We start from the raw sequence: 57,671 nt of genomic DNA, 5'->3' as shown, positions 1-57,671 counted from the left end.
CAGCTGATAGTAATAGCTTTCCATAATGGCTAACAATTTTACCATTACACGTTCAGCTCCACCCCCTTCTAATGAATTGATGATAAACACCGCTGGGCGTGCTGAATTGTCCATGCAAGATCCTTTTTATGTAAAAACACCACAAATGAGTGTAAAAGTGCCTATTCGAATGAGTTTGCGACCACGGTTGGCTCACATCGCATAAAACTCGAAGAACGTGACTAATGTTAATGATGAACACTAGTGGCTAAGCGTACTTTATTATTAAACCATAAAACAAACACAAAGCGTGCCAACCTTGTTGTGGTTTATTTGTTTAGATGAATTACGTAAAAACCTTTCAAGTTTTCATCAAGTTTGCCATCATTAGCAAAACCGATGGTAAGTGATCCTACACCGCTGAAGTGAAAAAATTTTTACACTTGCCCTACTGATTGCACAAGTTAAACCCTATTGCACCAAAACAATCGCCTACGCAGCAGAACAAAGCTCCATACCCTTACGCGCAGTATACTGAATATTCGTGCGGGCTTGGTGGTAGGCATTTGTCTTCTTTCGCTTTCTTCCTTGTTTGCGCAACAAAGTAACCTCTTCACTCCCGAAGTGTATGCGCGAGTGAAAACGCTTTACGGAGAAAATGCTTCAGAAGATGTTGCTGATTGGCGACATTTAATCGACAAACTGCAACGCGAAGATATTGATGAAAAGCTTTACGGTGTAAACCGTTTCTTCAACCGCTTCGATTTTGTTGATGATTTGGTGCATTGGAAACAGAAAGACTACTGGGCAACGCCGATAGAATTCATTGCCACCGGTGCTGGCGACTGTGAAGATTATACCATTGCCAAGTATTTCTCATTGCTTGAACTGGGTATACCAGAAGAAAAGTTGCGGTTAATGTATGTAACGGCCCTTGAATTGAGACAACCTCATATGGTGTTAGCTTACTACGAAACCCCTTCTTCTATTCCGTTGGTTTTGGATAATATTAATCGGCGCATACTGCCGGCCAATAAACGTAGAGATTTGTCTCCTATATACAGCTTCAACGGAAACGGACTATGGGCTGCAAAATCAATGGGAACAGGAAGAAAATTAAGAGGCGGCGGCCCGATGAAAATGTGGGACGACATGATATCAAGGCTAGATAGCGTGATACACGGAGATAGAGAAGAATAATGAAATTATCTACCCAACTGAGCACCAGTTTGTTTGTTTTACTGGCAGTCGTTTTTGTCAGTTCTTTTGTGATTAATGTGAAGCTCACAAGAGAATACGTAAACGAACAATTGGCTACACACGCACAAGACACGGCTACATCGTTAGGTTTATCAATTACGCCTTATTTGGCAGAAGAAAACGATATCGTAGTTGCACAAACCATGGTTAATGCGATTTTTGACCGCGGCTTTTATCAGTATATTACTGTCACCGACATGGACGGTAACATGCTTATCGAGCGCAGAAACCCAACGAGTGTCGAAACGGTCCCAGCTTGGTTTACAAAAATAATCGAAGTTACCCCGCCAGTTGAGCAAACTGAATTAAATAATGGCTGGAACTTAGCGGGTCAACTTACGGTACAAAGTCATCCTGGACTTGCCAATGAAACGTTATGGCAAAGTGTAAAACAAAGTGCACTGATGTTTTCAGTGGCATTTGTTTTCGCCTTTATTGCACTTATCTTTATAGTGCGAGCCATCACCAAACCTCTGGGTATCGTTGTTGCCAAAATCAATGACATTCAAAATCAGAAGTTTTCACAGATTAACTATGCGCCATTTACCAAAGAATTAACCTTTATTACTCGCGCGGTCAATAAACTATCGTTAGCGGTTGAAGGCATGTTCAAAGAACTGTCTGACAAAGCAGAACTGTTTAAAGCCCAAGCCTATGAAGACAGTTTAACTGGCGTGTCGAACAGAAGTGCCTTCACACGTCATATGAACGCGCTTTTAAGTAATAGCCCAGTTAGGTCAGAAGGCTATATCATTATAATTCGATTGGCTCAGCTGCAACTCATTAATGCTAAACTTGGCGGTCAGCAAGGCGATGACTACGTGAAGTCTATTGCCAATAAATTAAAACAGCAGCTTTCTACTACGTCCGAGAAAAACTATTTATTTCGACTCTCTGGCGGTGACTTTGCGTTAATAATTGAAGATATAGAAAAACGCGAATGTGTAGAAAAAGTAGAGTTTCTTTACACGTTATTAGCCACAGACAATCCATTAAAGAATGGGGATAAAACAGTATGTATGGGGGCGTCCAAATTCACAGATAGTATGACGCTAACTGAAGTACTAGAAAATGCTGACAGTGCATTGATGGCATCAACTAAACGATCTGAAGGTTGGCAATTTGCCTCAGAACTCACGCACATTCATAGCAACACTGCTTGGCGCGAAAGGTTAAATGACATTCTTTTAAAGCAAAGTGCAGATATTCTTATTCAGCCAATAATAGATACAAATAAAGGCTCGCCAGCTTACTTCGAAGCGTTTGCCCGTTTTAAAGATAAAGAGACAGGCACTGTTATTCCGATGTCACAGCTCATACCTGCTTCAGAGCGGCTCAACCTCATCCCCGAAGTCGACAAACTTGTTATCAGTCTTGTGATGAATAAACTTAATGAAGCTAAAACTGATATTGCCATCAACATAGCAAGCGCATCTATTGCTAATGATGAATTTAGAGTTTGGCTTTTGCAGTTATTGAACCAAAACACTGCGCTTTGCACAAAGTTGGTGTTTGAAATAGAAGATGCGGCGCTCACTTATCATAAAGATATCGCAATAGCCTTTTGCCAATCGCTTCTAAACATGCGGTGCAGAGTAACAATTGAGCATTTTGGAGACAATCTTGCATCGCTTTCAGGGTTGAGAGCAATACAGCCTCAGTTTGTTAAAATTTCAGGTAAATTGACCAAAGACATTCAAAGCGAAGCAGACAACCAACTATTCATAAGCAGTTTATTGAGTATCGCCAGAAGCTTGAATATTCAGGTAATTGCAGAGTTGGTAGAAAGCGAAGCGGAGTCAACAGCCTTGGCAGAACTGAACGTTGGATATCAGCAAGGTTACCATTTTGCAAAACCTACACTGTGGCAAGTGTGATTTTCGCGAATAATTTCACACAACACGTAACAAATGCGAGACGCTTGTCGTTCGATTGTTATACAATTACGAAAGATGGCGTTAGCATGAAGCTAACCCGATGTTTTAGTTTAAGGAAAAGTTATGCGTAGCAATCTTATTGTTTCAATTCTTTTCAGTGTGCTTCTAATGCTCACTTCTTCCGCTATTGCACAAGACAGTTCTATTGCGCCCGGTACGCAAGTGCGAAACTTAGTGCTTGCTCAGATTGATGAGGGTGATTCACCTGATGTCGCCGCCTCTGAAGTAAGCCAAACCGTTTTGGACGAAGGCCTATTTTTTGATGCAACGGGTATGGCTTATCTGCAAGATAACCAACCTTCTTACCAAACTATGGTAGGTTTGCTAAATGAAAATGCTACTGGGTTTGAGTTAGCAATAGCAGGTTTTGGCGTGATGCCGGATGTTGCGCAACAGGTTGTAACTATTGCTATTATCTTTTTCCCAGAAGATGCCAATGAGATTTATAACATCGCATTACAAATGCAAATGTTGAACGAGCAGGATGCTTTGTTGGCGGCAATCAGTGCGGGTATCGATCCAAGTACGCTTACTGCAACTGCGGCGGGTGGCGTTGGCACACCTGTATCACCGCTAGGCGTTGGCACAGGCGCGGCAGGCGCAGGTGGTGGTGACACTACAGTATCAACCAACTAGTTACCCATTCCTCGAGCAAATATATAAAAACGTGGTTTCAGAGCAGTTTCAGAAAACCGAAAAGTTTCTTTTCGGTTTTCTCTTATTTATCCTAATATGGCTTCCTTTACCTCTAGGCGCTAACCGACCGTGGGCATGGGCGCTCATGCAAATGTCTATCTTTGCATTGGGTGGGTTACTGGTGCTAATCGACACAGGAGTGGTCAACCGCCTCTGGAGCAAATATAGAACATTTGCGATGCTTTGGTTGGCCTTTCTAGCATGGCAACTGCTCAATATTATTCCCCTACCCGCTGCTTTTATCGACTTTATTCGGCCACAACGACTTGACTATTTAGAGGCAGGCATAAGTGCGCATACATCGGCCTGGGCTTCATTGAGTTTTGATGTGGGGCAAAGTCACATAGTATTCGTAAAGTCCCTCGCCTATTGCTTTTTATTTTTTATCACTCTATCGCTGGTCAACTCTTCTAAGCGACTTAAATTCACTTTAGTCACCATAAGTGCAGTAGGCATTTTCCAAGCAATTTACGGTGCATTAGAGATTCTCTCTGGTCTTCAGTACAGTTTAGTTTTTCGATTACCTGTTTCTCATATCGCCACTGGGAGTTTTGTTTATAAGAATCACTATGCCAATTTCTTACTACTTTGCCTAAGTGCTGCAATCGGCTATTTGATTGCTAGCCTACATATTGGTAGTGGCGCAACAACACGGGAAAGACTAAGGCGTTTCCTCCAGTTTTGGTTAAGCAACAAAGTGCTATTTAGAATTGGCATCATTATTATGGTGATTGCTCTGGTTATGTCACGTTCCAGAATGGGTAACAGTGCGTTTTTCATCAGTATGACAGTTACCGCAACATTGGGTCTTGTACTCTTTAAACCGCGACAAAAAAGCTATATTGCGCTGTTCATTAGTATGCTTGTAATAGATGTGCTTATCGTCAGCAGCCTTTTTGGGTTAAAGCAAGTTCAAGAGCGTTTAGAACAAACTAACTTAGCCCAAGAAAGTCGTGATGAAGTAATTACTGATACTCTGCCTCTTTTAAAGCAATTCGGCTTCTTAGGCTCTGGTGGAGGAACATTTTATACGCTTTACCCTCAAGTACAAAATGAACGTATTCAGCATTTCTATGATCACGCCCACAATGAGTATCTACAATTTGCGCTAGAGTTTGGCGTTATTGGCAGTTTGCTCATTGGCGGTGTTGTTTTAATTTGCTTAAAGCACAGTTTCTCCGCAATGCGAAACCGAAGACACCCACTCCCCAGAGGCACAGCATTCGCCTGTATAATGGCTACAATGGGAATGGCACTGCATTGCTCGGTTGATTTCCCATTGCAGGCCCCTGCCAATAGTGTATTTTTTATTGTTATTCTAGCGTTAGGTTCAATCAGTAGAACCCTTAAAATTGCTAGACCCTCTCGCTCTCAGCAAGAGTAGATTTTTTCTCACTATACTTTCATTGAAGGAAACACAGTGGTCTTTAAAGTTAAGCACCCAGTTAGAGAAGAGCCGAATATACAGCATGTTCTAGAGCGTATGCCGAAAAAAGCAGCCGACTCTTTTTCTGATGAGCAACTCTCTTACCTGAATATGGCTTTAGCAGGACGACAATGGGGTTCCCACAAAGTCGATCTTAGAGGAACCGTAAGTGTACTGAGAAGTAGGTACTATTTTGTATTTCTTGCTGGGCGAGATAAACGAGACCTATCTCGTATTGAAAGCCGTATTGGCAAAATGGCTATAGCCACCGCTATTGCTGTGTTTGTCTGCGTATCGATGCTATTTGGTTTAACATTGCTTTATATATTGAAGAGTTGGTTGGGCATCAATTTGTTTGAAGGCTTTTCTCTTGGCTTGTGGGACTGGATCAAAGCGAACGCTAGTTAAACACTACACAACCCGGTATGTGCTTTCTTATCGAGTACTGTGCTTGATTTAGCCATCGGCATACCACTTTCTGTGACCGCTGCCTTGCAATAACGGCAAGCACAAAGTCACGACTCAACGGGTTGGCAAGACCTAACGCTAAATGCTTTTTCAGCAAGTCGCGCACGTTAACATAGTGGACAGATCTTGCGTTAAACATTGTTAGTCCAAATTCAACGATAAATTTATGTAAGATAGCGTCTTGAGGCCCACTCTCTATTGCCATGTTCAAATACTGGTAAAAGACTTCATCTAGCTCATTCTTTTTCCATTTTATGGATGCAAGCCCTACCCAACTGCCGCTCCAGTTTGGTCTTAACTGTATGCTTTTTTCATAGTTAACAAACGCTTCATTTAAATAATCTAACTGTTTATTTGTTGGAAGCTGGCCGCTGACATACTGTGTTTGGGCATACCACTCGAACACCTGCCCACGCATTTGATAATAGAATGCATTATTGGGAAAGGCAGACACCGCCTTGTTTATTTGAGAAAGCGCATTGTCGACACCCTCCACACTGAGTTGGTCAGGTGTTCTTTGCCATTTTTCAATACTGTTTTTCACACTGTAATATGCATTTCCAGCCATGAACTGCTGAGCACTTAAAACGAGTGCCCATAGCGCAAGCAGTGCAATAAGCCCACTAATAAGTGAGGTAGCTCGACTATCTGAAAACACGCTCTTAAGCTTTATCATCACAGGTGTTCTTGGCCGATTATTTTTGCTGGATTATTAATAAACACCAATTCTGCAAAGGTTTTGTCAAACAACGAAACCCTCTCAAATGCCGCTTTCATGTCATTGGGACGACGTGCCAAATCATGGGTATCAGACGCCACAATATGAAAAGACTTTTCAGACATCAAAGCATGAGCAAACTGCTCGACATTCTCACCAAATCGACCGGTTAAAGCTCCTGCTGTCACTTGAAATAAGCAACCGAGGCGTTGTAACCATGCAAACTTGTGCTGTTCGGCCAACAGCTCTCTGTTGCGTTCGGGATGAGCGATAAGAGGTTGTACATTATTGCGAAGCAACCACTTTACCAAACTGTCTAAACCTTGTGGTACGTGACTGTGAGGCATTTCTAATAAGAGTACGTTCTTACCATTCCACGTTCCAATAAAAGGCAGCTCACCTTTTCTTAACCACACGGGAATAAGTTCGTTTACTCTCACTTCAGCGGCATAAGAAAGTGTCAGCGGAATATCAGCGTCGTTGACTGCTTTTACAAGCGAATGATACGACGCCTCTATAGATTGTGGTGTATTGTCAAAGTACCCTTTATGAATATGCGGAGTACAAACCATATGCGTCACACCACAACTTACGGCCTGTCTTGCCATTTCAAGAGCAATATCCATGGACCTAGCACCATCGTCAATGCCAGGTAAAATGTGACTGTGTATATCGATCAATAAACTCTATTAACTGTTCTTATGACTTGTGTAACCATATTGGTCATAAAATCCAGCATACCTTTGTGCAACATCTGATTTGCGTAAGTCTACTTGATTTAATACCACACCATCAAGACGATGGCCTACTTGTAGAAAACGTGATAATCCGTTGTTGATGAGTTTCTCACTCGTACTGTCGGCGCGCACCACATAAATGACAGAGTCGCACGAATTCGCAATGACCATTGAATCACTGACCGCTTGCGTAGGAGCAGTATCTACCACCACATATTTATACTGCGTTTTGAGGAATTTAATTAATTCATCAAAACCTTTATCTGCGAGTAACTCTTGTGGGTTTGAAGGAATAGTACCAGCCGACAATATATCAATACGTGATTCTTCATCTTGCACCAGACATTCCTCAAAAGTGTGAGACTTTAATATGAGGTTAGCCACGCCAGGTTGATAATTAGGAATATTAAATTGCTTACCTACGCTTGGACGACGTAAATCAGCGTCAATTAGAATAGTCTTGTCTAACTGCCCTAGTGCAAACGCTAAGTTAATAGATACCGTGGTCTTCCCTTCTTTGGGAACACTGGACGTTATCATTATCGCCTGCTCTTCTTTGTCGATGTTAAGCAACGACAAACTTGTTCTTAACGTCCTTACAGATTCAGCAAATTGGTGCTTTTTACCATCAAAGAAAGAGCGTACAGGCAAATTGGTTTTCTTTTTATGCGGAAGCCAAGGAATAAGCCCCAACATACGCTGTCCCAGCTTGCGCTCGACATCTTCAACTGAACGAATACCGCTGTTAAGTGTTTCCATTGCGATGGCGAGAAACACACCAAATCCAATACTAAAAACAAATGCTGCGCCAATCAGGAGCTTCTTGTTTGGCTCTGACGGTATATATTTGGGCATAGCTTCGTCGAGTATGCGCGCATTTGCCGATTCAAAGCCACCAAGCTCATCGGTTTCTTTCAATCGAGTAAAAAATGAATTGTAAAGCTGCTGGTTAATATCGACTTCGCGCTGCAGCGCTTTGCGTTGGTTATCAAGCGCAGACAATGAACGAAACTCTGCTTTAGCTTCTTCTACTTCTCTTTCAAGCTGTGCAACGCGGTCTTCTGAAACTTCATATTGCGTCGTGATACTGGTGATAAGGTCACGAATTTGACTACTCAAGGTATCTCTTATTGAACTTAATTCCGCATTGGCAGCAATCATTCTTGGATGCTTAGGTCCATATACTTTGCTCAACTCACTAACTCGGGTCATTGCTTTCGCTTCATCGCGGCGTACATCGCGAATAGTTGGATGATTAAGTACCTCAGGTAACCGAGCAATATCATTTAGCGAAACATCATTACGCGTTTGTCTATAAATTACAGCGTTTAACTTAAGCGCAGTTTGCGCATCGAGCAGTTGCTTGTTGAGCTGCTCTAGTTCATCCGATGCGAGCCCAACCACGCCGTCGATATTCACCACCTGATTTTGCTCATAGAACTTTGCAAGATTACGCTCTGCTACATCCAGTTTATCTTTAAGTCCTTCAATACTATCGGTCAAAAACGAGGTTGCTTTCGCTGTCATATCAAGCTTAGCTTGTAAGTAGTTCTCAATATAAACATCGGCAACTGCGTTAGCGAGCTCTGCAGATAGGTTGGGCGACTCAGTGGTTACCGTAATACGCATCACTTGAGTGTTGTCGACCATCTCAATATTGAGTGCTTTCATAAGCAAAGAGGTCGCTTTGCGTTTTTTGGCAGCAAGGATTTCTTCGGATGTTAGCGTCTTAATCTCTTCTTGCGGTAAGAAAGGCAACCACTCTGTCAGTTGAGCCTTGATATCATCAACTATGCTAGACTCGTCTTCAGCTGGCATGAAATCATCGTTATTATACAATGACATACTCTCAACTGTACGCTGTGCTATTTGCCGTGAGCGCAAAATCTCAAACTGTGTTTGCATGTAGTCTTTACGCTTAGTATCTAGCCCATAGACCTCTTCGATAGAGACTACATTTGCCTTTTCAGCTTCCACAAGGATCGTAGCAGTAGAGGTGTATAGCGGTGTCATTCGCATTACAAGAAGCGTAACGAGAATGGTGAACGCAATCGCCAACGACACTATGCGAAATGCGTAACGCTTAATAATTCCTAAATAGTGAGCGACATCAATGGTTTCATTCTCAAACATACCATTGTGAAACTCTTCCCTGCTATTTACTGCCATTTTTATTCCCAAACGTTACTGTATTAGAAGAAGCGTTGATTAATGGTAATGATATCACCAGGTTGGATCATATCACTGACGGTAACAGTGAATTCAAATGTTCTTCCGTCTTTTTCTCTTACAATAGTTATTTTATCGCGCGCCGCACGCTCAGTGTATCCACCAGCAAGCGCCGCAGCTTTATTCACTGATAATCCCGGTTGGTACGGGTAACCTCCCGGCCGTTTCACTTCGCCGTCAATAAAGAAAGGTCGATATTCTATAATGGATACCGATACGGAAGGATTAACAAGGTAATCACCAAGCAACCCATCGTAAATCAGGCGCTCAACTTCATCTGCGGTAAGCCCTACAAGCTTTATCTCGCCCAAAAACGGATAGTTTATGGTGCCAACATCAGGTAGGCGCACTTCCATCGATAAGTCGTCTTGCCCAAATACACTGATACTAATTCTATCGCCCGAGCCAAGCTGATACTGGCTCATACTCAAATTGCCCTGCTGTGCTAATGCACCAAAACAACACAGTGACAGGATAAAACATGCAATAAAACTTACGACTTTACGTTTCACAGGGTGACCTCTGCAGAAATACCAACAACATTTCTATCATAACCGATTAATTCGCGGTTACTATCTCGGTCAGCGAGTTCATAGAAAAATGTAAAGGTTAAATAACGGCGTGCTTCATAGTTAAGTGATGCTACATAGCGCATCAAGGTGTCATCACGATTATCAATCGCGTCATTATCAATGAAGTATTCGTTGGTTTCTCTAGACACTCTTAACGACGAACTCAGGCGCTGAAGCCATTCGTGCTTCCAAGATGCGGTATAGTCTCTGCCGCGAATGAAGTTACCTTCACCGTTTGTTTCGCGCGTGTCTGCATTAGTGGAAAATCGAAAAGTACTGTAGGTCAGAGGTTGCCATTCAACGCCCACCTCCCAATCAGTGCCGTAAAACGTACTGCGAGAGTCTGCTTTAAAATCCTTTTCTTTATAGCCTACTTTTGCAAATCCAGTAGTCGCAGCCGTTGTTTCCCACTTAAGACCAAGAAGAACACGGGTTTCGTCACTATCGCGGGTATCAATACCTTCTTGATTGTCATAGCGTACGTAGGTTTGGGTAACGTCCAAAACTGCCGTTGTAGCTGAGCCAATGCGATACCCAAATTCGGCGCCTACTCTATTTTTAACGCGGTCACGAATAAGATAGGCCTGTTCATCTCTATCGTAATCAAGGGTTTGTCGGTTAGCTTTGAAAGTAAGCATTCCATCTGACGTTACCGCGCCATACATATACTCAGTGCCTATAAAGGAACTTTTGTATCTATCTGGTGTTGCGATATTAGTGCCTAAGCCCAATGAAAAACCAGTACCACGGTCTTCGTGCCCATCTTCGTATTGGGCTAGTGCATTTACTCTATGACGACTATTGAGTTCAAACTCACCTGACGCTTCTAAAAAGTGGTCAGTATAATCATCAGGTGTACTAGAGAAATAAACACCACGTTCAAGACGATAACCAAACTGAACTGGATTGCCGTCGACTTGAGTTGCAGCAATCAATTCAGGCGAAAAGATTGCTCGCCAACTGTAAATTTTAGGGTCGTTGTCCCGTGCGTAGGCTACGTTGCCAACATACGCCATTGATGACTCAAATGAGGGAATGATATCGAACTGCCCTGCTTGAATGCGTCCGGCTTCCTGCGCATAGAGCGTTGGTGTGGCGCAAATGACCGACAACGCTAATATACTGAGTGTCCTTCTAGACATATATGCTCCTTTAATTCTGGCCCTCAATGCGTAAAAACAGTGCAACTTTTAACCAAGTTGCATAACGACAACGCATATTGACTCACAACGCCACATTTCTCCTATGCTCGTTGTGTAATTATTTCATCATTTAAAAAGAGAGCAATACGCGTGCCCACTTTTCGCAATTGTTTCGAATTAATAGCGACAGCAACGCCTTCTTCAAAAGACGGAGCGCTAATCATTGTACATTTGAGTAGTTTTTCTTGAAGTAATTGGCACCGTATCTGGCGATACACCACACCCTGACAAGATTGCAAAAGCTTAACGAGGTATTATTTCAACTGTATGTCTTTGGTCGCTTTTTTTACATGGTATCCCATTTAATAGGTATAATAAAACGGCTTGAGCACATATTTTTTGAATAATAGATACCTTGTTGGAAAACCTTTTTGCATCACTTTGTAATAAAATTACAACATGGATATACTAACCTATGTTAAGTGATAGCGTTGGCAGTTTTCATATGAGGTGTACGCTGTTGTGACAGGCTTTCTGTTTTTCTTTTTCGTTGGGGCATGGTTTTTGCCTATTCTTTTTGAGCAACTCTTCTTTACTTACAAGCTTGGCGCTTCCTAGTGAACAATCGCTTTAGCTTCGGACTTCATATTTTTTAGAGATACTTCAATGGACAACAGAGTAGAATCTAACAAAGCGATCAAAGCACGCCCCGTCGAATCCAGCACCAACAGTGGCTTGGCGGTTAGAAATCAAAGTGGCTTTTCGACGATATATCGCCTTATCGACTTGTCTCTCGTTACAATGCTGTATTATGCATCTGCGGCGTATTACGGTACTCAGATTGATGCAACTAGCCTTATTCTTTTATTTATCAATGTCATATGTTTTCAAATTTCCGCTGAAGGGGTTGAATTATACCGTTCATGGCGCGGACACCGTACCCCTGAAGTCTTGCGCGCGGCAGCCATTACTTGGGGATTAAGTATTCTGGGCACAATGACCTTTGGGTACTTCTTTGTACAAGATATCAAAACACCTCCTCCTGCTATTTTGCTGTGGTTTGCCTCTTCGTTTGTCATACTTATTGTGTGGCGCTATGTGATGCGGAAGTTTCTTTTTAAGATTAGAAAAAGTGGTTTAAATTCACGACGTTCTATTATTATTGGTGCCACTCACCTTGGCGCAAATGTCGCACTTCAGATACAGCAGAACGAGCATTTAGGTATTCGCTTCAATGGTATTTATGATGACAGGGAAGCAGAGAGGCTTCCTCACGAATTACAAGGCGCGGTGCTTGGCAACATAGAGGCAGCAATAGAAATGGCCAAGCGCAATGAAGTTGATTATATTTATATTGCGTTGCCGATGAGTGCGGAAAATCGTATACGCGCAATCTTAGAGCAGTGCAGTGATACAACTGCTAGTGTGTATGTTATTCCTAACTTCTTTATGTACAACCTACTCAATGCACGTTGGCAAACCGTAGGTAATGTACAAGCATTGAGTGTATATGACACACCTTTCCAAGGCGCTAGCGATGTCTTAAAACGATTGGAAGATGTCGTACTGAGTACCCTGATACTCACGCTAATCTCTGTTCCAATGTTGTGTATTGCAGCTGCAGTTAAACTTACTTCAAAAGGCCCTGTGATTTTCAAACAAAAGCGCTACGGATTAGACGGTAAACAAATAACCGTTTATAAGTTTCGCTCGATGACCACACAAGACAACGGCTCTGTGGTAAAGCAAGCAACGAAGAACGATGCACGTCTTACAAAAATAGGCGGCTTTTTAAGGCGTACTTCACTTGACGAACTACCTCAGTTTATTAATGTATTACAAGGTCGAATGTCTATCGTTGGGCCGCGTCCTCACGCTGTCGCGCATAATGAGGAGTATCGAAAGATCATCACTGGGTATATGCTTCGCCATAAAGTAAAGCCTGGTATTACAGGCTGGGCACAAGTGAATGGCCTTCGCGGAGAAACTGAAACGACCAATAAGATGGTACAACGCGTTGAATATGACTTAGATTACATTCATCGTTGGTCAATTTGGTTCGATATTAAGATTGTCTTTATGACTGTCTTTAACGGCTTTGTGAATAAAAACGCCTATTAAAACCAAAGAGCTAAATAGATAAAAATGAAACCCGTAGTATTGGCAGGCGGCACTGGTAGTCGCCTGTGGCCTAAATCTCGCGCCGCGTACCCCAAACAATTTCTATCGCTGACATCAGACAGTTCACTACTTCAAGATACAATCGCACGTTTAAGTAATAGCAACTTGCAATCCCCTATTGTTGTATGTAACGACGCTCATCGCTTTATAGTCGCTGAGCAATTGCGCCAAAAGCATATCGAACACGACGGAATTCTGCTTGAGCCAGTGGGTCGTAATACAGCACCAGCAATTGCACTTGCCGCCCTCCATGCAACAAAAGAAGGCGATGATCCTATTCTTTTTGTATTACCAGCGGACCACGTAATCGAAGATGAAGAACTATTTCAACAAGCGATTGAAAACGCGCAAGTGCTCGCTAAGCAAGATTTGCTGGTAACCTTCGGCATCGTTCCCCAACACCCTCACACGGGATACGGATATATTAAAGCTGGCGATAAACTAGACAACGGTTTTAATGTTGCTTCATTCATTGAAAAACCTACTCTTGAAACTGCTCAGCAATTTATAGAATCAGGGGGCTATTTCTGGAACAGCGGCATGTTTATGTTTAGAGCTAGCAGGTACTTAGAAGAACTCGGTAAACATGCACCTGCTATGCTAGAGGTATGTCAACGCGCTATCGAGACGGAAAAACCAGATTTAGATTTCATACGGGTCGATACGGATATTTTTGCTTCGTGCCCCAGTGATTCGATAGATTACGCGGTCATGGAGAAAACCGACTGTGCAGCGATGGTACCTTTAAATGCAAAGTGGAGCGACGTAGGTAGTTGGACTTCTCTATGGGAAAATGCAGATAAAGATAACGATGGTAATGTGCGTATTGGCGACACACTGTTAGAGAACACCAGCAATTGCTATATCAATGCCGAACAACGCCTAGTGACAGCAGTTGGTTTACATGATGTCATTATTGTAGAAACGAAAGATGCTGTTTTAGTTGCTCATAAAGACGATACACAAAGTATCAGGCGTGTAGTAGATAAGTTAGAGCGTGATAAACGGCCAGAATTCGAGTTTCACAGAGAAGTATATCGCCCATGGGGTAGTTACGACTCGATTGATAAAGGAGCTCGATTCCAAGTTAAACGCTTAACGGTCAAACCTGGTGAGATGCTTTCTGTGCAAATGCACCATCATCGTGCTGAACACTGGGTAGTCGTTTCGGGTTGCGCCAAAGTAACCATCAACAGCGAAACACGACTCCTTACTGAAAATGAGTCTGTATATATTCCTATTGGAACCATACATTCGCTTGAAAACCCGGGAAAGATCCCATTGGAGATTATTGAAATTCAGTCTGGTGGGTACTTAAGTGAAGATGATATCGTTCGATTCACTGACCGCTATGGGCGTTAAAATAGGCATTGAATTAAGTCTTAAAACGAAAAAAGGCGAGCATCCTGCTCGCCTTTTCCCGAAAGAACTTAAACTTAATTAGTTAATAATTAAGCTAATGCGCCTTTAGCCGCTTCGACTAGTGCGCTGAAAGCTGCTTTGTCATGTACTGCGATGTCGGCAAGGATCTTACGATCGATTTCAACAGACGCTTTCTTCAGACCGTTGATGAAACGGCTGTATGACATACCATTTTGACGTGCAGCAGCGTTGATACGTGCAATCCATAGTTGACGGAATTGACGCTTGCGCTGACGACGGTCACGGTAAGCATATTGACCAGCTTTAGTTACAGCTTGTACCGCTACGCGATAAACACGTGAACGTGCGCCGTAATAACCTTTTGCCTGCTTGAGGACTTTTTTGTGACGAGCACGTGCGATAGTGCCGCGTTTTACTCTAGCCATTAATCAGTCTCCTAAGTCTTATACGTAAGGCAACATGCGCTGAACCAATTTGGTATCAGAGTCATGAACCAGTTTCTTGCCACGAAGGTGACGTTTACGCTTAGAGCTCTTCTTAGTCAGAATGTGACGTAAGTGAGACTGTTTGCTTTTAAAGCGGCCAGAACCCGTTTTCTTAAAACGTTTGGCGGCACCGCTTACAGTTTTCATTTTAGGCATTGCTAAAACTCCGCATTGTTTAATATCGGTATTTTTCGTGTTGCAGTCACTTCATACCGGTTAATGTTTAGCAGCAAGGTGTTTAAGGGTGCAGATTCCTTAAAACTTTAGACCGTTACTACTTCTTATTTGGGGCTAGCACCATGATCATCTGACGGCCTTCCACACGACGTGGGAAAGACTCGCAGGTAGCGATATCTTCTAAATCGGTTTTAACGCGATTTAGTAGATCGATACCGATGTCTTGGTGCGCCATTTCACGACCGCGGAAGCGGATCGTAACTTTGGCTTTATCACCACCTTCAAGAAAGCGACGCAGGTTGCGCAGTTTGACCTGGTAATCGCCTTCATCAGTGCCAGGGCGAAATTTAATCTCCTTGACCTGAATTTGCTTCTGTTTTTTCTTCTGCTCTTTTTGAGCTTTACTTTTTTCGAAGAGGAATTTGCCATAGTCCATAACTTTACAGACTGGCGGCTCGGCATTCGGACTGATTTCTACTAGATCTAGGCCCGCTTCTTCTGCGTTACGAGTAGCTTCCGCAAGCGAAACTACACCAACCTGTTCACCGTCTTTGCCAATTAATCTTACTTCTCTGGCTTTAATCTCATCGTTAATGCGGGCTTTGTCGCCCTGAGCCTTGTTGTTAGCGCCTTTAATGTGCTATTCCTCCAAACATTTAATTCTTTTGTCTGCTTTTGGGAGGTTTAAAAACCTAAAAGTAAAACCAAAAGCAGACACCTTGTTGTGCATTATACACAATTTGCTCAACTACTTAATCGTCTTTTCAACAACTTCTTGTTGAGCCATGGCAATAAAGTCTTCCAGGCGCATTTTGCCTAGGTCGTCGCCGCGGCGAGAACGTACAGCTACTTCGCCCGCTTCCATTTCTTTATCGCCCACCACAAGCATATATGGAATACGCTTCAAAGTGTGCTCGCGGATTTTAAAGCCGATCTTCTCATTTCGCAAGTCAGACTTTGCTCTAAATCCTAATTCTTGCAGTTTTTTTACACAATTTGTGGCGTAATCAGCTTGTTTATCGGTAATGTTCATTACCACAACTTGCTGAGGCGCTAACCAAAGTGGATAAAATCCTGCGAATTCTTCGGTCAATATACCGATGAAACGCTCCAGTGAACCCAAGATTGCACGGTGAATCATTACCGGCACTTTACGCTCACCGTCTTCGGCAACATAGGTTGACCCTAAGCGACCTGGCATTGAGAAGTCCAACTGTACTGTACCGCACTGCCAAGCGCGATCTAGGCAATCGTGTAACGTGAACTCAATTTTAGGACCGTAGAATGCACCTTCACCCGGCTGATACTCAAACTCGATATCGTTGGCTTTTAGCGCGTCAGCCAAAGCGGCTTCTGACTTGTCCCAGATTTCATCTGCACCAACGCGTTTCTCAGGTCGAGTTGAAAGCTTAACTGCTATTTTATCGAAGCCGAAAGCAGCATACGTTTCGTACACCATCTTAATACAGCCGCTTACTTCTTCAAGGATCTGCTCTTCAGTACAGAAAATGTGCGCGTCATCTTGAGTAAAACCACGAACTCGCATTAGGCCGTGTAGTGCACCCGATGGTTCGTTACGGTGACAGCAGCCAAATTCAGCCATACGCAGAGGAAGGTCGCGGTACGACTTCAATCCTTGGTTAAAAATTTGTACGTGGCCTGGGCAGTTCATCGGCTTAACCGCATATTCACGCTTTTCAGACTCTGTGGTGAACATGTTTTCGGCGTATTTGTCCCAGTGACCTGATTTTTCCCACAACGTACGGTCCATCATTAATGGGCCTTTTACTTCGTCGTAGCCATAGTCGCGAAGCTTCTTACGTACGAAACTCTCTAGCTCGGTATAAATTGACCAACCATCGTTATGCCAAAACACCATGCCTGGCGCTTCTTCTTGCCAATGCCATAAATTAAGGGCTTTACCGATTTTACGGTGATCACGCTTTTCAGCTTCTTCTAAACGTTGTAGATAAGACTTTAATTGTTTCTTATCTGCCCACGCCGTGCCGTAAATACGTTGAAGCATTTTATTGTCGCTGTCACCGCGCCAGTATGCACCCGCCACTTTCATCAGTTTGAAATGGTGACAGAACTTCATGTTAGGTACGTGAGGACCGCGACACATGTCAGTGTATTCTTCGTGATGATACAACGCAGGGTGGTCGTCCTTGCTGATGTTTTCGTCAAGGATTTCCATTTTGTAGCTTTCGCCACGCGCTTCAAATGCATCACGCGCTTCTTGCCAGCTAACTTTATTTTTAACTACATCGTAATTCGTTTTAGCCAGTTCGAGCATACGTTTTTCAAGCTTTGCTAAATCTTCCTGAGTAAGACTCTCTTCCATATCGACATCATAGTAGAAGCCGTTGTCGATAACAGGGCCAATGGCCATTTTGGTATTCGGCCAAAGCTGTTTGATTGCGTGCCCTAACAAGTGCGCACAACTGTGGCGGAGAATTTCTAAACCCTCTTCGTCTTTTGCAGTAATAATTTGAAGTTGCGCGTCAGCTTCAATCATATCTACGGCATCAACTAACTCACCGTTGACTTTTCCTGCGATGGTTGCTTTGGCTAAACCAGGGCCAATGTCGTTTGCAACGTCAAGTACAGAAACTGGATTATCGAAAGCGCGCTGGCTTCCATCAGGAAGGGTAATTACAGGCATTTTAATTCCTTTACAGTGGTGACGCCTACTCTGCGCCACTTGCATCTTTAAATAAGTATAAACGTGAGAACAATCACGCCATAATCGAGTTACATGTTAGAGCGCGAAAAAGCAAAGAAAATTGACTATCTCTAACAGCGAATGGGCGATTATAACGAGTGTATGTGCAACTTCAATAATCAAACGCGCATTATCTACAATTAGTCACTTTTATGGCCAATTAAGGCATTAATTTTACCCTCGCAAATTGTGCAATTGCTTAAATTTACTCCATACTCTAATCAGAGCCTGTTGAGCATCACAGAGACGTGATTACAAGAAGTAATAGGTGTATCAACAATTGTGCAAATGTAAGGACGAGTTATTCATTTTAACCGCTGCACTGTTTCGTTAAGGCATAGTCAAAAAACGGAGCGATGAATATGTGGCATTTTATTAGCGAACACATATCAGAACAGACAGACACATTTTTCAGTTGTCAGCGTGCAGACCCAGTCAGCGGGGGTGACACGCATTCCAGTTATATTATTAAAGACTCAACGCGACGCTATTTTGTCAAAACGCGTATTTATGACGACACCCAGCAGCTTTCTCATGAAGCAGAAGGTTTACAAGCTATTTCCGATACCCAAACAGTGATCACACCCAAAGTAATTTGCCATGGGATTACTAAAGACAGCTCGCCCAATATGGAATATCTCGTGCTCTCTCACGTACGCTTTGTCGAGCCAACGCAAGATGACTATTTTCTATTAGGTCAACAATTAGCTTCTTTACATCAGGTGAATGCATATACCAGTTATGGTTGGCCGCATGACAACTATATTGGCGCGAACGTTCAAACAAATGGAAGAATAGCGTCTTGGGCCGACTTTTACGCAGAAAAGCGCATAGGAAGCATGTTAGAGCGGTTAGCTTCCACTGGCGCATGGCACAAAAATGATGGGGATATTGATAATATTGTTAGCTTAACGCGTAACTTGCTGAGTTTACATCAACCACATCCTGCATTGCTGCACGGTGACCTATGGGCAGGCAACGCCGGCTTTAGCAAAAAAGGCCCTGTACTCTTTGATCCAGCTGTTTATGTAGGTGACAGCGAGACTGACCTAGCGATGGCTGAACTGTTCGGAGGATTTCCTAGTGCATTCTTCGATGGTTATAAGACCACCTCATCTATCGAAAAAAATTATGAGCAAAGAAAACCGATTTACCAGCTTTACCATATTTTAAATCACGGGTTATTATTCGGCGCGCATTACATTGCTCAAGCTAAACAAACAATTAGCGAGATTCAAAGACAGATGTAGTGCTAGACATAAAAATCAAAATTAGCACATTAAGAGAATTATTATGGGAACAACTGCTCCCGTTGCGCTTATTACAGGTGCAGCCAAGCGCATTGGTGCGGCAATAGCGACAAAACTTCACGCACAGGGATTCAATGTCATTATTCACTATGGTCAATCGCGATTAGAAGCCGAAGCGCTAGTCGAAAGCTTCAATACCATACGGCCTGATTCAGCCGTGAGCCTTAGCGCTGACCTTTGCCGCGTTAGTGAAGTACAACAGTTAGCCGATAAAGCACAGACTGTATGGGGTTACATCGATGTACTTGTTAATAACGCATCAAGTTTCTACCCTACTCCAGTAGGCGAAATAATCGAGGACGATTGGACCTCATTAGTAGGAAGTAATCTTAAAGGGCCACTATTCTTATCTCAAGCACTGGCGCAAACGCTAAGTCAACGAAAAGGCGCCATCATCAATATGATTGATATGCATATAGACCGCCCGCTGCCAAAACACAGTGTGTATCTCTTGGCTAAAAGTGGGCTGGCCTCGTTAACTCGCTCACTTGCAACAGAACTGGCACCACATGTACGCGTTAACGGGATAGGCCCGGGCGCCATACTATGGCCTGATCGAACACTGAGTGATGAAGAGAAACAAGCCTTAATTGATACCATTCCACTTGGTGCCCTTGGTCGTGAGCAAGATATTTCAGATACGCTCTGGTTTTTAGTCAATGCGCCATACATTACGGGTCAAATCTTGTATGTAGACGGTGGTCGTAGCCTTTATAGCAGTGCTTGTGCGTGACATAACGATATGTATTGCCGCCCCCTAGCCGATAGCGCCAGACGTGTGCCCCTATATCAGCTCTTTAGCATGCTACGGGCTACGCTTTTGCTGTTCTGTATTAGTGTATTCGTAACCGGCTGCTTTAGCGCTCGCTCGGTTCAAGACAGCCTAGAAGACTATAGCGATCGTTTGTCTTATGTGCTCGACGTACCTTTGCCCGAATTAGAAACGCCACCACTTTCTCGATTAACCGACTCATCAACCCTTAACTACAACATCGAAGGTCTTAACATTAACTTGAGGGAATTTTTTGCGCTTCAAGACTGCGAAGTTGGCCGGGTTGTGGCTGAGCGAAACACGAGTTTAGGGAAAAGCCAGTTACCTTCGCAGCGAATTGTCTATGAAAGTGAATTATTGTCTGCACTTAATAATTGCGAGACAGCCATTAGATCAAAAAATACAGCACTGGCTGACAGCTTAAACCAATGGCAAGAACGAAAACGTAGTGACTTTGCAAAGCATTGGGCGAATCTCATACAAACGAGTCAAGAGATGCGACTTGCACTGAACACGCCAGAGCGACTACTAGGTATTGATAACAATAAAGACGCCTTTGCTAGCGTTAATAGCCTTTTCTTTCTTGATAGCTTGAAAAATCGCATATTCGAAGACGAAATAGCGCCTATAGACAGTGCAGAAATTGAAACCCAGCTTCAAATTGTTCGCTCTGCAAGGCTGCCTGCGTCATTGTGGCGCACACAACAAGCACTGAGTCACAACCTAAATATTTTAACTCGAGCGTTAACGCCAGCGCTTGAGACAATTTCGTGCCCAAATGGCCGAGCAAGCGACAAAGCAAAAATACTGCGAAATGTCTTCTACCTTTTTTTTATAGAAGAAATTCAGCCCGTTGGGAGTATGATTAATCAATACCACTATAAATTGTTGCCACTGTGGCAGTCGTGGGAAGAGGACGAAATCTTACACCCTGCTTTTAAACATTACATTGCCACACAAGGTAACAACAACTTTTCGGCATACGAAAAAGCGATGCAAGCACATGTTGTGTTGTGGCAAGGGTTTCTAAAGCGCTGTAATCTTTCACCAGTGGCACCAGCCTCTCGCTAAAGAATATTTTCGCCAGCTTCAGGATCTCTCGAGCGCCGTGCTTGCTCTCGAATATCATGCGCTTCGGTGGCAACGTCGTCATCGCTAGCGTTTACTTCAACATTCTTTTGGGTAGATGCAGTCTGTTTCTCGACAGTGGGCGCGTTGCCTTGTTTTGGCCCATTTATTACCTGAAGCCCTTCTGGGAATATTCGCTCTCTTGCGTCGTCAGGCATACTAATTCCCGCGTCGGTATACGCTGCCACAATATTTCTCATCAATAACGACGCCATTTTAAGAACGCTTGTTTTCTCAACATCCACCCAAAAATATACTTTTATGTTGTATGTAGACGACCCTAAGTTATCGATAAGTACTTGGGGCTCAGGGTCAATTAGCACGTTACTTTGCGACGCAATGACAGACTGTGCGATTTGCTGTGCTTGCTGCACATTAGCATCGTATCCAACCCCAACAATAAAATTGCCACGCATCAGGGGGTTTGCCGTTAGATTCTTGATAACGCCTTTATATATTGTGGCGTTAGGTATTTGTATATGGTTACCGTCGAAATCCACCAAGGTTGTTGCCCTTGCAGTGACCTTTTGAATAATGCCAGTAAATTCATTTATCTGAACGATATCACCAATACGAAAGGGACGTTGAACAGTAAGTAGCAAGCTAGAGATGAAGTTTTCCGCAATGTCTCTAAATGCGAAACCCAAGATCAGGCCAACGACACCTGTGCCACTGACCACCGCAATGGCAAAGCCCGTTAGACCAGCGAGAAACAGAAACAAATAAATGCCTAATAATACCACCACAGTACTGATACTGCGCTGAATAACAGAGCGGAGTAACGGAGAAGTCGTTGCTCGCGTCAACGGTTTCACTAACAGTCGCGACAATGGTGTGGCTAGAGTAATAAATATTACCATCACCAAAACTCCCACAGCCAATCCAGGTAGTCGATAAATGAAATTGCTCCATAACTCAGCAAGTAGCGACTGTGCGTTTGACAAACTGTTTTGATTTACGTCGATTTCGTTTGCTTGAACAACAATATCAAACGGAAGCGAAGTGATAGCGTTGACCATCTCTTCAGCATTGCCTAGCATCGAACGGGGAAATAATTGTTCTTGCATAACCTCATTCCTTGGTGATTGTGCTTGTTAACAATTGCACTGTCTGTGTTTAATAAGAAGTTTGTCTGTGTGTAATACATCATTACACGAGAACGTTCTAGTAACTACTGAGCAATAACCAAATAAGATCCCAGTCCGATAGTAAACAAGAAACTTCCCCAAATAGCATGTTCAATCACCACTACAGGCGTTGAATTTGTTTGCATATACCGGTATCCGAATATAGCTCCCCCGAACCAAGAAATTACCACAGCAATCCAATTACCATATACCAAATGAGCGAGACCAAACACAAAAGTGCTCAATGCCCACCGCGCGTATTTCGAGGGTAATATTTTTTTATAGCGATGAAAAAAATACGTTCTAAAGATTATTTCCTGAGGAATGACAGACACAATGGGATAAACAAGCAATGTGGCTACCCACATCCAAGGTTCATTCATCGGCCAATGCAAAAACAACTCAGGCTTGAGAAAATACACCACCAAGGCAAGTAAACACGCCCAAGGAATAAAAAGCTTTAATGTACTTGCGAAATGCGTTCTATAGTCTTCCCAATGCCATAGCTTGATACGTTTAAACTGTTTATCTGCTAGAAGCACTGCTAAACAAAACAAACCAATAAGCCCGAGGATAGGCATTAAATAGTCTGCAAAGTGTTTTATCCAATACAAAACCGCAAAAGGAAGTACAACAAAAAGCATGATCAATTCCGACCACAACTTAACCACGACCCACCTCTTTTTCACTTTGTGATGACACTTTTATGAAAGTGTAGTGCCAATTTGAAAAAAGCGAGAGGCGTCATACCTACTACTTTAGCCGAAACTGAGAGACCACTGATTAAAACGTGTTGATTTTCATATGAATTAAAAGTGATTTATCGCTCAACATCTGATTTATTTTGCACTTGTTTACGGGCATAACGCAGCGTGTATTGTGGTCGCGATTCGGTTGTATTTGTATATTTCACAAAAGTCATGAAATAATTGCGCTATATGAATAAATCCAATTCACGATGCATTTAGTGAATGGATACAAGGCGGTACACATGGCCAACAACAGCCCTAATGACGTTTTAGAACAAATTGAGAAGCACTATATGGCTCTCTCTCCATCAGGAAAAGCAATAGCGCATTATCTGCAACAAAACCCAATTGCTGTATTAAGCCAATCTACATCGCTAATTGCCGAAAAGACAGGAACGTCTAAAGCAACGGTCAGCCGCTTTTTTCGTCAACTTGGTTTCGACTCCCATCAACAGGCAAAAGACGCACTCGCTCAACTCAGAGAACAAGGTGTGCCCGTTGTCAATTCACTGAGCAACGTGCAACAACATGAAAGTGAAGTAAAAAACCTATCGTTGACTTTTGAAGGTGTAACATTAGACGCGCTTAAAGCAGTAGCACAACTGCTCGCACAAGCACAGCAGGTAACCCTCATAGGATTTCGAAATGCCTACCCTATTGCACTGCATTTCAGGCAACAATTAAAACAAATACGCGGTTCTGTTCGCGTATTGCCTCAGCCTGGACAAACACTCAGTGAAGACATCATCGACCTTAGTGAAAAAGACGTGGTTGTGTTATTTGGTTTCAGGCGTCGCACACGTCAATTTAAATATGTGTTACAGAACATAAAACACTGTACTACGGTACTTATCACTGACCCTTCGGGACAACAATATCGACAAGATGTTGATCACCTTCTTGTGGCGCATATTGGCAGCGAATCCCCCTTTGATAGTTATGCGGCTCCTATGAGCTTAGTGGCATCGCTGTGTAACCTGACTTATGAAGAGTTAGGCAGCCTTGCCGCAGATCGCGTCGAGGCTATTACCGATATCTATATTCAAATGGACGAATTAGAAAGTCCCAAGCGATAACCGGCGTCCATCGTCTAAAGTTTGTGCAACGCTGGCCGATATTTTAGTGAGACTGTATGTAGAATGATGGTATTAAAAACAACAATAAAACTATTTTGTTGTTTTTAGGGTAAAAGAGTAAGCGGTAAAGATGTGTGTGATATGTTCACACAACAATGGAGTAGGCATGGATAAGACGCAATTTGTCATGGAAGAGGCGAATGCTGTATTGGAATTTTGGTTTAGTGAGTTGTCATCTGAGCACTGGTTTGCTCAAGATGACCACGTAGACCAGACAATTACATCACGGTTTTCAAAACTGCGAAGTGCTGCAGTTAGGGGCGAACTTTGGCCTTGGCGAGCAACAGCGACCGGAAGACTGGCTGAAATCATTGTGCTAGACCAGTTTTCTCGCAATATATTTCGAGAAAGCGCCCATGCATTTAGTGCAGACGGCATCGCACTCGTGCTCGCTCAAGAAGCAGTGAGTGTTGAAGCTGATAAAATGTTAACTCCTCAACAACGCGCTTTTCTTTATATGCCCTTCATGCACAGCGAATCATTATCTATTCATGACATCGCGCTAGAATTATTCTCTCAAGAAGGCCTTGAACAACAGTTCACGTTTGCCAAACGCCATCAAGAGGTCATTGAAACCTTCGGGCGATATCCACATAGAAATATCGTGCTGGGGCGAGAGTCTACCTTCGAGGAACTCTCTTTTCTAAAAACCCACCCAAACGGCTTTTAACACTTTACGCAAAGACCTTTTGCCCAGCATTTTACGAAAAGAACCAAAAGGCTGTTGCTCATATATTGAATACTGCTAGGCAATCGATGAAATGCCACCAAGCAACAAACGTTTCTCTTGACATTACAATGAAACAGATGTTTCATTAAAGACAAGAACAACAACAATTACAAACGCTGTGAGCACACCTTTTGTTTTAACGCCATCGAAGGCTACCGAAAAATCAGTCTCTTCTTTATCGAGTGAACATCAGCAAAAACCTTTGCACAACTTGAAGTTAGCGGTAAAGGATTTATTTCATATGAAAGGATTACCCACAGCGGCAGGTAATCCAGATTGGCTTGCAACACACGCATTGCCCGATGAAACCAATAGCACCGTAAGGGTATTGCTCGATGCTGGGGCAGAATTTAAAGGCAAAACAATCACTGATGAGTTGGCCTACAGTCTTCATGGTCAGAATAAACATTATGACGCTTTAATTAACCCAGCTGCACCCGCACATATTCCTGGTGGCTCTTCATCAGGTTCCGCAGTAGCTGTCAGTGCACACCTTGCTGATATCGGGCTTGGTACTGACACGGGTGGGTCTATCAGGGTACCAGCCAGCTATCAAGGCTTATGGGGATTAAGAACAACTCATGGATTGGTACCTTGCGACAACATGGTGCCTCTTGCACCATCGTTTGACACAATTGGCTGGATGACCCGAGACTTAGATACACTGATTGCAGTTAGCAACGAGGTCATTGTTCACAAACAGCAGACCTTTCAAAGTAAGTCGCTTGATGATACTCACTTTGGCATCGCAATGGCGCTATTTTCAAGCGTAGCGCACAGCAAAAATTGTCTTGCGTGGTTGGAAGAACTAGAAAAAGTCAGTCCTTGTAAAGCGCTATCAAACAGTGAGCTAAACTTGGCTGAACTGCAAACTGCATCAACGTTTAGAACCTTACAGGGCAGTGAAATTTGGCAACAACACGGTGACTGGATCACAGCACATCAGCCAGATATTGCTGATGACATTATGTTGCGCTTGAACTGGTGTAGCACCATTACACAAGACGAAGCTCTCCAAGCCAAAGAACAACAAGACGTAGTGATTAAACACCTCAATGGTCTATTTTCTACGATAGACGTTTTGGTAATCCCTACGACACCAGGCATTGCACCTCGTTGTGATGCCGACGACGCAACATTGGCAAATGATAGAAACGCACTGCTAGCACTTACTGCAATAGCAGGACTTGCAGGCTTGCCTCAATTACATATGCCATTGTTTACCCTACACAATGCCCCATGCGGACTATCGCTGGTGGGCAAAAAAGGTAGTGATCTTGCTTTACTTTCGCTAGCGAAAGCGATTAAAGCAACGACAGCAAAGCACAAGAAATAGCGTTACAACAAGCGCAATTAAGAAAAACTAACGCTTTAGCTACCTATAAACCGAAGGAAAGTTTGATGAGTGAAAAACACAATATCGCGTTTACTGCGCCCCACTTTGCCGCCTCTCAAGTTGGTTTAGATATTTTAGAGAAAGGCGGTACTGCCATAGAAGCTATGGTCGCGGCAGCAGCATCAATAGCGGTAGAGTATCCCCATATGAATGGCCTGGGTGGCGATGGCTTTTGGCTTATTAGCGAACCCGGTAAAGCACCAGTAGGTATTGATGCATCAGGGGTTGCTGCAAAAGGAGCAACACCTGATTTTTACGCGGGTGAAACGGCTATTCCGAGTCGTGGAGGTAAAGCCGCACTCACAATGGCTGGTGCAGTTGCAGGCTGGCAAGCAGCACTTGAAATCAGTAAAAAATGGCAAGCGCCAATGCCACTTCGAACATTACTTGATACGACCATAAGCCAAGCTAATTGGGGTATTGAGGTTACGCAAAGTCTTACCGATGCCAGTAACAAAACCTTTAATGATCTAGCAAGTGATGAGCATTTTTCACAGTTTCTGATAAAGGGTCAGGCGCTGAAAAAAGGGAAGATCGTTAAGTTAACTACGTTATCAAAAACACTTGCCCATCTTGCCGAAAAGGGGTTAAACGATTTTTACCACGGTGAACTAGCGCAAAAACTTTCACACGACTTAGAAGCTGCCGGCTCCCCTATTCGCCTTGAAGATTTCCATAATTACGAGGCCAAAATAGTAACGCCTCTCTCGGTAGACACGAGCAAAGGAAAAATCTATAACCTGCCTGCGCCTACTCAAGGTGTAGCGTCGCTAATTATTCTTGCACTCTATGACCGCGTTGCGCACCTTGGTACTAGCGATGCCGATATGGTGCATTTGCTTATTGAGTGCACCAAACAAGCCTTTATTGCGCGTAACGCCTATGTGACCGACCCTTCTCGCACGCCAGTCGACTTGCAAAGTTTGTTAAGTGACGACGTGCTTGATGATATGACTCAACACATCAAACTCGACACTGCACAGCCATGGCCTCATGTTGCGAAGCCTGGCGATACCATTTGGATGGGATGCTGTGACAGTGAAGGACGCATGGTGAGCTACATTCAATCGCTCTATTGGGAATTCGGCTCTGGCGTGGTCAGCCCCCAAACCGGTATTGTTTGGAACAACAGGGGCACGTCATTTTCGCTTGACCCTAACAGCAATCAATATTTGTCACCAGGCATGAAGCCCTTTCATACCCTAAACCCAGCGTTTGTTGAACTTGCCGACGGCCGCCGCATGAGTTACGGCACTATGGGAGGCGAAGGTCAACCGCAAACTCAAGCCGCTCTTTTTGCACGCCACGTTTATCACAACCAGCCTATTAATAAGGCTATCTCACTTGGAAGGTGGCTACTGGGTCGCACGTGGGGTGATGAAAGCCACAACTTAAAAGCTGAGCGCGACCTTGTGGAATATGTAGGCGAAAGCTTGGTAGCGCGAGGACACGACATGGTCACCGTTGACCCGTGCAATGAACTTATGGGTCATGCAGGTGCCATTATTCGTGAAACCGATGGTTCAGTAAGTGGCGCGAGCGATCCTCGTAGTGACGGTAAAGCGTTTATGGGGCGCAAGAAGTAAGCCTATTTGAACGTGCGATGTCACCATTTACTACTAAAACACAAACATAGAAGAGAAGAATCGTAGATGCAGTTTTTACTAGATAACCTAACGGTTATATTGTCGTTGATTGGCACGGGCGTTTTTGCCGGACTACTAGCAGGCATGTTAGGTGTAGGTGGCGGTATTGTGATCGTACCGGTGTTATTTTTCTTATTTCAAGCGCTTGGGGTATCGCCGGAAAGCGCCATGGTCATTGCTACCGCCACGTCTTTGGCCACTATAGTGCCCACGTCGGTAAGTTCAATTCGTGCCCACCACGCAAAGGGCAACGTTGATTTTGCTCTGCTAAAAGCCTGGGCGGCATTTATTCTTGCTGGTGTTCTAATAGGTAGTTATTTAGTCACAGTGGTTAACCCAACCTTTTTAACACTGTTATTCGGTACTATCGCGACCTTGTCAGCACTCAATATGCTAATCGGCAAAAAAGATGCCCTATTTAACGGCCTTCCTGGGCGAGTAGGCCAATCGATTATGGCCAGCTGTATTGGCTTGTTTAGCTCTATGGTTGGCATTGGTGGCGGCACATTAACCGTACCTACCCTCACCTTTTGCAACTATCCCGCTCACAAAGCAGTGGGTACGGCGGCCGCTGTGGGACTCATTATATCCCTACCCGCTGCTTTAACGTTGTTATTCGTTGGTGCAACGCCAAGCGATGCACCATTTGCCACCTTCGGCTACGTAAATCTACTAGGGTTTACGTGTATTGTGCCGCTAACGGTGCTATTCGCGCCCGTCGGTGCAGGAATTGCCAATAAACTCGACGCGGGACTTCTAAAGAAGATCTTCGCTGTTGTCCTCATCATCACAGGCGTGCGCATGCTTGCGCAGGTTCTTATCTAGGAGTTCATTCATGCAACATTTTTCACCGTTGTCTCCACCACCTCGTTTACTTATGGGCCCAGGCCCCATTAATTGCTATCCACGGGTGCTCTCAGCCATGGCAACGCAGCTAGTCGGGCAATATGATCCGGTTATGACAGGGTATATGAATGAAACAATGGCGCTTTATCGCGATGTATTTAATACCAATAATCAGCAGACCTTTTTGGTCGATGGCACATCGCGCGCCGGTATCGAAGCAGTGTTGGTCTCTGCTATTGAGCCTGGTGACAAAGTACTTGTTCCTATTTTTGGTCGTTTCGGCCATTTATTGGCAGAAATTGCGGAACGCGCTGATGCTGAAGTGCATACTATCGAAGTTCCATGGGGAGAGGTCTTTACGCCTGAGCAAATTGAAGCGGCGATAAAAGACGTACAGCCTAAATTGCTTGCTATCGTACAAGGTGATACCTCAACCACCATGCTTCAGCCACTGGCGGATATCGGCAGTATTTGTGAAAAACACGATGTACTCTTCTATTGCGATGCAACGGCATCAATTGGCGGTAACCCGCTAGAGGTCGATGCGTGGAAACTCGATGCGGTTTCCGTTGGCTTGCAAAAGTGTTTGGGCGGTCCATCAGGCTCCGCTCCTGTTACATTAAGCGATAAATTTGTAAAGCAAGTGCGAACCCGTCATCACGTAGAAGCGGGTATTCGTGATGCCCATCACGAGGCCGCTCGTGGCCCCAAAATACGTTCTAACTATTTCGATTTACCCATGATCATGGATTACTGGGGTGAAGAGCGTTTAAACCACCACACAGAAGCAGCCAGTATGCTGTTTTGCGCCAGAGAATGTGCGCGGGTCCACCTAGAAGAGGGACAAGATAAGGTTATTGCAAGACACAAAGTAGCTGGCGATGCCATGTTAGCGGGTGTTCAAGCAATGGGTTTGCAACCTTTTGGCGACCTTAAACATAAAATGTACAACGTGGTGGGTGTTTATATTCCAGAAGGCGTTGAAGGCGAACAAGTCAGGGAAACACTTCTCCTTCGTTTTAACATCGAAATTGGCACCAGTTTTGGCCCGCTTAAAGGCAAGATTTGGCGCATTGGTACTATGGGTTACAACGCAAGAGAAGATGCGGTGCTGCACACGCTTCAGTCGTTAGAGACTGTACTAAGAATGCAAGGCTTTGCCTTGCCTGCTGGAAGCGGCGTCGATGCTGCGCTTAAGGTTTTTGAAGACGCTAATGCCGCGGGAGTCATGAATGGGTGAGTTCACTGAACTTGCAACACAGGTTATGGCACGCTGTGAAACGCTAGGAGACCTGAGTCAAGACCCACAATGTCTCGATAGACGATACCTAACGGATGAGCACAAACTTGCCAACCAGTTAGCGTCTGGTTGGATGATAGAAGCTGGCATGACTACCTGGCAAGATGCCGTAGGCAACATTTGGGGGCGCTATACATCAAGTGTGCCCAACGCACCACGCCTGATTATTGGAAGTCACCTTGATACTGTGCCAAACGGCGGCAAGTATGACGGTATGTTGGGCGTTGTTGCTGCTATCTCACTTGTCGCTATGTTTGATGGCACCCAATCGCGATTCCCTTTCCATATTGACATTGTAGGGTTTTGCGATGAAGAAGGTACCCGTTTTGGTACAACTTTGTTGGGCAGCAGAGCACTCACTGGCCAATGGCAAGACAGCTGGCGTCACTTAAAAGATGTCGACGGCATTAGCCTTGAACAAGCCATGGCTAACTTCGGTTTGAACTTCGATGCAATTGCAAGCGCCGCTATCTCACGCACCGATATTCTCGGTTACTTAGAGCTCCACATAGAGCAAGGCCCAGTACTTGAGCAGGAAAATCTGCCGGTAGGCGTTGTGAGCGCTATCGCGGGTGCAAAACGCTTTAACTTGAGTGTTGAAGGCATGGCTGGTCACGCAGGTACAGTACCTATGTCGATGCGTGTTGATGCACTAAGTGCTGCAGCCGAAATGATTCTATCTGTTGAGCACATTAGCCAACATCGCCCAGGGGTGGTGGCGACAGTAGGCAAGATAGTCAACGGCCCCAACGGTGTTAACGTTATTTCAGGCAGAACAACCTTTTCACTCGATATTAGAAGTGAAGATGACAGCTTGCGTGACGTTGTACTGGCTGAAATCTTGCAGAGTTTTGAGCACATTGCGCATAAAAGAAAGGTAGGGTTAACTGTCGAGCAAACACATAGCGCTCCCGCGGTACACTGCGATCAAAATCTCAAACAAGCGCTAGTTGACGGTGTTCAAGCCAGCGGTATTTCACCTCGTGTACTCGCTTCAGGCGCGGGGCATGACGCAATGGCGATGGCAGAAATTTGTCCTGTAGCCATGTTATTCACACGCTGTAAAGGCGGCATTAGCCATCACCCTTTAGAGTCGATTACCTTGGAAGATGTTGCAGCAAGCCTTAGCGTATTACACAAAACCATCAGCGGTTTAAAACACAACTAGAGGATTAGATAACCGGATGAAAATAACAAGGATTTACAACGATGCCGAAGGAAAAAGTCACTTTGGCGAAGTTGAAATAGCGTTAAAAGATGGCGGCCCGATTGGCATGCTTTCAGAGAAGTTTGGCGCTGATAAAATCATTTTTAGAGAAACTCCCGCTGATTACGATTTTAAGTGGCACCCTGCCCCTGCACGCCAACTGCTTTTCATTATCAAAGGGCGCGCAGAGTTTACTGTGTCTAACGGTGAACGACATGTTTTCGGTGCAGGCGATGTGCTGCTACTTGAAGATACTGAAGGTGAAGGTCACTGTTCCAAGGCCATGTACAACGAAGTTAGGCACTCTATTTTTGTAACACTCGATAACGATACACAGCTATAATTGCGAATAGTCGCTAGTTATCTTTCATACACCAAACGAGCGCACCACATCGATAGCATCACTGCTATTGCGCTCATTTTGTTTCCCCCCCCCTGTTAGTTAACGTTTTTAATGGTTTATTACGTCCTGAAATTGCACTAAAGGAAGACACGACGCCCACTGAAGGTGCAAGTCATTTCACACCTTATAACCAGCCGAATTCAAAAAAAACATTTTCACTATATTTTTCAAATAGATAAAATCAAAAAATCAACATGACCACCCGGTCAGCTTTTTGCATTAACGTCACTATCATTCTACTTGCGCCTGCCGCATAAAAATACTGGTAAACACCGTTATGCAAAGTAGTGACTTACTCTACGGACTCAACGACAGCCCTTCTACATTGCCGACTATAACAGCTGCAATTCAGCACCTTCTCGCAAGCTTTGTTGGCATTATTACACCCACTCTGGTTATCGCATCTACACTTGAACTTGAACAATACACACCATTTCTAATTAGCATGGCATTGTTTGCAAGTGGTGTTGGTACTGCGATCCAAACAAAACGTATTGGCCCTGTTGGCAGCGGACTGGTAGCCATTCAAGGAACGAGCTTTGCGTTCATCAGTGCTCTCATTTTAGCAGGTAGCAAAGTGAAGGCTGAAGGAGGGTCGGCAGAGGATATTTTAGCGCTGCTTTTCGGGTTGACTATGGCTGGTGCCATGATTGAAGTAGTTTTTAGCCTATTCATCAACAGACTAAAGCGCATCATTACGCCATTGACAACAGGAATTGTAATTACTGCAATAGGTCTTTCACTTATCAACGTAGGAATGACTGATCTTGCCGGCGGCTTTCATGCCAAAGACTTTGCTAATACCGATAATTTACTTGTTGGACTTGGCGTTTTGTTGGTTATTGTATATCTCAACGCCAGTACTAATCACTGGCTTCGGTTAAGTGCAATTTTTATCGGCATGGCCTGCGGTACGCTGTATGTCTTTTTGAACTCAGGCCTAGACTTCAGCCACCTATCGGATTTACCCGTATTTGCGCTTCCCACCCCTTTTAAGTTTGGACTCGACTTTGATATCAGTTTGTTCTTACCCATTGCACTTATCTATCTATTCAGTGCGATAGAAACCGCTGGCGACCTCACAGCTAATAGTCTTTTTTGCAAGGAGCCTGTATCTGGACCTGTGTATTTTAGGCGCGTACAAGGCGGTATTTTAGGTGATGGAGTAAATTCGTTTATTGCAGGAGCGTTCAACACATTTCCCAACACCACTTTTGGCCAAAACAACGGCGTGATCCAATTAACAGGTATAGCGAGTCGAAAAGTGGGACTGTTTGTTGCGGCATTATTCTTCTTTATAGGCCTATTTCCTAGCGTTGGCGGCATGCTACAAACCATTCCAAAGCCCGTGCTTGGCGGCGCGACTCTGGTGATGTTTGCCATGGTTGCAGTGGGCGGGTTAAAACTGTTAGCTCATTATGCGCTAGACAGGCGAAGCAGCCTTGTTACTGCTTGCTCGCTAGGCATGGCAATTGGCGTAATGATGGTGCCTGAAGCACTTTCACAGTTACCAAGTTGGTTAGAGAACATTCTTCTGTCACCGGTAACATCAGCAGGTATCACTGCTGTTGTACTTGACTTAACGCTGCCCAGACAATCGTCGGAAACCGAATTTGAGACCGAAACAAAGCAAAGAAGTAAAACGCTTTTAACTTCATCAAACGTTATTGGTGCAAAAACCCCTTAACAATCACTTAAATAGTGCAGCGTTTGAAACAAACTTAAGCATTAACACAAAAATAACAAAAATCGAACAGCAAAATATTTTTTAATGCCTATAATTCAGCAACTTAAGAGCAGGTTAAAAGTTGACCAACTGGACAAGACGTTGGCATCTATCCTGCTATAAGCAAGGCGCAAGGCAAAATTTGCGTACATAAAGCCCTAAAAAAGGGCAACTAAAAACACCGAGGAAACCATGAAAAACACTACATTCAAACTATCTCCTCTAGCGAAAGCACTCGCCATTGGCACAGCAGTGGCATTATCAACTCACGCTATCGCTCAAGAAGAGACCGACGTTAAAGACGCTGATGTTGAAAAAATTGAAGTTACGGGTTCACTGGGCAGCTTGCCTGGTCAAGACGTTGAGTCCGTGTTCGGTTTTGGCAAGTCCATTCTTGAAACTCCACGTTCAGCATCAACCATCTCACAAGAGCAGATGGAGCGTTTTAACGTATCAGACATTGATGAACTTGTTGCGTTTGCCCCAGGTACCTTTACGCAGTCTTTCTTCGGTGTTGCAGGCTCACTGGATGTACGCGGTACGCCTGGTGAAACATACTTCCGCGGTGTAAAACGCCTTGATAACCCAGGTAACTACCCAACCCCTATTGGCGCTTCAAGCCGAATTGATATTGTTCGCGGCCCAGCATCTCCAATTTACGGCCCATCGAAAATTGGTGGTTACCTAAACTTTAACCCTAAATCAGCTCGTGCCTCGTCAGGACAGTATTTAGAAGCACCTACAGGTGCACTTTCCTATACAACAGGCTCTTGGGATAAGAGTATTCTTACTGCTGAAGTTGGTGGTCCATCTACCATTGGCGGAAAAGAAATGGGTTACTACTTATATGGCGAGTTAGAAAATTCTGATAGCTTCTACGACAATACCCAAACCGATCAAACTATCTTGCAAGCGTCGTTTAATATCGATGTTACAGACAGCCTGCGTTTTGAGTTTGGTGGTATGTACCACGATTACGATGGTAACCAAGTTGCGGGTTGGAACCGACTTACTCAAGACTTAGTTGACAACGGTACTTACATCACAGGTACTGCACTTCCACTTGATACAGATGGTGACGGTCAAATCAGTCATGAAGAATACGGTGCCGTTAATATTGCAGGTAATAGTTTCTTCTATGTTCCTGCAAGTGCATTTACTGATGACGAAGCAACCGAATTGATGCAGTTGCAGAATGTAGGTACTACTACCCTTAATGCCAACCAAGTACTTGTTGCACCTGACGATCAGTTGGGTAACGAAGCTATTACGCTTTACTTTGATACTATTTATTACTCAGACAACTGGGAAATTCGCAATCAGTTTTTCTATGATGCCTATGAGAACATCAATGAAAACGCGTATGGATTCTCTCAATTTCACGACAGCTGGGTAATTGAAGATAAAGTTATTTTTGCAACTGAAATTGAACAAGATAGTTTACTTGCACAATTCCAGTTTTCTCCTTCAATTCGCTATACTGACTTTGAACATGGTGACGATTTCACATTTGAATATTTCAACCGTCGTGACTTGACCATGCCTTCATCAGCACTTGACCGCCGCTTGCTGTCTACTCGTTCAGGCAAAAACTACGATAACTATGATGTAGGTAATTACCTAGATTTAGGTATTGCTGCCATGACCGACCTAACGTGGGATTGGGGTTTAAACTTAGTATTGGGCGTGCGCTACGATACTATCGATATTGAAAGTACTTCACGCACAGACCTACTGCTAGGCGCGACTGGCGATGAAACCCCGATTTCTGCTGATGAAACCGTAGACGGTTGGTCGTGGAATGCCAGTATCTCGTATGAGTTTGAATTTGGACTTATTCCCTATATCACCGCTGCTGAACAAGCCACTTTGGTTGCTGGCCAAGGTGCTGAAATTGGTGTTGGTCAGCTAAATCAACCAGGTTCAAGTGGTGCGTTTGATACCTCTGAGCTTATCGAATACGGTGTTAAAGGGTCATTACTAGACGATACTCTTTACTTCGCACTTTCTGCATTTGAGCAAGAACGTACTGACTTCAACACGCAAAACGTAGTGACTAACAACACGACCAACAACAAAGGCACAGAGTTTGAACTACGTTGGGTAGTGAATGAAAACCTCGTTGTGTCGGCTGGCTACACTAACATTAAAGTAATCAACTTGACTGCCCTTGAGAATGGCAATCAGTTTGGTTTCTTAGGTGCTGAAGATCTTGTTAACCTTACCGACCCATCACTCGTATTTGGTGGTAACGTAATTGGTTTAAATCTTATTGGTGAAGGCTTCAACAACACAGACGGTCGTAAAGCAGGTATTCCTGAAAACATCTATACGCTAACTGCAACATACGACTTCCAGAACGGCTATGCGGCTAACGTTAGTGTTGTTGATGTTGATGAAGTGGCATCAGGTTTCTCTGCATCAGTAACCTTGCCTTCTTATACACTGGTAAACGCGGGAATGTCATACGAAGCAGAAGACTGGTCGTTTAACCTTACCGTTAAAAACCTAACTGACGAGCGCTATTTCCGCTCTAACTTCCCTGACCTATTCGGTAGCCAAATCGTGTTACCTGAATTACCACGTCACTGGAATGCTAAGTTCACATACAAATTCTAATAGTTAGTATGTAAAGTTAAGAAAGGGTAAATTCGAATACGAGTTTACCCTTTTTTTTATAAGGACAGATTATGCAAATACAACGGTTGTACCGAAGCGTCATATTACCGGTTTTAATGTGCCTAGGCCTGTCATTACCATCTTACGCCGACGAAACTCCACTCAAAGTAAAAGTTGTGATTGTCAGTATGTTTGAGATTGGCGAGGACGAGGGTGATACTCCCGGTGAATTTCAGCTTTGGAAAACAAGACAGCATTTAACCACTCGTTACGCCCAGCCTCACGCTTTTCACGATATCTATGCCAATACCGAAACTGGTGTAGTGGGCATAGTAACAGGAATGGGCATTGCTCGTGCGTCTGCAGCGATAATGGCGTTGGGGTTAGATGAACGTTTTGACTTAACTGATGCTTATTGGCTTGTTGCAGGTATTGCAGGAATTGACCCCAATGATAGCACCATAGGCAGTGCAGTTTGGACTGATTATGTAGTCGATGGCGATCTTGCACATCACATTGATGCAAGAGAAATTCCCGAAGATTGGAATACGGGTTACTTTCCACTATTTACCGATAGCCCCAATAATCCCCCTCCATTGACAGATATATCTCAAAGCCCGAATGGCGAGGTTTATGCGTTAAATCATTCGCTCACGCAATGGGCTTATGAACACACAAAGGATACTGAGCTTTTCAATACCCCGGCAATGGATAACCTAAGAGCAAAGTACAAACACTTTCCTAACGCACGTGCCAAACCGTCTGTAGTGAAAGGCGCGCACCTATCAGCCTCAACATTTTGGCATGGAAAGTTGTTAAATCAATGGGCTAATGAATGGGTTGATCACTGGACCAATAGCCGAGGCAATTTTGTCACTTCTGGAATGGAAGACTCGGCAACCCTACAGAGTTTGACTTATCTTGCGAACGCAGGCCGTGTAAATAAAGATAGGGTTTTGATTTTAAGGACTGCAAGCAACTTCACTATGCAACCGCACTCACTCAATGCCGCAGACAACCTACGACTAGAGCGTTCACAAGGCTACGCTGCAATGAATGCATCTATTGAAGCAGCTTATAAAGTAGGATCACAAGTAGTTTCTTACCTTATTGAGCATTGGGAAGTAGTAAAGAATAAACCGCCTTCAGCGCATTAATACACAGTTTGGTGGTAATACTAAATTGCGAGGTAACGCGCTAAAGGTTATACCTTTGCGCGTTTCGCGGATAGCACTTTTTTTAGTTGCACAGCCACATCATTGTGAACAACAGGCTTTGACAAAAAGTCCGCCATACCCGCCTCGCTGCACGTGGCTTTATCTTCAGGAGTGGTATTCGCCGTTACCGCTACAACAATGCCATTTGGCGCTAACAGCTTTTCAGCCACAATGATTCGTGTCGCACTCGTTCCGTCAAGCACAGGCATCGCACAATCCATAAAAATAATATCGTACTTTTTTGCCCTCGCTTTGTTGACCGCAACTTCACCGTTCTCTGCTTCATCTGGTGTGAAGTTAAATTTTTCAAGCATAGAGGCAAGAACAAAGCGATTAATATCATTGTCATCAACCACTAATACATTTAAAGGCTGGCTCAATAACTCTGAAGAAATCTCAATGTCTTCGCGCGCTATTTTTTCTTCAGAAGCCATTTCAATAGGAAGTACAATATCGAAACTGCTCCCTTGGCCTACTTTTGAGCGCACTTCTAACTCGCCATTCATTTTTGCAACTAGTTGACTGACAATAGAAAGACCTAAACCATTGCCATTTAGCTCTTCATTAGCGTGTTGAGTGTCGTTCTGAAATGGCCTGAAAATGCGCGAAAGAATTTGTTCATTCATCCCCACGCCGGTGTCTTCTAATGATGCGAGTAATACTGGAATATTACCGTGATGCTTTAAGGTGACTTGAATAGAGACATAGCCCGAATCAGTAAATTTTACCGCATTGGATAAAAGGTTGTGCAATATCTGGCTAATGCGGGCACTGTCGCCATGTACATTTGTGTTCTCATTAAAAGAAAGTACTGCGAACAGCCTTAGCCCTTTTGCCGCACATTGGGTTTTAAATTCGTCGACAATGTCTTCGATTAACGAACGGATACAAAAATCATTTAATTGAAGCGTAAGTTCACCGTTCACTATCGCTGAATAATCCAATACATCATTGATAAGCGATTGCAGCCTATCCGCACTGTGTAAAGCAATATCCGCTTTGCGTACTCTTACATTGTCCTTCGTTTCAAATTTAATCGCTTGCAGCATGCCAGTAATGCCGTTTAGTGGTGTCTTTAATTCATGGCTTATACGCGATAGCAACATGGAACTTTCTTTTGATGCCCGTTCGGCTTCTTTCCGCTTTTCTTCAATTTCGAGCCGTGTACGCACGGCGCGATCCACATTTTGAAACGTCCCAAACAAGCGTACACACTGCCCATTGTGCATCTCAACCATTCCGTGGGTTTCAATCCACACTTCTGTGCCTTTTGCGGTAACGATTTGAAGCGTTGCTGTCCAAGGCGCGCCAGTCTTTAAGGCGTGTTCCACTATACTCTTGATTTCCTCACGATCTCGCCCTGCTTTATAAAAATTGATCGCAGTGTCAAGATTAGGCACATAATCGTCGGTAACTTCGTGGATGCGTTTAGTCTGGGATGACCAATGAAGCGTATTGTTGAGAAGGTCAACTTCCCATGTGCCGATATTCGCAACACTTTGCAGTTTCTCAAACAATGTCTGCTGCTTTCTACCCGTTTTCTCAAGCGTGTGCTTTTGAATTGTTACTGCTAACCATTCGTCAATAAGCGCTACATTATTTGCAACTGAAGGCTCATTAGGGCAAGCAGTGACATAAACTAAACACACCATTTTCCCATCTATTTGGTGAAAACGCCCCCGTATAAATTTTTCAGCTTGAAAGTAAGTAGAAAACCACTGCTTGAAGGTGAGCGAACATTCATCGCTAGATTGCGGAAAACCATGCTCTGCACCGTGACTATGGTCTAACGACGGAATAGATGTAAAACTCGGCGCATAAGCATTAGACGCTTTCGATAGCACATTGATATTTTCATTGTCTAGGTGTAGCAAAACACACTGAAATATATTGAGTGATTCAGCACCACGTTTAACAATGGCGTCAAGTGACTCGTTAAGTTGATTATCAAGTTTTACAGTTAAGCTAGACTGTTCGTCAAAAAAAGCCATAGTTTGCCCTAACAGCGCGTTATAAGTGAGAAAGGGTTTGAACACTTGCGCGCTGTAATTATTTAAGTCACGCATAGTGTAGACGCAGATTGGTAGAGAAAAAATTAAACCATTGGCTAACTATTAGGCGTTTTAGCCCCTTACCTGATTTCTTCCCTGCTCTTTCGCTTCAAACAATTTGACATCGGCCTCTTCAATTAGCGCTTCTACGCCTTCTTTAGCGACTTTGTTTGCTTGCCAAACTGTATACCCCACACTAATAGAAACCTTATTCCCAATACCATGAGAGTGAGGTATTTCCGCTTTTCGTACTATTTCGACAAGTTCCTGAGCTAACAAACTAACGCCAGCGCTGTCGATATATGGCAGTATGATTAAAAACTCTTCGCCGCCGAAGCGGATAACCGCGTCTTTAGGACGTTTCATGACACTTGAAATTAACTGAGCGACACGACTCAAACACTGATCACCTTCTAAATGCCCATAGGTGTCGTTGAATAATTTGAAGAAATCAATATCAATCATAATTGCGCCAACACTGCCATTGTCTCTAGCAACCTGTTTGATAAGTAGGGGGATTTCCTTGGTTAAGTACATCCGGTTGTACTGACCTGTTAGTTGGTCGTGATAGGTCATTGTTTCTAAGAATTCTGTTCTTAGCTTATTAAGCACGTGTGTCTTAATTCTATGGGTAAGCGTAGAGGCATTAACTGGTTTCATAACAAAGTCAGATGCCCCAACTTCCCAACACGCATTCTCACTTTCAATATCGAGGGTAGATGTAACAAAGATGACTGGAATATCTGCTGTTGCACTTTTCGCTTTTAAAGCTCGACAAACATCAAGCCCGTCAGTATCGGGCATATTCATGTCTAGTAACACAAGATCTGGTAATTTGTCTGCGCAATACAAGATAGCTTCTTTGCCTGATTGTGCTGTGTCACATTGAAAAACAGGCATTAGAATCGACTCAAGTAACATACGGCTCATCGGTTCATCATCGACAATTAGTACTCGACATTCAGAAAACGGTTTTAACTCTTTTCGATTCATTAATTACTAATTCTCAATAACTTTAGGCCGAGCGTAATCTCGATATATTTACTTTTTTACAGCGTTTGGTAGCGACTTGCATGCATAATGTCAAAATATGCAGCCAAGAGGCACCTCACGTGACTACGTTATACGAGTCTAGCAACCCTCAATAAAGAAATATACGTATAATTAGCAATAATATTTAAACGCATTCTTGTAATTCAATATCTTACTATGGGTTGACTTGCAAATTTTGCAATTTTTTGATTATTAGAAGACTTTTTCCATGGGCTGTGTATTCGCAAAATAAACAAGGAACTCATCCACCGCAACCGGCTTACACAATAAGTACCCTTGCCCAAGATGGCAGCCCAGCTTTTCTAATGCTTCAAACTGAGCTTCGTTTTCTATACCTTCAGCAACTATCTTTAAATCCAGACTTAGCGCTAATTGAACAATAGCACTTACAATATCGAACGCCTGCTGCTCTTGGTCCATGTCGATAACAAAGGAACGGTCAATTTTGAGCACATCAAGAGGAAACTGTCGCAAGTAGGATAAACTTGAGTAACCTGTCCCAAAATCGTCCAATGCAATGCTAACCCCAAGGTTCGCTAATGCGTTTAGCATATCTTTGGTTTGCTCAAAATCATGCATTAAAGCCGACTCTGTCACTTCCAGTTCAATCAAGCTGGCATCTATCCCTGTCGCCGTTATGATTTGCTCAACCTCTTTAGCGAAACTTGGGTTTGCCAGCTGCTTCGCTGCCACGTTAACTGCAAGTTTAAGTGCCTGGCCACGTTTATGGCACTCGGCAACCAATACACAGCTTTTTTGAAGCACCTGATACCCTAGCTGGTGAATAAGTCCCGTTTCTTCAGCAAGCGGTATAAATTCATCAGGGCCTATTACCTTGCCATTTTCATCGTAAAGCCGAACTAAACTCTCTGCACCAACCACGCTTCTATCAGCAAAACTGTATTTGGGCTGCAAAAATATTGCCAGTTGATTCTTTTCAATGGCGTTGCGCAAGAGTATTTCTAGCTCTACCCGTCTATGCATGGCGAGTTGTAAATCCTTTGAAAAGAAGCTAAACGCATCTTTCCCTTTGGTTTTCGACCGATACATGGCTGTATCGGCATGACGCATCATTTCTTCAGCATTTGATGCATCTTGTGGGAACAAACTAATGCCTATACTCAAGCTCAGTTGATGCAATTTGCCATTAAGGTCTATCGGTACTCTGCCGGCCTGCAGACAGGCCATTGCGATACTATCAGCGCTCAATCCGGAGCCAATATCAGATAGCAGACAGGCAAACTCATCACCGCCAACTCTCGCCAATGTGGCGTTATTGCCAACAATGGATGCTAAGCGCTCTGCTATAGACTGAATTACTGTATCTCCAACTTTATGACCAAGACTATCATTTAGGTATTTAAAATTGTCGATATCGATAATAAGTAGCGCAATACTCTGTTGTAACACCTTGCTTCGAGATATGGCTTGTACAATTCTATCGTGCAGTAATACGCGGTTTGGTAGGCCGGTTAGCTGGTCGTGATTGGTGATGTGCGTCATCCTTACTGCCATCTCTACCGCTTCAGATACATCTTGGAACACAATAACAGCCCCAAGCAATTTGCCCTTGTCATCAATAATTGGAGAGGCTGTATCTTCTACTCGAAATACATCACCATGTCGGCTCATTAACGTTGTATTGTACGCCATCGCCACGGGACGCTTTACCTCAAGTGCATATAGCGCAGGATTAAGCATTGCCTCAGAGGTTTGGACATCGCGTAAATTCATTACGTTGTTGATGGGTTTTCCTAACGCTTCTTTCTCCAGATAGCCTGTTAATCGCTCTGCCACTGGATTGATGAAGGTTATAAGACCATTTTCATCGGTTGAAATCACGCCATCGGCTATAGAACGCAGCGTAACAGCAAGTTGCTGTTTTTCGGTTTCGAGCGCTTGATTGACATTAGCTAGCATGCGCTTTTGGCGCGACATCAATAGGTGGTTATTTACTCTCAAACGACACAACTCTATATCAATTGGTTTTGAAATAAAGTCTATAGCGCCCAAAGTCAGCGCCCTTCGTTCATTACTGGCATCACTGTTTGAGGTTACAAATATTACCGGTATATGAGCAGTAGTATGGCGCGCTTTAACTCTCTCGCACAATTCGAAGCCCGACAACTCAGGCATGTTGATATCAAGTATAATTAAGGCAGGCTGTTGAGCTACTATTATGTCAAAGGCCTGCGAACTGTTTAAGCAGGTAATCGTATTGGCGATGGCTGAGACAGCATGCTCAAGTAGCAAAAGCGTACTGGGCTCGTCGTCTATTATAACAACTGTCTGGTTCTCTTGTTCCATGAGAAAAACCACTAATAATCTTGGACACCAACGTAAGTATCGTGCTTAGATACAAAAATAAAATTAACCTTTAGTATAAATAAATCAGCTGTATTTACGTTATAGTTGTGGTAAAAAAGCGTTTTAATTTAAAGACATAGTTAAACCAAAACTAACTATTCACATTTAAAAAGGTATTTTCGTGAACCCAGATACGCTAGCCAGTCAATACACCAACAGCGAGTTATGGAATCGCAGCGCTGCCCTAGGGCGACTAGCAGGCAATGAAACCTTATTGAATCGAATAGCCGATATGTTTATTGCGCAAATTGGGCAAAAGCAAAGTCAGCTTCAATCGGCTATAGACGCCGAAGATGCAGAAGCAATAAGGTTTGAGAGCCACTCGATTAAGGGCGTCTCTGGCGATGTTGGCGCAGATGCTGTAAGACAGAAGTCAGCGGAAATGGAGCAATTAGCTAAGCTAGGCGTGTTAGAAGATATGCCCGAGCACATGTTGCAACTTTCTGTGTTAATTCGCGCAACAACAATGTTAATGGAAAAAAAATAAGAAACTGAAGCGAGTAAATTGATTTTTTATCTCGCTTCGTTGGTTTCTACTCAATTAGACGTTTTTAACCTGCTGTATATACTTCGCTTTGTCCTCTTCGCTCAAAAAGCTCGCTTTAAAACTATTAATTGCCAGTGATTTAATGGTTTCCTCGTTCACGTCAAGTGAATTTGCGAGGGCCTCAAAGTTCGCATTTAAAAATCCCCCGAAGTAGGTAGGGTCATCCGAGTTAACGGTAACCAATAAGCCTGCATCAAGTAATGCCAAAATATTATGCTGCTTCATGTCGTCAATAACACAGAGTTTTAAATTGCTCAAAGGGCAAACAGTAAGCGGGATCTGCTTTTCTTTTAGGTAGGCCATAAGCGACTCGTCTTCTTGACACCTTACACCGTGGTCAATTCTATCCACATCAAGAAGCTTTATTGCCTCCCAAATATAGGCCGCTGGCCCCTCTTCCCCAGCATGAGCGACTATTTTGAACCCGAGGTCTTTCGCCTTTTTAAAAACTCGCTCAAATTTTGAAGGTGGATGCCCCAACTCTGAACTGTCTAGCCCAACGGCCTTAATGTTTCGATAATACGGCTTGGCTGCTTCTAGTGTTTCGAACGCCGAACTTTCTGGTAAATGTCTCAGGAAAGACATGATTAAAAAGCTGCTGATACCATACTCTTCTTGTGCCTTTTGCATGGCGCGCAGAAAGCCCGGCATAAAGACATCAAAACCGACATCTCGCTCAGTATGGGTTTGGGGATCAAACATAATTTCGGTATGCACAATGTTTTCTTCGTGACACCGGGTAAGGTAGTCCCACATTAGGTCAAAGAAATCATGCTCATCAATAAGTACACCTGCACCAGCGTAATAAATATCTAAGAAGCTTTGTAGGTCTTTGAAATTATATGCCGCTTCTATCTCTTCCACGCTTGCATACGGAAGTGTTATACTGTGCTTTTCTGCTAGGCGCCACATAAGTTTTGGCGTTAAGCTACCTTCTATATGCAGATGTAGCTCGGCCTTTGGAGTATTTTTTATAATGGAAGATAACGACATGGCCCCTCACTTATTTCGCACCACGTTGATGCAATGCATTTAATTGGTGCGCTATAGTTTATCTCTAATGCTATCTGTTAACGAGTATTAAACGCTCATTGAGGTTTAACTGGCGGTTTTTTAGCATCTATTTTTGTTGTTAATTCACCGTTTTGCTGACTTTGTGCTGTCTAGCTACTAAAAGGTAGCACAAAACGCACCAACAAGTTGACTATTTGGTCAGCTTATTGCTTTAACTGGTTTCTACTCAGCACATAAACTCGAAAACACCAAGAGATAAATTGATGTCCAACAACCTTATTGAACGGCTCTTCAAACTACAAAGCCATGGTACAACGATCAAGACCGAAGTGATTGCCGGCCTTACTACATTCGCGGCCATGTCTTATATTCTCGTCGTTAATCCAGGAATATTAGGGTTAAGCGGTATGCCCGTTGAGGGGCTAATTACGGTCACTGCACTTGCTGCGTGTTTAGGCACATTGCTAATGGCGCTTATGACAAATTACCCTATCGCACTTGCCCCTGGGATGGGTCTCAATGCCTTTTTTGCCTTTACCATTTGCCTTGGACGAGAAATTCCTTGGGAAGCGGCGTTAGGCATTGTGTTTTGGAATGGTATTCTTTTTCTCATTTTGTCATTAACTGGTGTACGAACCAAGATAGCTGAATCTATTCCTCCCTCGCTAAAAGTAGGTGTGCAATGTGGGATAGGATTATTTATTGCATTTATAGGCCTTAAAAATGCAGGACTAATTGTTGATAACCCTGCCACCTTTGTTCAACTTGGCGATCTATCGGAACCCGCGGTGTTGCTCGCGCTATTAGGCATTATCTTTACCATTGTATTAATGGTAAAGCGTGTGACTGGTGCCATTTTGATTTCTATTGTTACGCTTACGATTATCGGGGCTTTTATCCCTACAGAAAATGGGACGCTTACTGCTACTCCCGATGCTATTGTAGGTATGCCCGAGTCAGTTTCATCAACCTTCATGGCAATGGATTTTTGGTATCCAATTGATCATTTGGCCGAAACGTGGGACCTCATTTTTGCTCTAATGTTTGTGAACATGTTCGATACTATCGGCACGCTTATTGGTGTTTCTCGTAAAGCAAACCTGCTTAACGAAGAAGGAAAACTTCCTAAAATAGGCCCTGCAATGACAGCTGATGCCGCTGCCAGCGTGGTGGGTGCAGCTGTGGGAACATCGCCAGTAACAAGCTATGTAGAGTCTGCAACGGGTGTCTCTGCTGGCGGCCGCACGGGCCTTACGGCAATTGTTGTTTCCGTTTGTTTTTTATTGTCGTTATTTCTTACGCCGCTAATGAAGGTTATTCCCCTAATGGCGACAACGCCCGCTCTACTAATGGTGGGTATTTTAATGATGGAATCGATTCGCCAAGTTGATTTTGACGACTTAGGCGCGCTTGCGACGGCATCTGTTGCACTGATTGCAATGCCATTAACGTTTAGTATTAGTGAAGGAATAGCACTGGGCTTTATCACTTATGTAGGCATAAAAGTTGGCACAGGAAAATTTAAAGAAGTTACACCTTTAACATACGCCTTGGCGCTAGTGTTCTTACTTCGCTACATACTCGATTTAAAATAAAAACCGTTAGTTAGACGAAAAAAGGTGGCCATGGCCACCTTTTTTATTGATTATTGATTGCTACTCTAGGCCATCATAATTAAATGTTACGGCTTTATCGCCCATAAACACTATCTTGATGTGCTTGGCTTCTTCATCGCCCCATGTACACGCCAACGTTCCCATCGTCTTGCCACAGTTATCTGCAGTACCTAATACGGCTTCCACTTCTTCTTGAGTCATACCCATTTCAAGCTTGTCGTAGTTATCTTTGGTCAACTTAGAGCAAGCAGTAAGTGCAAGTGCGCCAAACATAATGGCAATAATTTTAGATTTCATAATGGTGTCCTTTGTTTTTTCTTAGACTACATCCTAAACCGACATATTGTCACTATCGGCTATAGGATGAGTACTCAACCAGTGGCGGGCAATATCTTCTCGTGTTGCAAGCCATACTTTATCGTGAGACTTTACATACTCAATAAAACGCTTCAATGCCGCTATTCTAGCAGGTCGACCAATAATTCGATTATGTAGACCTATCGACAACATTTTAGGTGAAGTGTCCCCTTCCTCATACAGCACATCAAACGCATCTTTCAAATAAGTAAAGAATTGCTCACCACTGTTGAACCCTTGTGGCGTCGCAAAACGCATATCGTTAGTATCTAGAGTGTAAGGTACCATCAGTAGCGGCTTGCTGTAGTGGCAATCGTAGTAAGGCAAGTCATCTGCATAAGAATCAGCGCAGTAAAGTATGTCGCCCCGCTCGGCAATTAACTTTAACGTATTCGGGCTGGTTCTCCCCGTATACCACCCTACAGGCTTACTGCCAGTGAGTTGTTCGTGCAGTATAATCGCTTCATCAATTTGTTTGCGCTCTTGTGCTTCATCCATGTCTTGGTAGTGCACCCAACGCATGGCGTGACTGGCAATTTCCCAGCCTGAATCAATCATTGCTTTTACCGCTTCAGGGTGACGTTGCATTGCCATGGTCACGCCAAAAACGGTAACGGGAATGTCGAATTTGTTAAGCAGTTTATGTAAACGCCAAAATCCAGCTCTGCTGCCATATTCATAGATAGACTCCATGCTTAAGTGCCTATCTTTGTATGCTTGTGCATTGATTATTTCAGAAAGAAACACCTCAGAGGCTTCATCACCATGCAATACACAGTTCTCACCACCCTCTTCGTAGTTTAAAACAAATTGCACCGCAATTTTTGCATCATTAGGCCATTTAGCATGCGGTATATGTTGACCATAACCTATAAGATCTCTTGGATAGTTAGCCTGTGACATATTAGTCCCTATACTCTACAGGCACTGATAAACCGCACCCGCCAAGCACAAGTTTTACCACTTGCTTAGTCGCTTGTTCGAAATCAGCTTTTGTCATTTTCTTACCACGTAGACGAGTAATTTGCGCTGAAAAGTCAGCATAGTGCTGCGTACTTGCCCAAATAGTATAAAGTAAATATTCACCTTCCACTGGGGGCAACTTGCCCGCTTCAACCCACGCCTCAATAAGCTCAAGACGCCCTTTCATCCAGAGAGCGTGCTCTTCATCAAAGTAACCGCTTAAATTCTGAGCGCCGTTTATAATCTCCATGGCGAAAATTTTTGATGCCAATGGATGCGTTCTGGAGACTTCCATTTTCTCGGCAATGTAGGTCGCAAGCACCGTTGCGGGATCGTCTTGTACTGTTGCTTTATCGAAGTGAGAGTTCCACAGTGAAAGGGTTTCTTCGAGTACTGCCACATAAAGCTCTTGCTTAGTTTTGAAGTAATACAAAACATTGGTTTTTGGCAAGCCAGCTTCATCTGCAATTTTTTGTACCGCAGTACCCTTGAAGCCAAACTGCGCAAAACACTTTTCCGCGGCCTGAAGTATTTTTCTTCTATTCATAGCGCCCACACCAGCATCGGCGCTTTTTACCTTTATCATTATTATTCAAATTCCTTTGCAATTTTGTTTTGCAAGCGCATTGAAGCGTGATGCTTCTTTATATCAAGAACTCGCGCATTACAAAAGTATACAACGCTAGCGCCGCCACTCCTATTGCTACGTTAGCATGAATTTTGCCAAATTTTTGCCAATTGCTACCAAGCATAGGAGGACTCGCCTATTACTCATTTTAATTTTCGTACCTCGTGAAAACGCGCACGTAATTTGCTTACTTTTATTCATGAAAATGATGGCCTTAATCGCTTAGGCCATTTTTTATAAGCAATAAATTGACCATGTGGTCTACTTTTTTGATATAAATACAGCTATATTAATGAATACAATAAAGACAATAACTGGAAGGTGTGAGTATGATTCGCTTTCTTATTAATCAAGATATCGTTGAAATAGATGAAGCGAGGGCCGATCTCACTCTTCTGCAATACATTCGCGAGTATAGAAAAAACACTGGTACTAAAGAAGGGTGCGCTGCTGGCGATTGCGGAGCATGCACTGTAGTGTTGGTTGAGCCATCAAATGACGCGTCAACGCCCTTACACTATCGTACGGTAAATAGCTGTATCACGCTAATGAGCGCGGCCCATGGAAAACAGCTTTTATTAGTAGAACACTTAAGTTCAGGCGACACATTGCATCCCGTTCAACAAGCATTGGTTGATCATCATGGTTCACAGTGTGGTTTCTGTACGCCGGGCTTTATAATGTCTATGTTTGCCCTTTATCACACCAACAGTAAACCTAACCGAGACGACGTCTTAAACGCACTTTCTGGTAACCTTTGTCGCTGCACAGGCTACCGCCCCATTATTGACGCCACGCTTAAGGTGTGTGAACAACAGGCGAATGACCAATTTAGTCAGCGCGAGGCTGAAACACTAACTCGCCTGACCGCTTTAAAAGCGGACAATCTAGGTACGACTAATATCATCATGCCCACCACGCGCGAATCGCTAAAAAGCGCTATATCTCAATACCCTAGTGCACAACTCGTCGCAGGCAGTACTGATTTAAGTTTGCAATTTACTCAACAGTTAAAGAACGTTAGTACCTTAATTAGCTTGTCACACATTGAATCCCTAAAACAATGCACCACAACAGAGCGCTCTCTTCTAATTGGTGCAGCCTTGCCTATCAATGATGTGGCACCTTTGCTATTGCGACATTTCCCACAAGCTGCTGAGTTGATCACACGCTTTGCTTCTTTGCCCATTCGAAATCAAGCCACTATAGGTGGGAATGTGGCAAACGCATCGCCAATAGGTGACATGCCGCCTCTGCTACTCGCATTACAGGCAATATTGCATATTGATAATGGCGAGAACATTCGCACAGTGCCCATTAACACCTTCTTTGAAGGCTACAGAAAAACAAAACTTGCTTATGGCGAATGGATTTCAGCTATTGAAATACCACTGTTGGAAGATAGGCAACAAGTCGCAGCATATAAAATATCTAAGCGCTTTGAAGATGATATTTCTGCAGTTTGCGCAGTATTCAAGCTCACACTTGAAGAAGGCAAGATTGTCACAGTAACGAGTGGATTCGGTGGTGTTGCCGCAACGCCTGTTCAATGTAATGAATTACAAAATGCGTTAGCGGGCAAACAGTTTTCGAGTCATGAAACCATGAGCATAGGTAAGCAAATTCTTTTTGATGCTTTCACTCCTATCGACGACGTACGGGCAAGCGCACAGTATCGTAAGACGGTTTTGGCGAACCTTTGGCATCGCTTCTGGCTAGAAAATCAAACGCAAAACAACATTGAGACTCGGGTGGTGCAGCATGCGTAAGTTAATCGATACTGCAAATACAACAACTGAAGATAACGCGGTTGTACATGTATCATCAAAACATGAAAGTGCTGTTCGACAAGTACAAGGCAGCGCAAACTATGTTGACGATATCGTTGAACCCCAAGGTACGCTTTACGCGGCAGTGGGATTAAGTAGCTGTGCGAAAGGGCTGATATCATCACTAAATTTGGACGATGTTCGCGCCAGTGAAGGTGTAGTAGATGTTGTAACCATCGATGACGTGCCGGGTCACAAGGATATTGGCCCTGTGTTTGAGGGCGACCCGTTACTTGCCAATAAAGAAATCAAATTTTTTGGCCAGCCCGTTTTTGCTGTACTTGCCACATCGGTTCAGTTAGCGCGACAAGCCGCTACGAAGGGTCAAATAAATGTGGTGGAAAGCTCGCCTATTCTTAATGCTAATGTCGCTCACCAGCAGCAAACGTTTGTGCGCCCTACTCACCGTTTTGGTCAAAACAGTACGCAGGTACAACCAACACTAGACAATTCGACTAATTCTGAAGAAGGCTCTCTTCGTATTGGTGGCCAAGAACATATGTACCTGGAAGGTCAGGTCAGCCTTGCCATTCCTGATGAAGAAGATCGTATGAAAATATACACTTCTAGCCAGCACCCCAGTGAGGTTCAAAAACTGGTGGCTGAAGTACTCAACGTGAAACTGCATCGCGTTATGGTTGATATGCGACGAATGGGCGGGGGTTTTGGCGGCAAAGAAACCCAAGCAGCACAATGGGCTTGTATTGCGGCACTCCTTGCATCACGAAACAAATGTGCCGTGAAACTGCGTCTTCCTCGTTTTACTGACATGCATGTCACAGGTAAACGGCACCCTTTTGAAAACCACTTTGAAGTTGCGTTTGATAGTACTGGCAAGATTGAAGCGACACGCATGGAGATTAACGGTATTTGTGGCCACTCGCCTGATCTTTCTGATGCCATTGTCGATAGAGCGATGTTTCATGCCGATAACGGTTATTTTTTAGGTGTTAGCGACATTGTTGGTCACCGGCTACAGACCAATATGGTATCGCACACCGCCTATCGAGGCTTTGGCGGCCCACAGGGCATGATAATGGCAGAAGCCATGATGGATAAAGTAGCACGTGCGTTAGGTGTTGACCCCCTATCAGTGAGAAAGCGCAACCTGTACGGACCAAGCACAGGTACCACGACACCTTATGGCATGGAAGTAGAGCACAACTTACTGCCTGAAATGATCGACGAACTCGAAACTAACGCGCAGTACTGGCAGCGCCGTGAGGCAATTACTCAGTTCAATCGTACGAGCCCCATCATTAAGAAAGGATTGGCGTTAACGCCTGTTAAATTTGGAATTTCGTTCACGGCAAAACACCTAAACCAAGCAGGTGCACTTGTTCATATTTATACTGATGGCAGTATTCAGGTAAACCACGGTGGTACTGAAATGGGTCAGGGACTACATACCAAAATTGGCCAAATTGCGGCGAACGAGTTTGGTGTGGGCCTTGATATGATTGAAGTGACATCCACCCGTACTGATAAAGTACCCAATACGTCACCCACAGCGGCATCAAGTGGTACGGATCTTAATGGTAAAGCGGTACAAAATGCGTGTTTGATACTAAAAGAGCGTCTTGCATCATGCTTCGCTCAATCAGTTGGCCAGCCTGAAAATGCCCATAGCGTAGTATTTGTCGATGGACAATTAGTACTAGGAGAGCACTGTATCGCATTTTCAGATTTAGTACAGACTGCCTATTTTGAACGCGTATCGCTTTCTGCAAGTGGTTTCTATAAAACGCCAAAACTTCAATATAACCGCGATACTGGCGAAGGGCGTCCTTTCTTTTATTTCGCTTACGGTGTTTCAATGAGCGAAGTCTCAATTGATACCCTAACAGGAGAATACACCGTCGATAAAGTCGACATTATTCATGACGTTGGAAAAAGTCTAAACCCTGCCATTGATATTGGCCAAATTGAAGGCGCGTTTATTCAAGGCATGGGATGGTTAACCACCGAGGACCTGAAGTGGAACAAAGACGGCAAATTAATTAGTGAAAACATGGCGACCTATAAGATCCCTGCCATTGGCGATACACCACCGCATTTTAATGTGTCTCTTTTTGGGCGAAAAAATGAGGAAGACAGTATTTATCACTCTAAAGCCGTGGGTGAGCCGCCATTTATGTTAGCAATTTCTGTGTGGTGCGCGTTAAAAGATGCCATATCAAGTTTGTCGGGATACACACAAGACCCCCAGCTTGATACGCCAGCCACACCAGAGCGGATACTCGACGCTCTTGGCAAGGTGCAAAGTTTGCAATGTAGCGAAGGGGTGAGAAAAGCGCGATGAGTAGTAACTCCTATCGACCTCAAACATGGTACGAGGGCATTGCTCGTTGCCAACAGCAAAACGAATCGTATGTACTGGTAACCGTTGTCACCGCGGCGGGGTCAACCCCCCGCGAGCAAGGCAGTAAAATGGTGGTAACCGCAAGTGCGTCAATTGATACGATTGGCGGTGGGCATTTAGAGTTCGACGCAATTAAGCGCGCAAGAAACTACCTTGCGGCAGGAAAGCCTTGCACACAGCTTCACAGTTACCCTTTAAGTAGTTCGCTAGGGCAATGCTGTGGTGGCGCGGTGAAAGTATTGTTTGATGTTTGTAATGTTCATCAGCAACACATTGCTGTATTTGGTGCAGGTCACGTAGCAAAAGCATTAATCCCTATCTTAGCGCAGCTTCCTGTGAGAATTTCGTGGATAGATAGTAGAGATGCACAGTTCCCAGATAACTTGCCAGCTAACGTGACACAAGTCGTTGAAGATGAGCCTGAATCAGAAGTTACTAGCCTGCCAGATAACAGCTGGTTAATTGTTTTAACACATGACCACCAGCTCGACTATCGCATTGCCGAGAAAGCACTTGCGTACCCTTCCCTGCCATTTGTTGGGTTAATTGGCTCTCAAACAAAAGCAAAACGCTTTATTACAAAGCTAACAAACCGCGGATTCGATAAAGCAGCACTATCGAGACTTCATACGCCTATCGGCAATACCGACATACCTGGTAAGTTACCCATTGAAGTGGCCGTTTCCATATCTGCTCAAATAATCGCGCGACTACACCAAAAAAACCACTCGGATTTGGCGCCATTGCCGCACCACGAATGTGAAGAGAAGGAACATTTCTATGACGTTGAATGAACTCAACAATTTAGATAACCAGCAGGCTAGCAAATGGTTCGAACAATGCTGTGCGTCGAGAACTTGGATTTACAGTATGACCAATGCGCGCCCTTTTTCCGATTTAAAGGATATTGAGGGAGCAGCAAAAACAGCATGGGCGAAATGCGCAGAACAAGACTATTTAGAAGCGTTTAGAGCCCATCCTATGATTGGTGACATGAATACGCTGCGCGAGAAATTTGCCAACACAAAAGCAATAGCAGCCAACGAGCAGTCAGGTACTGCTGTCGCATCTGAGGCTACGCTCAATGAGCTTAAAGAAGCCAACCAAGCGTATTTGGATAAACACGGCTTTATTTTCATTATTTGCGCTACGGGTCTTTCAGCCGATGTAATGTTAAGCGAGCTACAAAAGCGACTTCCCAACTCTACTGCGCAAGAAATAACAAATGCGGCAGCTGAACAAATAAAAATAACGCTTTTACGAATTAACAAAGCGCTCGCGTGAATAAATAAGGACGAGATGATGAACACACTCTCTAGCCATGTATTAGATACAACCTTAGGCAAACCTGCACAGGGAATTGTGCTTACGTTAACCACACCAAACGGCGAATCATTCGAGGGCATAACCGACAGCGATGGTCGATTTAATCAGTGGGCCATGAACAGTAAAGAAGGTTTTGTAGCCGGTATTTACACGTTACGTTTTCATTGTAAGGACTATTTGGAAACACATCACGGTAAGAGTTTTTATCCGTATATTGATATTACATTTGAACTTGAGAATAACGGTGGGCACTACCATGTACCCTTGTTGATTTCTCCCTTTGGTTACAGCAGCTACAGAGGCAGCTAACACACATGCAGCTATTTCGTGCAAGCATTGCGCACTTTCCTAAGCACACTTCAGAATTTACAAATGACATCGATGTTTATCACGACGGTGGCTTATTGATAGACGGAAAACACATTGTTGATGTGGGCCATTTTGATGCCATCAATAAGCGTTACCCCGGCGCAAGTATTATTGATTTCTCGGGAAAGTGGATATTACCTGGACTTATCGACAGCCATTTACACTATCCACAAACCCAAAGCATTGCCCATTACGGTGAACAGCTATTGAGTTGGCTAGAAAACTATACTTTTCCAACAGAAATGCAGTTTGCTGATAACGCTCATTCTAGCGCTATTGCAAAAGTATTTATTAACCAGCTGCTTAAAAATGGTACCACGACAGGCCTTGTATTTAGCACTGTGCACAAGGATAGCTGTGATGCCTTATTTAATGAAGCCAGTCGTATCGACATGGCAATGATCGCAGGTAAAGTTTGCATGGACAGAAACTGTCCTGCTCCACTACAGGATACGGCCGTTTTAGCGCAAAAAGAATGTGCCGCGCTGATTGAAAAATGGCACAACAACGGCCGTAATCGATATGCACTCACACCACGATTTGCGCCCACGAGCACTGAAGCACAACTTGCAGCATTAGGTGAGCTAGCTCAACAGTTTGACGATGTTTTTATTCAAACGCACTTGTCTGAAAACCTTGATGAAATTGCGTGGGTTAAAAGTTTGTTCCCGAAGGCCGAAGGTTATCTTGACGTATATGATAAGTTTAATCTTGTACGCGAAAGAGCTGTTTTTGGTCATGGTATACACCTGACGCCTAATGAATGGGCGCGTTTAGGTGAAGCCAATGCAAGTATCGCATTTTGCCCTACTTCCAATTTGTTTTTAGGTAGCGGGCTTTTTGATATGAATGCAGCGCGAGCCAATAATGTGCATGTTGCTCTAGCCACAGACGTAGGTGCGGGCACCACGTTTAATATGTTTAAGACCTATGGTGACGCCTATAAAGTAAGCCAATTGCGGAACGCGCCAATCAGCCCACTAGAAGGGTTTTATTTAATGACTCAAGGGGCAGCAATCGCTCACAACCTTGATCATGAGATTGGAAACCTTAATGCAGGTTCAGCGGCTGATTTCATTATTGTCGAGCCAAGGTTTGACGAATTAACAATGCTTCGAATTCAAGATAATGCTGAGTTCGACGATGTATTTTTTGCCTTAAGTATTCTAGGCGACGACCGCGCAATTGCCCAAACATGGGTAAGTGGTCGCTGTTGCTATGACAACAAAATGCTGCAGTAAAAAAGGAGAATAATAATGCCGTGGCTCGATTGGTTAAGTCTTTTTGTTCGTTGGTTTCATGTGGTTGCAGGCGTTGCATGGATTGGCGCTTCTTTCTATTTTATCTGGCTGGATAATAACTTGCGCACACCGCCCAAATGGAAGCAGGACAAAGGCATCAAGGGTGACCTGTGGGCCATACATGGTGGCGGTTTTTACGAAGTAGCGAAATATGCATACGGCCCTGAACAGATGCCTCAAACGCTGCATTGGTTTAAGTGGGAAGCGTATACAACATGGTTGTCAGGTTTCGCTCTGTTAATCATAGTTTACTACTTCGGTGCCTCGGCATACCTCATTGACCCTTCAGTAAATCCAATATCACCATCAATGGCTATTTCACTGGGACTAGGCGTAATTTTTGGCGGCCTTACGCTGTACGAGATTGCTTGTCGTAGTAAATTGGCGAACTACCCTATTGCGTTTGGGGTATACCTGATAGCACTAGTTTGCATAGCGAGCTACCTTTCGACGCAATGGTTTAGTGGAAGAGGAGCTTACATTCACGTGGGTGCTCTTATCGGGACCATTATGGCAGGTAACGTATTTTTCAATATCATGCCCAATCAACGCAAAATGGTAGCCGCTGTCGCCAATAAGCAAGATATCGACCCTAAATGGGGGGCGAGTGCTAAGTTGCGCTCTGTGCACAATAACTACTTTACGCTGCCGTTATTGTTTATCATGATTTCAAACCACTACCCTATGACTTATCAGCATCCTCATAGCTGGCTAGTGTTAATTGCTATTATGGCAGCTGCTGCGTGGATACGACATTTCTTTAATTTAAAGCATGTTGGTAAAACAAAGCCGAGTATTTTAGTCACTGGGGCTATTGCTATGCTAGCGATTACCTTTTGGGTTTCGATGCCACAAAACACAGTGAATGATATACAACTAAGCGAAGAAACGGCAGGCATGAGCGCTAAAGATTCACACTCCGTTGGTAGTAAAGAATCGGTGTCCATTACTGATGCTCAAGTAGCAAACGTTATTGAAACCCATTGTGTAAGCTGCCACTCACGCACCCCAACTGACGATATTTTTAGCGTTGCTCCTGTAGGGGTAGTGCTAGATTCTTGGGAAGATATTGAGCGTTTTGCGCCCCAGATAGTGCGTCGGGCCTCTGTTACGAAAGACATGCCTTTTTTAAATAAGACAGGCATGACAGAGGATGAAAGGCAGTTGCTAGCAGATTGGTTTGCGGCAAGACAAAATTAGTTTAAAAGTATCGCGTCGCGATCACATGTGCATGCGACGCGATACTAATCTTTAATGTTTATCCAGCACTCTCCATTTCTCCTGAGCAGCCGTGCTCCCTTTTTTGTTGATACATTGCCTCGTCAGCAAGGTCCAGCCATTCCTGCACGGAGGATATTGAAGAGTTCCATTCAACCCAGCCCAAACTAAAAGCAATAGGTAAAGATATTCCATCGCCTAGGCTGAGTGTGAACTCGCTATGCTCTAGTCTTTCAAAGAATGCTTGCGTTTCAGCTTCATCGGTACCGTAGAGTAAAATGACAAACTCATCTCCACCAATTCGCCCAAACCTATCACTATCACGTAACAGCGACTCCATTGTTTTTGAAAAGTGCGACAATGCCATGTCACCCACTTTGTGACCATAGTCGTCGTTGATGGTTTTAAAGTTATTAAGGTCAACAAAGACCAGTGTTGAAATCTTTTGCCCGCGCTCCATGCGGCTTATCTCTTTCGATAACTGGCTGAAAATTTCACGGCGATTTGCCAACCCTGTCAAAGAGTCTGTTTTAGACAGCATTTCAAGCTTCGCCACTGCACTCATCAGTGCATGCTGCTGTGCTTTTTCTTTGGTTATATCGTCAGCCGTGCCTAAAATCAAAGTTTGCTGTTCGCTGGCGTCATAGATGAGACTACCTCTATCGTGCAAATGCTTAACATTTCCAGAAGCATCGATAATGCGATATTGAAGATCCCAGTTTTGCAATGGTCGTTTACTAAATACCTTCGCTACGCGCGCTCGATCATCCTCGTGAATGTGATCAATAAATGAAACTGGGCTGCAGTACAATTCGTACTCATTTCTCCCATAAATATTGTTATAGCCATCGTTGACGTAGTGCAATTTATCTAAATCAGGCGTAGCAACCCAAATAAAAGTACGCTCAGAAAACGCACTGACAATTTTGCTGAAAAGCGCATCTACCTTGAATAACTCAGTTTCAATTCGCTTTTTATCATCAATATCTTCCACTACAGAAATAAAATATTCTGGGTTGTCTTGTAAATCGCGTACAAGTGAGACAGTAAGTTTACCCCACACCAGTTGACCGTCACTGCGGACATATTGTTTCTCTATGGCGTAGTTTTCGATTTCTCCCTTTAGCAAGCGTTCAAGATAAATCAAATCTTCCTGCAAGTATTGAGGAGCGGTTAACTCTTGAAACGTTAATTGAGTAAGCTTTTCTTTTGGATACCCAAGAAACTCGCATAGCTTTTTGTT

Annotated in this window: 50 protein-coding genes (2 of these 50 only partly in view); 30 read left to right on the top strand and 20 right to left on the bottom strand. The window is 43.7% G+C overall.

The window, feature by feature from the left end; translation table 11 throughout:
* Window positions 1-114, bottom strand: partial view of a glycosyltransferase gene (locus JN178_RS08040; RefSeq protein WP_202265122.1) — the start only. Its footprint begins 1,026 nt before the window's first position; 114 of the gene's 1,140 nt are visible here — the first part of the coding sequence; the start codon lies at window positions 112-114; its stop codon lies off the left edge, out of view.
* 399 nt (window positions 115-513) lie between these two features.
* Between JN178_RS08040 and JN178_RS08035 the strand changes: the two genes are divergently transcribed.
* The 5 genes from JN178_RS08035 to JN178_RS08015 all read left to right on the top strand — a co-directional run bounded on the left by JN178_RS08035 (window position 514) and on the right by JN178_RS08015 (window position 5,706).
* Entirely contained in the window at window positions 514-1,179 is a 666-nt protein-coding gene (locus JN178_RS08035) for a transglutaminase-like cysteine peptidase (RefSeq protein WP_202265984.1), read from the top strand.
* On the top strand, window positions 1,179-3,116 hold the full coding sequence (locus JN178_RS08030; RefSeq protein WP_202265120.1) for a bifunctional diguanylate cyclase/phosphodiesterase: 1,938 nt from the start codon (window positions 1,179-1,181) through the stop codon (window positions 3,114-3,116). The genes JN178_RS08035 and JN178_RS08030 overlap by 1 nt, the downstream gene beginning before the upstream one ends.
* 123 nt (window positions 3,117-3,239) lie before the next feature.
* Window positions 3,240-3,812, top strand: a complete 573-nt coding sequence (locus JN178_RS08025; protein WP_202265118.1) for a hypothetical protein — start codon at window positions 3,240-3,242, stop codon at window positions 3,810-3,812.
* A 31-nt stretch (window positions 3,813-3,843) separates the two neighbouring features.
* Entirely contained in the window at window positions 3,844-5,256 is a 1,413-nt protein-coding gene (locus JN178_RS08020) for an O-antigen ligase family protein (RefSeq protein ID WP_202265982.1), read from the top strand.
* Window positions 5,257-5,292: 36 nt separating this feature from the next.
* Complete coding sequence (locus tag JN178_RS08015) at window positions 5,293-5,706, top strand: 3-phosphoshikimate 1-carboxyvinyltransferase (protein WP_202265116.1); 414 nt, start codon at window positions 5,293-5,295, stop codon at window positions 5,704-5,706.
* On the opposite strand, the gene JN178_RS08010 is transcribed toward JN178_RS08015, so the two are convergent.
* The 5 genes from JN178_RS08010 to JN178_RS07990 form a co-directional block, all read right to left on the bottom strand.
* The gene (locus JN178_RS08010; protein ID WP_202265114.1) at window positions 5,699-6,442 is read right to left on the bottom strand and encodes a VpsP family polysaccharide biosynthesis protein; all 744 of its coding nucleotides are present in this window, start codon (window positions 6,440-6,442) and stop codon (window positions 5,699-5,701) included. The genes JN178_RS08015 and JN178_RS08010 overlap by 8 nt on opposite strands.
* Window positions 6,442-7,164, bottom strand: coding sequence for a tyrosine-protein phosphatase (locus JN178_RS08005; protein ID WP_202265112.1), 723 nt, complete (start codon window positions 7,162-7,164; stop codon window positions 6,442-6,444). Before JN178_RS08005 ends, JN178_RS08010 begins: the two co-directional genes overlap by 1 nt.
* Window positions 7,165-7,173: 9 nt before the next feature.
* On the bottom strand, window positions 7,174-9,390 hold the full coding sequence (locus JN178_RS08000) for a GumC family protein (RefSeq protein WP_202265110.1): 2,217 nt from the start codon (window positions 9,388-9,390) through the stop codon (window positions 7,174-7,176).
* 23 nt (window positions 9,391-9,413) lie between these two features.
* Window positions 9,414-9,875 (bottom strand): polysaccharide biosynthesis/export family protein, encoded by a 462-nt coding sequence (locus tag JN178_RS07995; protein WP_202265980.1) that lies wholly within the window; start codon window positions 9,873-9,875, stop codon window positions 9,414-9,416.
* Between the two features lie 83 nt (window positions 9,876-9,958).
* Window positions 9,959-11,164, bottom strand: coding sequence for an outer membrane beta-barrel protein (locus JN178_RS07990; protein WP_202265107.1), 1,206 nt, complete (start codon window positions 11,162-11,164; stop codon window positions 9,959-9,961).
* A gap of 666 nt (window positions 11,165-11,830) precedes the next feature.
* Here JN178_RS07990 and JN178_RS07985 point away from each other — a divergent pair.
* The gene (locus JN178_RS07985) at window positions 11,831-13,285 is read left to right on the top strand and encodes an undecaprenyl-phosphate glucose phosphotransferase (protein ID WP_159625148.1); all 1,455 of its coding nucleotides are present in this window, start codon (window positions 11,831-11,833) and stop codon (window positions 13,283-13,285) included.
* A gap of 24 nt (window positions 13,286-13,309) precedes the next feature.
* Complete coding sequence (locus tag JN178_RS07980; protein ID WP_202265105.1) at window positions 13,310-14,707, top strand: mannose-1-phosphate guanylyltransferase/mannose-6-phosphate isomerase; 1,398 nt, start codon at window positions 13,310-13,312, stop codon at window positions 14,705-14,707.
* Window positions 14,708-14,796: 89 nt separating this feature from the next.
* Here the strand turns inward: JN178_RS07980 and rplT are convergent, their stop codons facing one another.
* From rplT to thrS, 4 genes are all read right to left on the bottom strand, one after another.
* Window positions 14,797-15,153, bottom strand: coding sequence for a 50S ribosomal protein L20 (gene rplT / locus JN178_RS07975; RefSeq protein ID WP_012518092.1), 357 nt, complete (start codon window positions 15,151-15,153; stop codon window positions 14,797-14,799).
* Window positions 15,154-15,171: 18 nt separating this feature from the next.
* Entirely contained in the window at window positions 15,172-15,369 is a 198-nt protein-coding gene (gene rpmI, locus JN178_RS07970; protein ID WP_012518091.1) for a 50S ribosomal protein L35, read from the bottom strand.
* Between the two features lie 118 nt (window positions 15,370-15,487).
* Window positions 15,488-16,027 (bottom strand): translation initiation factor IF-3, encoded by a 540-nt coding sequence (gene infC / locus JN178_RS07965; RefSeq protein ID WP_071814473.1) that lies wholly within the window; start codon window positions 16,025-16,027, stop codon window positions 15,488-15,490.
* Window positions 16,028-16,138: 111 nt separating this feature from the next.
* The gene (gene thrS / locus JN178_RS07960; protein WP_202265102.1) at window positions 16,139-18,055 is read right to left on the bottom strand and encodes a threonine--tRNA ligase; all 1,917 of its coding nucleotides are present in this window, start codon (window positions 18,053-18,055) and stop codon (window positions 16,139-16,141) included.
* A 422-nt stretch (window positions 18,056-18,477) separates the two neighbouring features.
* Between thrS and JN178_RS07955 the strand changes: the two genes are divergently transcribed.
* From JN178_RS07955 to JN178_RS07945, 3 genes are all read left to right on the top strand, one after another.
* Complete coding sequence (locus JN178_RS07955; protein ID WP_202265100.1) at window positions 18,478-19,365, top strand: fructosamine kinase family protein; 888 nt, start codon at window positions 18,478-18,480, stop codon at window positions 19,363-19,365.
* A 43-nt stretch (window positions 19,366-19,408) separates the two neighbouring features.
* Complete coding sequence (locus JN178_RS07950) at window positions 19,409-20,158, top strand: pteridine reductase (RefSeq protein ID WP_202265098.1); 750 nt, start codon at window positions 19,409-19,411, stop codon at window positions 20,156-20,158.
* A 69-nt stretch (window positions 20,159-20,227) separates the two neighbouring features.
* Window positions 20,228-21,268, top strand: coding sequence for a DUF3080 family protein (locus JN178_RS07945; RefSeq protein ID WP_202265096.1), 1,041 nt, complete (start codon window positions 20,228-20,230; stop codon window positions 21,266-21,268).
* On the opposite strand, the gene JN178_RS07940 is transcribed toward JN178_RS07945, so the two are convergent.
* Both JN178_RS07940 and JN178_RS07935 read right to left on the bottom strand, forming a co-directional pair.
* Complete coding sequence (locus tag JN178_RS07940) at window positions 21,265-22,392, bottom strand: mechanosensitive ion channel family protein (RefSeq protein WP_232369723.1); 1,128 nt, start codon at window positions 22,390-22,392, stop codon at window positions 21,265-21,267. The genes JN178_RS07945 and JN178_RS07940 overlap by 4 nt on opposite strands.
* Before the next feature lie 104 nt (window positions 22,393-22,496).
* Entirely contained in the window at window positions 22,497-23,123 is a 627-nt protein-coding gene (locus JN178_RS07935; protein ID WP_202265094.1) for a CPBP family intramembrane glutamic endopeptidase, read from the bottom strand.
* Between the two features lie 320 nt (window positions 23,124-23,443).
* Here JN178_RS07935 and JN178_RS07930 point away from each other — a divergent pair, with 320 nt between their 5' ends.
* The 11 genes from JN178_RS07930 to JN178_RS07880 all read left to right on the top strand — a co-directional run bounded on the left by JN178_RS07930 (window position 23,444) and on the right by JN178_RS07880 (window position 37,367).
* Window positions 23,444-24,277: a MurR/RpiR family transcriptional regulator gene (locus JN178_RS07930; protein ID WP_202265092.1), complete on the top strand. Its 834-nt coding sequence runs from the start codon at window positions 23,444-23,446 to the stop codon at window positions 24,275-24,277.
* A gap of 166 nt (window positions 24,278-24,443) precedes the next feature.
* On the top strand, window positions 24,444-25,007 hold the full coding sequence (locus tag JN178_RS07925; protein ID WP_202265090.1) for a DUF924 family protein: 564 nt from the start codon (window positions 24,444-24,446) through the stop codon (window positions 25,005-25,007).
* Window positions 25,008-25,185: 178 nt separating this feature from the next.
* A complete protein-coding gene (locus tag JN178_RS07920) occupies window positions 25,186-26,403 on the top strand; it encodes an amidase (protein ID WP_202265088.1) in 1,218 nt (405 codons plus the stop codon).
* A gap of 65 nt (window positions 26,404-26,468) precedes the next feature.
* Window positions 26,469-28,049 carry a gamma-glutamyltransferase family protein gene (locus tag JN178_RS07915; protein WP_202265086.1) on the top strand — a complete coding sequence of 527 codons (1,581 nt, stop codon included), beginning with the start codon at window positions 26,469-26,471 and terminating at the stop codon, window positions 28,047-28,049.
* Between the two features lie 66 nt (window positions 28,050-28,115).
* On the top strand, window positions 28,116-28,934 hold the full coding sequence (locus tag JN178_RS07910; RefSeq protein ID WP_202265084.1) for a sulfite exporter TauE/SafE family protein: 819 nt from the start codon (window positions 28,116-28,118) through the stop codon (window positions 28,932-28,934).
* Between the two features lie 10 nt (window positions 28,935-28,944).
* Window positions 28,945-30,195, top strand: coding sequence for a pyridoxal-phosphate-dependent aminotransferase family protein (locus JN178_RS07905; protein WP_202265083.1), 1,251 nt, complete (start codon window positions 28,945-28,947; stop codon window positions 30,193-30,195).
* Window positions 30,188-31,423: an allantoate amidohydrolase gene (locus JN178_RS07900; RefSeq protein WP_202265081.1), complete on the top strand. Its 1,236-nt coding sequence runs from the start codon at window positions 30,188-30,190 to the stop codon at window positions 31,421-31,423. The genes JN178_RS07905 and JN178_RS07900 overlap by 8 nt, the downstream gene beginning before the upstream one ends.
* A 16-nt stretch (window positions 31,424-31,439) precedes the next feature.
* A complete protein-coding gene (locus JN178_RS07895; protein ID WP_159625174.1) occupies window positions 31,440-31,805 on the top strand; it encodes an AraC family ligand binding domain-containing protein in 366 nt (121 codons plus the stop codon).
* A 337-nt stretch (window positions 31,806-32,142) separates the two neighbouring features.
* The gene (locus JN178_RS07890; RefSeq protein ID WP_202265079.1) at window positions 32,143-33,552 is read left to right on the top strand and encodes a uracil-xanthine permease family protein; all 1,410 of its coding nucleotides are present in this window, start codon (window positions 32,143-32,145) and stop codon (window positions 33,550-33,552) included.
* A 231-nt stretch (window positions 33,553-33,783) separates the two neighbouring features.
* Complete coding sequence (locus JN178_RS07885) at window positions 33,784-36,210, top strand: TonB-dependent siderophore receptor (protein ID WP_202265077.1); 2,427 nt, start codon at window positions 33,784-33,786, stop codon at window positions 36,208-36,210.
* A gap of 71 nt (window positions 36,211-36,281) precedes the next feature.
* The gene (locus tag JN178_RS07880) at window positions 36,282-37,367 is read left to right on the top strand and encodes a purine nucleoside permease (protein WP_202265075.1); all 1,086 of its coding nucleotides are present in this window, start codon (window positions 36,282-36,284) and stop codon (window positions 37,365-37,367) included.
* Between the two features lie 47 nt (window positions 37,368-37,414).
* Here the strand turns inward: JN178_RS07880 and JN178_RS07875 are convergent, their stop codons facing one another.
* From JN178_RS07875 to JN178_RS07865, 3 genes are all read right to left on the bottom strand, one after another.
* The gene (locus JN178_RS07875) at window positions 37,415-39,418 is read right to left on the bottom strand and encodes a PAS domain-containing hybrid sensor histidine kinase/response regulator (RefSeq protein ID WP_202265073.1); all 2,004 of its coding nucleotides are present in this window, start codon (window positions 39,416-39,418) and stop codon (window positions 37,415-37,417) included.
* A 132-nt stretch (window positions 39,419-39,550) separates the two neighbouring features.
* Window positions 39,551-40,471 carry a diguanylate cyclase gene (locus tag JN178_RS07870; RefSeq protein WP_202265071.1) on the bottom strand — a complete coding sequence of 307 codons (921 nt, stop codon included), beginning with the start codon at window positions 40,469-40,471 and terminating at the stop codon, window positions 39,551-39,553.
* A 252-nt stretch (window positions 40,472-40,723) separates the two neighbouring features.
* The gene (locus JN178_RS07865) at window positions 40,724-42,838 is read right to left on the bottom strand and encodes an EAL domain-containing response regulator (RefSeq protein ID WP_202265069.1); all 2,115 of its coding nucleotides are present in this window, start codon (window positions 42,836-42,838) and stop codon (window positions 40,724-40,726) included.
* A gap of 181 nt (window positions 42,839-43,019) precedes the next feature.
* Between JN178_RS07865 and JN178_RS07860 the strand changes: the two genes are divergently transcribed.
* Window positions 43,020-43,385 carry an Hpt domain-containing protein gene (locus tag JN178_RS07860; RefSeq protein ID WP_232369722.1) on the top strand — a complete coding sequence of 122 codons (366 nt, stop codon included), beginning with the start codon at window positions 43,020-43,022 and terminating at the stop codon, window positions 43,383-43,385.
* A gap of 54 nt (window positions 43,386-43,439) precedes the next feature.
* Here the strand turns inward: JN178_RS07860 and JN178_RS07855 are convergent, their stop codons facing one another.
* Window positions 43,440-44,438 carry an adenosine deaminase gene (locus JN178_RS07855; RefSeq protein WP_202265067.1) on the bottom strand — a complete coding sequence of 333 codons (999 nt, stop codon included), beginning with the start codon at window positions 44,436-44,438 and terminating at the stop codon, window positions 43,440-43,442.
* A gap of 284 nt (window positions 44,439-44,722) precedes the next feature.
* Between JN178_RS07855 and JN178_RS07850 the strand changes: the two genes are divergently transcribed.
* Window positions 44,723-46,054 (top strand): NCS2 family permease, encoded by a 1,332-nt coding sequence (locus JN178_RS07850; protein WP_202265065.1) that lies wholly within the window; start codon window positions 44,723-44,725, stop codon window positions 46,052-46,054.
* A 60-nt stretch (window positions 46,055-46,114) separates the two neighbouring features.
* Here JN178_RS07850 and JN178_RS07845 read toward each other — a convergent pair whose 3' ends face one another.
* The 3 genes from JN178_RS07845 to JN178_RS07835 are packed head-to-tail and all read right to left on the bottom strand — an operon-like array spanning window position 46,115 to window position 47,981.
* Window positions 46,115-46,372 (bottom strand): DUF3862 domain-containing protein, encoded by a 258-nt coding sequence (locus JN178_RS07845; RefSeq protein ID WP_202265062.1) that lies wholly within the window; start codon window positions 46,370-46,372, stop codon window positions 46,115-46,117.
* Between the two features lie 33 nt (window positions 46,373-46,405).
* Window positions 46,406-47,335 carry an allantoinase PuuE gene (puuE, locus tag JN178_RS07840; RefSeq protein WP_202265060.1) on the bottom strand — a complete coding sequence of 310 codons (930 nt, stop codon included), beginning with the start codon at window positions 47,333-47,335 and terminating at the stop codon, window positions 46,406-46,408.
* 1 nt (window position 47,336) lies between these two features.
* Window positions 47,337-47,981 carry a TetR/AcrR family transcriptional regulator gene (locus tag JN178_RS07835; protein ID WP_202265058.1) on the bottom strand — a complete coding sequence of 215 codons (645 nt, stop codon included), beginning with the start codon at window positions 47,979-47,981 and terminating at the stop codon, window positions 47,337-47,339.
* 371 nt (window positions 47,982-48,352) lie between these two features.
* Here JN178_RS07835 and xdhA point away from each other — a divergent pair, with 371 nt between their 5' ends.
* From xdhA to JN178_RS07800, 7 genes are read left to right on the top strand one after another with little or no spacing between them, the layout of a single operon-like run.
* The gene (xdhA, locus tag JN178_RS07830; RefSeq protein ID WP_202265056.1) at window positions 48,353-49,792 is read left to right on the top strand and encodes a xanthine dehydrogenase small subunit; all 1,440 of its coding nucleotides are present in this window, start codon (window positions 48,353-48,355) and stop codon (window positions 49,790-49,792) included.
* Complete coding sequence (xdhB, locus tag JN178_RS07825; RefSeq protein WP_202265054.1) at window positions 49,785-52,154, top strand: xanthine dehydrogenase molybdopterin binding subunit; 2,370 nt, start codon at window positions 49,785-49,787, stop codon at window positions 52,152-52,154. The genes xdhA and xdhB overlap by 8 nt, the downstream gene beginning before the upstream one ends.
* Entirely contained in the window at window positions 52,151-53,008 is an 858-nt protein-coding gene (xdhC, locus tag JN178_RS07820; protein ID WP_202265052.1) for a xanthine dehydrogenase accessory protein XdhC, read from the top strand. The genes xdhB and xdhC overlap by 4 nt, the downstream gene beginning before the upstream one ends.
* Entirely contained in the window at window positions 52,995-53,498 is a 504-nt protein-coding gene (gene uraD / locus JN178_RS07815; RefSeq protein WP_202265050.1) for a 2-oxo-4-hydroxy-4-carboxy-5-ureidoimidazoline decarboxylase, read from the top strand. Before xdhC ends, uraD begins: the two co-directional genes overlap by 14 nt.
* Before the next feature lie 18 nt (window positions 53,499-53,516).
* Complete coding sequence (uraH, locus tag JN178_RS07810; RefSeq protein ID WP_202265048.1) at window positions 53,517-53,849, top strand: hydroxyisourate hydrolase; 333 nt, start codon at window positions 53,517-53,519, stop codon at window positions 53,847-53,849.
* A 5-nt stretch (window positions 53,850-53,854) separates the two neighbouring features.
* The gene (guaD, locus tag JN178_RS07805; protein ID WP_202265046.1) at window positions 53,855-55,150 is read left to right on the top strand and encodes a guanine deaminase; all 1,296 of its coding nucleotides are present in this window, start codon (window positions 53,855-53,857) and stop codon (window positions 55,148-55,150) included.
* Window positions 55,151-55,165: 15 nt separating this feature from the next.
* On the top strand, window positions 55,166-56,410 hold the full coding sequence (locus JN178_RS07800) for a urate hydroxylase PuuD (RefSeq protein ID WP_202265044.1): 1,245 nt from the start codon (window positions 55,166-55,168) through the stop codon (window positions 56,408-56,410).
* Window positions 56,411-56,468: 58 nt separating this feature from the next.
* Here JN178_RS07800 and JN178_RS07795 read toward each other — a convergent pair whose 3' ends face one another.
* A protein-coding gene (locus tag JN178_RS07795; RefSeq protein ID WP_202265042.1) for a diguanylate cyclase crosses the window boundary here: on the bottom strand, window positions 56,469-57,671 show its 3' portion. 75 nt of this gene lie beyond the right edge of the window; 1,203 of the gene's 1,278 nt are visible here — the last part of the coding sequence; its start codon lies off the right edge, out of view; the stop codon is at window positions 56,469-56,471.

The sequence above is a fragment of the Alteromonas sp. KC3 genome (genome assembly GCF_016756315.1).
Taxonomy (GTDB): Bacteria; Pseudomonadota; Gammaproteobacteria; order Enterobacterales; family Alteromonadaceae; genus Alteromonas.
This window is presented reverse-complemented; position numbering and strand designations above follow the sequence as displayed.

Coding starts and splice junctions, on each gene's coding strand:
- JN178_RS08030 (WP_202265120.1), top strand. CDS start 1,179: ATGAAATTATCTACCCAACTGAGCACCAGTTTGTTTGTTTTACTGGCA.
- JN178_RS08025 (WP_202265118.1), top strand. CDS start 3,240: ATGCGTAGCAATCTTATTGTTTCAATTCTTTTCAGTGTGCTTCTAATG.
- JN178_RS08010 (WP_202265114.1), bottom strand. CDS start 6,442: ATGATAAAGCTTAAGAGCGTGTTTTCAGATAGTCGAGCTACCTCACTT.
- JN178_RS08000 (WP_202265110.1), bottom strand. CDS start 9,390: ATGGCAGTAAATAGCAGGGAAGAGTTTCACAATGGTATGTTTGAGAAT.
- JN178_RS07995 (WP_202265980.1), bottom strand. CDS start 9,875: ATGAGCCAGTATCAGCTTGGCTCGGGCGATAGAATTAGTATCAGTGTA.
- JN178_RS07990 (WP_202265107.1), bottom strand. CDS start 11,164: ATGTCTAGAAGGACACTCAGTATATTAGCGTTGTCGGTCATTTGCGCC.
- JN178_RS07985 (WP_159625148.1), top strand. CDS start 11,831: ATGGACAACAGAGTAGAATCTAACAAAGCGATCAAAGCACGCCCCGTC.
- JN178_RS07980 (WP_202265105.1), top strand. CDS start 13,310: ATGAAACCCGTAGTATTGGCAGGCGGCACTGGTAGTCGCCTGTGGCCT.
- rplT (WP_012518092.1), bottom strand. CDS start 15,153: ATGGCTAGAGTAAAACGCGGCACTATCGCACGTGCTCGTCACAAAAAA.
- rpmI (WP_012518091.1), bottom strand. CDS start 15,369: ATGCCTAAAATGAAAACTGTAAGCGGTGCCGCCAAACGTTTTAAGAAA.
- thrS (WP_202265102.1), bottom strand. CDS start 18,055: ATGCCTGTAATTACCCTTCCTGATGGAAGCCAGCGCGCTTTCGATAAT.
- JN178_RS07955 (WP_202265100.1), top strand. CDS start 18,478: ATGTGGCATTTTATTAGCGAACACATATCAGAACAGACAGACACATTT.
- JN178_RS07950 (WP_202265098.1), top strand. CDS start 19,409: ATGGGAACAACTGCTCCCGTTGCGCTTATTACAGGTGCAGCCAAGCGC.
- JN178_RS07945 (WP_202265096.1), top strand. CDS start 20,228: ATGCTACGGGCTACGCTTTTGCTGTTCTGTATTAGTGTATTCGTAACC.
- JN178_RS07940 (WP_232369723.1), bottom strand. CDS start 22,392: ATGCAAGAACAATTATTTCCCCGTTCGATGCTAGGCAATGCTGAAGAG.
- JN178_RS07930 (WP_202265092.1), top strand. CDS start 23,444: ATGGCCAACAACAGCCCTAATGACGTTTTAGAACAAATTGAGAAGCAC.
- JN178_RS07925 (WP_202265090.1), top strand. CDS start 24,444: ATGGATAAGACGCAATTTGTCATGGAAGAGGCGAATGCTGTATTGGAA.
- JN178_RS07915 (WP_202265086.1), top strand. CDS start 26,469: ATGAGTGAAAAACACAATATCGCGTTTACTGCGCCCCACTTTGCCGCC.
- JN178_RS07910 (WP_202265084.1), top strand. CDS start 28,116: ATGCAGTTTTTACTAGATAACCTAACGGTTATATTGTCGTTGATTGGC.
- JN178_RS07905 (WP_202265083.1), top strand. CDS start 28,945: ATGCAACATTTTTCACCGTTGTCTCCACCACCTCGTTTACTTATGGGC.
- JN178_RS07900 (WP_202265081.1), top strand. CDS start 30,188: ATGGGTGAGTTCACTGAACTTGCAACACAGGTTATGGCACGCTGTGAA.
- JN178_RS07895 (WP_159625174.1), top strand. CDS start 31,440: ATGAAAATAACAAGGATTTACAACGATGCCGAAGGAAAAAGTCACTTT.
- JN178_RS07890 (WP_202265079.1), top strand. CDS start 32,143: ATGCAAAGTAGTGACTTACTCTACGGACTCAACGACAGCCCTTCTACA.
- JN178_RS07885 (WP_202265077.1), top strand. CDS start 33,784: ATGAAAAACACTACATTCAAACTATCTCCTCTAGCGAAAGCACTCGCC.
- JN178_RS07880 (WP_202265075.1), top strand. CDS start 36,282: ATGCAAATACAACGGTTGTACCGAAGCGTCATATTACCGGTTTTAATG.
- JN178_RS07875 (WP_202265073.1), bottom strand. CDS start 39,418: ATGGCTTTTTTTGACGAACAGTCTAGCTTAACTGTAAAACTTGATAAT.
- JN178_RS07870 (WP_202265071.1), bottom strand. CDS start 40,471: ATGAATCGAAAAGAGTTAAAACCGTTTTCTGAATGTCGAGTACTAATT.
- JN178_RS07865 (WP_202265069.1), bottom strand. CDS start 42,838: ATGGAACAAGAGAACCAGACAGTTGTTATAATAGACGACGAGCCCAGT.
- JN178_RS07855 (WP_202265067.1), bottom strand. CDS start 44,438: ATGTCGTTATCTTCCATTATAAAAAATACTCCAAAGGCCGAGCTACAT.
- JN178_RS07850 (WP_202265065.1), top strand. CDS start 44,723: ATGTCCAACAACCTTATTGAACGGCTCTTCAAACTACAAAGCCATGGT.
- JN178_RS07845 (WP_202265062.1), bottom strand. CDS start 46,372: ATGAAATCTAAAATTATTGCCATTATGTTTGGCGCACTTGCACTTACT.
- puuE (WP_202265060.1), bottom strand. CDS start 47,335: ATGTCACAGGCTAACTATCCAAGAGATCTTATAGGTTATGGTCAACAT.
- JN178_RS07835 (WP_202265058.1), bottom strand. CDS start 47,981: ATGATAAAGGTAAAAAGCGCCGATGCTGGTGTGGGCGCTATGAATAGA.
- xdhA (WP_202265056.1), top strand. CDS start 48,353: ATGATTCGCTTTCTTATTAATCAAGATATCGTTGAAATAGATGAAGCG.
- xdhB (WP_202265054.1), top strand. CDS start 49,785: ATGCGTAAGTTAATCGATACTGCAAATACAACAACTGAAGATAACGCG.
- xdhC (WP_202265052.1), top strand. CDS start 52,151: ATGAGTAGTAACTCCTATCGACCTCAAACATGGTACGAGGGCATTGCT.
- uraD (WP_202265050.1), top strand. CDS start 52,995: ATGACGTTGAATGAACTCAACAATTTAGATAACCAGCAGGCTAGCAAA.
- uraH (WP_202265048.1), top strand. CDS start 53,517: ATGAACACACTCTCTAGCCATGTATTAGATACAACCTTAGGCAAACCT.
- guaD (WP_202265046.1), top strand. CDS start 53,855: ATGCAGCTATTTCGTGCAAGCATTGCGCACTTTCCTAAGCACACTTCA.
- JN178_RS07800 (WP_202265044.1), top strand. CDS start 55,166: ATGCCGTGGCTCGATTGGTTAAGTCTTTTTGTTCGTTGGTTTCATGTG.